Origin of the sequence: Flavobacterium gelidicaeli (assembly GCF_013294005.1) — a bacterium.
Classification (GTDB): Bacteria; Bacteroidota; Bacteroidia; order Flavobacteriales; family Flavobacteriaceae; genus Flavobacterium.
In genome coordinates, this window is the sequence record NZ_JABSNK010000003.1 from 115,344 (window position 1) to 173,014 (window position 57,671).

The 57,671-nt window shown below is 32.4% G+C and carries 53 protein-coding genes (2 of these 53 cut by a window edge); 39 read left to right on the plus strand and 14 right to left on the minus strand.

Translation table 11 applies throughout. The features are described 5' to 3' along the window. A protein-coding gene (locus HNP99_RS05275; protein WP_173852036.1) for an LTA synthase family protein crosses the window boundary here: on the minus strand, nt 1-1,202 show its 5' portion. It extends 895 nt beyond the left edge of the window; 1,202 of the gene's 2,097 nt are visible here — the first part of the coding sequence; the start codon lies at nt 1,200-1,202; its stop codon lies off the left edge, out of view. Between the two features lie 182 nt (nt 1,203-1,384). Between HNP99_RS05275 and HNP99_RS05280 the strand changes: the two genes are divergently transcribed. The 23 genes from HNP99_RS05280 to HNP99_RS05390 all read left to right on the plus strand — a co-directional run bounded on the left by HNP99_RS05280 (nt 1,385) and on the right by HNP99_RS05390 (nt 26,434). After that, complete coding sequence (locus HNP99_RS05280) at nt 1,385-1,819, plus strand: thioredoxin family protein (protein ID WP_173852038.1); 435 nt, start codon at nt 1,385-1,387, stop codon at nt 1,817-1,819. A gap of 5 nt (nt 1,820-1,824) precedes the next feature. Further along, nucleotides 1,825-2,814, plus strand: a complete 990-nt coding sequence (locus tag HNP99_RS05285; protein WP_173852040.1) for an FAD:protein FMN transferase — start codon at nt 1,825-1,827, stop codon at nt 2,812-2,814. Next, nucleotides 2,807-3,016 carry a DUF4266 domain-containing protein gene (locus HNP99_RS05290; protein WP_173852042.1) on the plus strand — a complete coding sequence of 70 codons (210 nt, stop codon included), beginning with the start codon at nt 2,807-2,809 and terminating at the stop codon, nt 3,014-3,016. The genes HNP99_RS05285 and HNP99_RS05290 overlap by 8 nt, the downstream gene beginning before the upstream one ends. 9 nt (nt 3,017-3,025) lie before the next feature. Then, nucleotides 3,026-4,468: a DUF3570 domain-containing protein gene (locus tag HNP99_RS05295; RefSeq protein ID WP_173852043.1), complete on the plus strand. Its 1,443-nt coding sequence runs from the start codon at nt 3,026-3,028 to the stop codon at nt 4,466-4,468. Between the two features lie 11 nt (nt 4,469-4,479). Further along, entirely contained in the window at nt 4,480-5,142 is a 663-nt protein-coding gene (locus HNP99_RS05300; protein ID WP_173852045.1) for a response regulator transcription factor, read from the plus strand. A gap of 2 nt (nt 5,143-5,144) precedes the next feature. Beyond that, a complete protein-coding gene (locus HNP99_RS05305) occupies nt 5,145-6,539 on the plus strand; it encodes a sensor histidine kinase (RefSeq protein WP_173852047.1) in 1,395 nt (464 codons plus the stop codon). Between the two features lie 57 nt (nt 6,540-6,596). Then, nucleotides 6,597-10,931, plus strand: coding sequence for a CusA/CzcA family heavy metal efflux RND transporter (locus HNP99_RS05310; protein ID WP_173852049.1), 4,335 nt, complete (start codon nt 6,597-6,599; stop codon nt 10,929-10,931). Between the two features lie 10 nt (nt 10,932-10,941). After that, complete coding sequence (locus HNP99_RS05315) at nt 10,942-12,060, plus strand: efflux RND transporter periplasmic adaptor subunit (protein ID WP_173852051.1); 1,119 nt, start codon at nt 10,942-10,944, stop codon at nt 12,058-12,060. Between the two features lie 92 nt (nt 12,061-12,152). Then, complete coding sequence (locus HNP99_RS05320) at nt 12,153-12,878, plus strand: VIT1/CCC1 transporter family protein (RefSeq protein WP_173852053.1); 726 nt, start codon at nt 12,153-12,155, stop codon at nt 12,876-12,878. 24 nt (nt 12,879-12,902) lie between these two features. Next, complete coding sequence (locus tag HNP99_RS05325) at nt 12,903-13,400, plus strand: DUF2231 domain-containing protein (protein ID WP_173852055.1); 498 nt, start codon at nt 12,903-12,905, stop codon at nt 13,398-13,400. Between the two features lie 270 nt (nt 13,401-13,670). After that, the gene (hisG, locus tag HNP99_RS05330; RefSeq protein ID WP_173836367.1) at nt 13,671-14,528 is read left to right on the plus strand and encodes an ATP phosphoribosyltransferase; all 858 of its coding nucleotides are present in this window, start codon (nt 13,671-13,673) and stop codon (nt 14,526-14,528) included. A 114-nt stretch (nt 14,529-14,642) separates the two neighbouring features. Then, a complete protein-coding gene (gene hisD, locus HNP99_RS05335) occupies nt 14,643-15,935 on the plus strand; it encodes a histidinol dehydrogenase (protein WP_173852057.1) in 1,293 nt (430 codons plus the stop codon). Then, complete coding sequence (hisC, locus tag HNP99_RS05340; protein WP_173852059.1) at nt 15,925-16,974, plus strand: histidinol-phosphate transaminase; 1,050 nt, start codon at nt 15,925-15,927, stop codon at nt 16,972-16,974. The genes hisD and hisC overlap by 11 nt, the downstream gene beginning before the upstream one ends. A 14-nt stretch (nt 16,975-16,988) precedes the next feature. Further along, a complete protein-coding gene (locus HNP99_RS05345) occupies nt 16,989-17,429 on the plus strand; it encodes an alpha/beta fold hydrolase (RefSeq protein ID WP_173852062.1) in 441 nt (146 codons plus the stop codon). 89 nt (nt 17,430-17,518) lie between these two features. Beyond that, nucleotides 17,519-17,911 carry an alpha/beta hydrolase gene (locus tag HNP99_RS05350; RefSeq protein WP_173852064.1) on the plus strand — a complete coding sequence of 131 codons (393 nt, stop codon included), beginning with the start codon at nt 17,519-17,521 and terminating at the stop codon, nt 17,909-17,911. Nucleotides 17,912-18,114: 203 nt separating this feature from the next. Beyond that, complete coding sequence (gene hisB / locus HNP99_RS05355) at nt 18,115-19,251, plus strand: bifunctional histidinol-phosphatase/imidazoleglycerol-phosphate dehydratase HisB (protein ID WP_173852066.1); 1,137 nt, start codon at nt 18,115-18,117, stop codon at nt 19,249-19,251. 46 nt (nt 19,252-19,297) lie between these two features. After that, on the plus strand, nt 19,298-19,927 hold the full coding sequence (hisH, locus tag HNP99_RS05360) for an imidazole glycerol phosphate synthase subunit HisH (RefSeq protein WP_173852068.1): 630 nt from the start codon (nt 19,298-19,300) through the stop codon (nt 19,925-19,927). 28 nt (nt 19,928-19,955) lie between these two features. Further along, nucleotides 19,956-20,723, plus strand: a complete 768-nt coding sequence (gene hisA, locus HNP99_RS05365) for a 1-(5-phosphoribosyl)-5-[(5-phosphoribosylamino)methylideneamino]imidazole-4-carboxamide isomerase (protein ID WP_173852070.1) — start codon at nt 19,956-19,958, stop codon at nt 20,721-20,723. 77 nt (nt 20,724-20,800) lie between these two features. Next, nucleotides 20,801-21,556 (plus strand): imidazole glycerol phosphate synthase subunit HisF, encoded by a 756-nt coding sequence (gene hisF / locus HNP99_RS05370; protein ID WP_173852072.1) that lies wholly within the window; start codon nt 20,801-20,803, stop codon nt 21,554-21,556. Nucleotides 21,557-21,633: 77 nt separating this feature from the next. Then, the gene (gene hisIE, locus HNP99_RS05375; protein ID WP_173852074.1) at nt 21,634-22,233 is read left to right on the plus strand and encodes a bifunctional phosphoribosyl-AMP cyclohydrolase/phosphoribosyl-ATP diphosphatase HisIE; all 600 of its coding nucleotides are present in this window, start codon (nt 21,634-21,636) and stop codon (nt 22,231-22,233) included. Between the two features lie 182 nt (nt 22,234-22,415). Next, nucleotides 22,416-23,849: a leucyl aminopeptidase family protein gene (locus tag HNP99_RS05380; protein ID WP_173852076.1), complete on the plus strand. Its 1,434-nt coding sequence runs from the start codon at nt 22,416-22,418 to the stop codon at nt 23,847-23,849. Nucleotides 23,850-24,026: 177 nt separating this feature from the next. Further along, nucleotides 24,027-25,682 carry a M1 family metallopeptidase gene (locus tag HNP99_RS05385; protein ID WP_173852078.1) on the plus strand — a complete coding sequence of 552 codons (1,656 nt, stop codon included), beginning with the start codon at nt 24,027-24,029 and terminating at the stop codon, nt 25,680-25,682. Nucleotides 25,683-25,741: 59 nt separating this feature from the next. Then, nucleotides 25,742-26,434 (plus strand): DUF4240 domain-containing protein, encoded by a 693-nt coding sequence (locus tag HNP99_RS05390; RefSeq protein WP_173852080.1) that lies wholly within the window; start codon nt 25,742-25,744, stop codon nt 26,432-26,434. Nucleotides 26,435-26,626: 192 nt separating this feature from the next. Here the strand turns inward: HNP99_RS05390 and HNP99_RS05395 are convergent, their stop codons facing one another. Further along, nucleotides 26,627-27,013 (minus strand): glyoxalase, encoded by a 387-nt coding sequence (locus HNP99_RS05395; RefSeq protein ID WP_173852082.1) that lies wholly within the window; start codon nt 27,011-27,013, stop codon nt 26,627-26,629. Between the two features lie 67 nt (nt 27,014-27,080). Between HNP99_RS05395 and HNP99_RS05400 the strand changes: the two genes are divergently transcribed. Then, nucleotides 27,081-27,464, plus strand: coding sequence for an acyl-CoA thioesterase (locus HNP99_RS05400; RefSeq protein WP_173852083.1), 384 nt, complete (start codon nt 27,081-27,083; stop codon nt 27,462-27,464). Nucleotides 27,465-27,508: 44 nt separating this feature from the next. On the opposite strand, the gene HNP99_RS05405 is transcribed toward HNP99_RS05400, so the two are convergent. The 3 genes from HNP99_RS05405 to HNP99_RS05415 are packed head-to-tail and all read right to left on the minus strand — an operon-like array spanning nt 27,509 to nt 29,622. Further along, nucleotides 27,509-28,057, minus strand: a complete 549-nt coding sequence (locus HNP99_RS05405; protein ID WP_173852085.1) for a GNAT family N-acetyltransferase — start codon at nt 28,055-28,057, stop codon at nt 27,509-27,511. Between the two features lie 10 nt (nt 28,058-28,067). Next, complete coding sequence (locus HNP99_RS05410; protein WP_173852087.1) at nt 28,068-29,324, minus strand: mechanosensitive ion channel family protein; 1,257 nt, start codon at nt 29,322-29,324, stop codon at nt 28,068-28,070. Then, the gene (locus HNP99_RS05415) at nt 29,317-29,622 is read right to left on the minus strand and encodes a DUF3817 domain-containing protein (RefSeq protein WP_173852089.1); all 306 of its coding nucleotides are present in this window, start codon (nt 29,620-29,622) and stop codon (nt 29,317-29,319) included. Before HNP99_RS05415 ends, HNP99_RS05410 begins: the two co-directional genes overlap by 8 nt. 106 nt (nt 29,623-29,728) lie before the next feature. Between HNP99_RS05415 and HNP99_RS05420 the strand changes: the two genes are divergently transcribed. The 10 genes from HNP99_RS05420 (at nt 29,729) to HNP99_RS05465 (ending at nt 41,715) form a co-directional block, all read left to right on the plus strand. Further along, nucleotides 29,729-30,250, plus strand: coding sequence for a DUF6155 family protein (locus tag HNP99_RS05420; protein WP_173852091.1), 522 nt, complete (start codon nt 29,729-29,731; stop codon nt 30,248-30,250). Between the two features lie 112 nt (nt 30,251-30,362). Further along, nucleotides 30,363-31,922 carry a DEAD/DEAH box helicase gene (locus HNP99_RS05425; RefSeq protein WP_173852093.1) on the plus strand — a complete coding sequence of 520 codons (1,560 nt, stop codon included), beginning with the start codon at nt 30,363-30,365 and terminating at the stop codon, nt 31,920-31,922. A 125-nt stretch (nt 31,923-32,047) separates the two neighbouring features. After that, nucleotides 32,048-33,388 carry a DEAD/DEAH box helicase gene (locus HNP99_RS05430; RefSeq protein ID WP_173852095.1) on the plus strand — a complete coding sequence of 447 codons (1,341 nt, stop codon included), beginning with the start codon at nt 32,048-32,050 and terminating at the stop codon, nt 33,386-33,388. 184 nt (nt 33,389-33,572) lie between these two features. Then, nucleotides 33,573-34,463, plus strand: coding sequence for a hypothetical protein (locus HNP99_RS05435; protein ID WP_173852097.1), 891 nt, complete (start codon nt 33,573-33,575; stop codon nt 34,461-34,463). A gap of 346 nt (nt 34,464-34,809) precedes the next feature. Next, nucleotides 34,810-35,697, plus strand: a complete 888-nt coding sequence (locus tag HNP99_RS05440; RefSeq protein ID WP_173852099.1) for a hypothetical protein — start codon at nt 34,810-34,812, stop codon at nt 35,695-35,697. 174 nt (nt 35,698-35,871) lie between these two features. Next, nucleotides 35,872-36,873, plus strand: a complete 1,002-nt coding sequence (locus HNP99_RS05445; RefSeq protein WP_173852101.1) for a hypothetical protein — start codon at nt 35,872-35,874, stop codon at nt 36,871-36,873. Between the two features lie 268 nt (nt 36,874-37,141). Beyond that, a complete protein-coding gene (locus tag HNP99_RS05450) occupies nt 37,142-37,783 on the plus strand; it encodes a PA3715 family protein (RefSeq protein WP_254596826.1) in 642 nt (213 codons plus the stop codon). Nucleotides 37,784-37,859: 76 nt separating this feature from the next. After that, nucleotides 37,860-38,660 carry a hypothetical protein gene (locus tag HNP99_RS05455; RefSeq protein ID WP_173852105.1) on the plus strand — a complete coding sequence of 267 codons (801 nt, stop codon included), beginning with the start codon at nt 37,860-37,862 and terminating at the stop codon, nt 38,658-38,660. 318 nt (nt 38,661-38,978) lie between these two features. Continuing rightward, nucleotides 38,979-40,394 (plus strand): glycine-rich domain-containing protein, encoded by a 1,416-nt coding sequence (locus tag HNP99_RS05460; protein WP_173852107.1) that lies wholly within the window; start codon nt 38,979-38,981, stop codon nt 40,392-40,394. Between the two features lie 274 nt (nt 40,395-40,668). Beyond that, the gene (locus HNP99_RS05465; RefSeq protein WP_173852109.1) at nt 40,669-41,715 is read left to right on the plus strand and encodes a hypothetical protein; all 1,047 of its coding nucleotides are present in this window, start codon (nt 40,669-40,671) and stop codon (nt 41,713-41,715) included. A 31-nt stretch (nt 41,716-41,746) separates the two neighbouring features. On the opposite strand, the gene HNP99_RS05470 is transcribed toward HNP99_RS05465, so the two are convergent. Further along, nucleotides 41,747-43,030, minus strand: a complete 1,284-nt coding sequence (locus HNP99_RS05470; protein ID WP_173852111.1) for a sensor histidine kinase — start codon at nt 43,028-43,030, stop codon at nt 41,747-41,749. A 301-nt stretch (nt 43,031-43,331) separates the two neighbouring features. On the opposite strand from HNP99_RS05470, the gene HNP99_RS05475 reads away from it, so the two are divergent. Further along, complete coding sequence (locus tag HNP99_RS05475) at nt 43,332-44,618, plus strand: NAD(P)/FAD-dependent oxidoreductase (RefSeq protein ID WP_173852113.1); 1,287 nt, start codon at nt 43,332-43,334, stop codon at nt 44,616-44,618. Nucleotides 44,619-44,630: 12 nt separating this feature from the next. Here the strand turns inward: HNP99_RS05475 and HNP99_RS05480 are convergent, their stop codons facing one another. Continuing rightward, on the minus strand, nt 44,631-45,824 hold the full coding sequence (locus HNP99_RS05480; RefSeq protein ID WP_173852115.1) for a multidrug effflux MFS transporter: 1,194 nt from the start codon (nt 45,822-45,824) through the stop codon (nt 44,631-44,633). A 694-nt stretch (nt 45,825-46,518) separates the two neighbouring features. Between HNP99_RS05480 and HNP99_RS05485 the strand changes: the two genes are divergently transcribed. Genes HNP99_RS05485 through HNP99_RS05495 form a run of 3 tightly spaced genes read left to right on the plus strand, consistent with a single transcriptional unit; the run spans nt 46,519 to nt 48,505 of the window. Continuing rightward, entirely contained in the window at nt 46,519-47,301 is a 783-nt protein-coding gene (locus tag HNP99_RS05485) for a fatty acid desaturase family protein (protein ID WP_173852117.1), read from the plus strand. A 23-nt stretch (nt 47,302-47,324) separates the two neighbouring features. Further along, a complete protein-coding gene (locus HNP99_RS05490) occupies nt 47,325-47,864 on the plus strand; it encodes a cupin domain-containing protein (protein ID WP_173852119.1) in 540 nt (179 codons plus the stop codon). A gap of 32 nt (nt 47,865-47,896) precedes the next feature. After that, nucleotides 47,897-48,505, plus strand: coding sequence for a CHAP domain-containing protein (locus HNP99_RS05495; protein WP_173852121.1), 609 nt, complete (start codon nt 47,897-47,899; stop codon nt 48,503-48,505). Nucleotides 48,506-48,583: 78 nt separating this feature from the next. Here the strand turns inward: HNP99_RS05495 and HNP99_RS05500 are convergent, their stop codons facing one another. Further along, nucleotides 48,584-49,318, minus strand: coding sequence for an NUDIX hydrolase (locus HNP99_RS05500; protein WP_371810442.1), 735 nt, complete (start codon nt 49,316-49,318; stop codon nt 48,584-48,586). A 377-nt stretch (nt 49,319-49,695) separates the two neighbouring features. Here HNP99_RS05500 and HNP99_RS05505 point away from each other — a divergent pair, with 377 nt between their 5' ends. Continuing rightward, nucleotides 49,696-51,180: a mannitol dehydrogenase family protein gene (locus tag HNP99_RS05505; protein ID WP_173852125.1), complete on the plus strand. Its 1,485-nt coding sequence runs from the start codon at nt 49,696-49,698 to the stop codon at nt 51,178-51,180. Between the two features lie 258 nt (nt 51,181-51,438). Here HNP99_RS05505 and HNP99_RS05510 read toward each other — a convergent pair whose 3' ends face one another. The 6 genes in view from HNP99_RS05510 to HNP99_RS05535 are tightly spaced (at most 46 nt apart) and all read right to left on the minus strand, a layout consistent with a single transcriptional unit that may run on beyond the window. After that, the gene (locus HNP99_RS05510) at nt 51,439-52,317 is read right to left on the minus strand and encodes a carbohydrate kinase family protein (RefSeq protein ID WP_173852127.1); all 879 of its coding nucleotides are present in this window, start codon (nt 52,315-52,317) and stop codon (nt 51,439-51,441) included. 5 nt (nt 52,318-52,322) lie between these two features. Next, entirely contained in the window at nt 52,323-53,813 is a 1,491-nt protein-coding gene (locus HNP99_RS05515) for a mannitol dehydrogenase family protein (RefSeq protein ID WP_173852129.1), read from the minus strand. A 3-nt stretch (nt 53,814-53,816) separates the two neighbouring features. Further along, nucleotides 53,817-54,791 (minus strand): ABC transporter permease, encoded by a 975-nt coding sequence (locus HNP99_RS05520; protein ID WP_173852131.1) that lies wholly within the window; start codon nt 54,789-54,791, stop codon nt 53,817-53,819. 21 nt (nt 54,792-54,812) lie between these two features. Then, nucleotides 54,813-56,330: a sugar ABC transporter ATP-binding protein gene (locus HNP99_RS05525; protein WP_173852133.1), complete on the minus strand. Its 1,518-nt coding sequence runs from the start codon at nt 56,328-56,330 to the stop codon at nt 54,813-54,815. 19 nt (nt 56,331-56,349) lie between these two features. Next, nucleotides 56,350-57,399, minus strand: a complete 1,050-nt coding sequence (locus tag HNP99_RS05530; RefSeq protein WP_173852135.1) for a substrate-binding domain-containing protein — start codon at nt 57,397-57,399, stop codon at nt 56,350-56,352. 46 nt (nt 57,400-57,445) lie between these two features. Continuing rightward, nucleotides 57,446-57,671, minus strand: the final stretch of a protein-coding gene (locus HNP99_RS05535) for a hypothetical protein (RefSeq protein ID WP_173852137.1). Its footprint extends 668 nt past the window's final position; 226 of the gene's 894 nt are visible here — the last part of the coding sequence; its start codon lies beyond the right edge, outside the window; its stop codon occupies nt 57,446-57,448.

The window sequence follows — 57,671 nt, forward strand, 5'->3', positions numbered from 1 at the left end:
TCTTTATTATCTTTTCTTTTAACGACACTTTCACCAGCAGTAGGAGGTAAACATAAAGTAACTGCTTCAAGCCCTCGCACAGTCCTGTTTCCAGAAGCATAAAAATTTGTAAAAAGCAAACTTTCTGTAGCAAGTTTATCTAAAAATGGCGTAATATTTTGATCATTACCATAGGCTTTCATAAAATCAGCACTATAACTTTCAATAGTAATTAATACAACGTTTTTATGCATTTCAGTCGCCGCACTTTTTATATCTCGTAACGTAGAAGATCCATTAATTCCAGGTATTTGCTTGTCTAAGGTAGCATATGCTTCGTTATTAGGTATGGTTTTGTAGAATTTAAAATAATCTAACTCACTGTTTACGAAAGCCAAATAAAAGCGATAAATTCCGTTTGCCTGTAATTCATTTGTAAAAGTATTTTGAGAATTTTCTAATTGTGCTAGTTTAGGAACTGCAAATAATGAAAATACAAAAAGGACAAAATAGATTCCTGAAATTTTAAGCTTTTCAACAAAAGAAGGGATGTTTTTTAAATACGCTTTTGATTTTTGAATAACAAAATAAGAAGCTATTCCAGCAATAAGAAATAAGCCAGAAAATAATGGAATGACAGGATAAGATTCCATAATGTTCCCTATTACCTCATTGGTGTAAACCAAATAATTTACAGCTATAAAGTTATATTTTACGCCAAATTCATTCCAAAAGAAATACTCACTAATAGCATTTTGCAAAATTAATAAGACAAATAAAAAGAGTACAAAACTGAATAACCAAAAACGAATTCTATCTCTGTATTTTGGAACAAAAAGTAGTAATCCAAATAAAAAGGTTTTGATCCCAACAAAGATTAAACCTATTTTAGGTAATGCACCTCCATATTCATTAAGGATTGATTTTCCTGAAGCGATATAAAGGAATAAGCTTGCAAGCAGACCTAAAATAATATATCCATAAGGTTTGTAATATTTATTATTGGATATAAAAATTAAATACAACCATAAAAAGCAACTGGCAATAATAAATACAAAGAAATCAGAAACAATTCCTATAGTAAAAATCTTTAGCGCATCAATAGTCGAAAAACTTGCCTGCGTTATAGGATGAAATAATAACACAATTCTCAAAATAAAACTGACTACAATATAGCATATAATTAAGTTGTAGAAAGGGGATAATTTTTTTAAAAATGACATACTTATATTTTTGAGTAAAATTAATTAAACTACTGTTTTTTTGAACTTTCAATTCTTAAGTTTGCCTTAAGAAAATTAACGTTAACAATTTTAAACTCTTCTTTATGTTTAATTTTGTTGAATCTATATAAAGCGTAATTTCGCCACTTAATTATTTTAGTTTAAATATACATAAATAACCAATGAAAAAAATACTATCACTTTTATTATTATGCATAGCATCCTTAGGATATTCTCAAGATTGGAAAACAAACTTTGATGAAGCTTTAAGTGATGCTACTACTCAAAAAAAGCCTATCATTTTGGTTTTTTCAGGATCAGACTGGTGTGCACCTTGCATTAAATTAGACAAGAATATCTGGCAATCAGAAACTTTTAAAAATTATGCTGCTAGTAATTATATTTTAGAAAGAGCTGATTTTCCAAGAAAAAAACAAAATCAATTAGCTGGAGAAGTAGAAAAACAAAATCAAGGTTTAGCTGAAAAATACAACTTAGATGGAATTTTTCCGTTAATAGTTGTTTTAGATTCAAAAGGGGCAGTTTTAGGAAAAACAAGTTTTAAAAATATTACCCCTCAAGAGTATATAGACGAATTAAATGCTTTTATAAAATAAAAGGAATGAAACTATTTTTAGTACCTATTTTACTTCTTACAACTACTTTAGGATTTACACAAATAACATATAAAAGAACGCTTTCTATGTTAGGAAGTCCGTTTGAGATGACTGTAGTTGCTAAGGATGTTCCAGAGGCTAATTTATATATTGATATGGCTGTTGCCGAAGTGTCCCGACTAGAAAATTTAATTTCTGATTGGATTCCTACAACTCCTATTTCTGAAGTGAATAGAAATGCTGGATTAAAACCAGTAAAAGTACCCACAGAAGTATTTGAATTAGTGCAACGTGCCATCAATATTTCAAAACTTACATCGGGCGCTTTTGATATTAGTTACGCTTCAATGGACAAAATCTGGAAGTTTGATGGTAGCATGAAAAAAATGCCAACTGCAGAAGAAATTAAAAATTCGGTAGCCAAAGTAGGTTATCAAAATATTATTCTAGACCCTACCAACCAAACCATTTTTCTCAAAAATGTGGGAATGAAATTAGGTTTAGGCGGAATAGGGCAAGGGTTTATCGCTGATAAAATAAAGGCTATGTTAATTGCAAAAGGGGTAGTGTCTGGAATTGTAAATATCTCGGGTGATATCAACACTTGGGGTAAACAAATTGATGGTAAGCAATGGAAAGTAGGGATTAAAAACCCATTGAACAAAGATAAAATATTTGCTACATTTCCTTTAGAAGATAGTGCCGTAGAAACCTCTGGTAGTTATGAAAAGTATGTCGTTTTTAACGGAAAAAGATATTCTCATATTATAGATACCCGCACAGGTTATCCTGCAACAGGAGTAATAAGTGTTTCGGTATTTGCGTCATCTACAGAATTAGCTGATGCGCTAGCAACCGGAATATTTGTATTAGGAGTAGATATAGGTATCGATTTAATCAACCAGATAGCCGGTGTTGGTTGTATTTATGTAGAAGAAAATGGTAAAATTACCGCCTCAAAAAATATTGATTTAAAAAAGTACTCAAATGAATAAGATAATCTTTTTAGCGATTTTAGTTTTTACAATGCAGTCTTGCGTAGCTGTAAAAGAGTATGACAAACAATACATTAATGATCCCGATATGAAATTGGCAGCAAAGTCTTCGGAACGTTACGAAACTACTTTTCAGGTGTATCGTGAAGCAGCGGCTGGAGCCAATGGAGGAAAAACAGGTGGTGGTTGTGGATGTAATTAATTTTTGATAATGAAAAAAATACTATTTAGTGCAGTTGTACTTTTTAATCTTGCTGCGTTTGCTCAAGATAACGGTGCTTCGACAGCGTTTAAAAAAAGAGTTTTAGAAAATAAAGAGGTGGATTTCCTTTTGAGTTATTACAAACAAGATGGGGTTCACTCAGCGGTTGCTGGAGGAACGGGTTCCGAAAAGTTAACTGATATAGCATCAAATATTATTGTAGCATTGCCACTTAATGATGATGATGTACTTACGTTTGATGTAGGAATATCAGCTTATACATCAGCTTCTTCGAGTAATATTAACCCTTTTAATAGCAGTACTGAAGGGAATACTACCAATTCAGGCGCTTCTGGTTCTAGTAATCCTGGAGCTACAAGCAGTCCTTATGGAACACCTTGGCAGGCTTCCTCTGGGGCTTCAGCTAGTGATCAATTGACATCAGTTACTGCAAATTATAGTCACAGTTCTGACAACCGAAATTTTATATGGAATGCTGATGTTTCTTTTTCGAATGAATACGACTATACTTCGGTTGGTTTTGGTGGTGGAATAACCAAATTATTCAATCAAAAAAATACAGAAATAAGTATTAAAGCAAATGCCTATTTAGATCAGTGGCGCCCTATTTATCCAACAGAATTGAGTGAGTATGGCAAATACGGAATCAATTTTCAAAACCAAGGTTATTTAAAGGGAGTAGCAATTTTAGATCAAAACGGGAATGCTACTACAGATTATTTGCCTACTGCTTTTAAAAGTTATGATAAGACGAATCGTAATTCCTATTCTGCATCGATTTCTTTTTCTCAAATTCTGACTCGAAAAATTCAAATGTCGGTTTTTATGGATATTTTACAGCAGGAAGGTTTGTTAGGAACACCTTATCAAAGGGTTTATTTTGCTGATAAAGCGAATTACTACATCGGACAGTCACAGTACATTCCGGTTTATAATTCTGAGCAAAATGTAGGAGTATACCAATTAGCTGATGACAATGAAAATTTACCAAGTTCGCGTTTTAAAATACCCATTGGTGCCCGCGTTAATTTTTACATTAACGAATATGTGGTTGCTAAAACCTACTACCGTTATTATCAAGACAATTGGGGAATTCAAGCGCATACAGCATCCTTAGAAGTACCAATTAAGTTGAGTGCTAAATTTACTATTTCGCCACTTTACCGCTATTACACGCAAACTGCTTCAGATTATTTTGCGCACTTTGATACCCATTTATCCACCGAAAAATATTATACATCGGATTATGATTTATCAAAATTCAATAGTCAACAATATGGATTTGGTTTAACCTACACCGATATTTTTGCTAAAGCCAAAATTTTTATTCTAGGATTAAAAACAATTGATTTGAGATTGAACCATTATGAAAGAAATGATGGGTTATCATCTAATATTGCTACGGTAGGATTCAAGTTTGAAATTGAATAAATAGATACAAGATGCACATTTTAATAGTTGAAGATGAAGTAGGAATTATACAGTTTCTACAACAAGGATTAGAAGAGGAAGGATACAACGTGAGCTGTGCTACCGATGGAGGAATGGGTTTTGAATTGATTCAAAAAAATCATTTTGATCTAATATTACTAGATTGGATGTTACCTAAAATGAGTGGTTTAGAACTTTGTATAGCTATTAGAAAGAAAGATAATACAACACCAATCATCTTTTTAACTGCAAAGGATACGGTACAAGAAACCATCGAAGGTTTAAAAGCAGGGGCAAATGATTATATTAAAAAACCTTTTAGCTTTGAAGAACTAGTGGAGCGTATCAAAATTCATTTTAGAAATCAAACAGATATTCAATTATTATCTTTGGGTAGTATTGAAATTAATTTGACAAAACACCTTGTTACCGTTAGCAATCGAGAGGTTTTCTTGACACAACGAGAATTTGAATTACTTTCCTATTTAGTACGCAACAAAGGAAAAGTGTGTACGAGAAACCAAATAATTGAGGACGTATGGGACATTCACTTTGACTATGACACCGGAGTAATTGATGTATTTATTAACGCTATTCGCAAAAAACTTAATTTAAAAATTGAAGAAGACTACATAAAAACCATACGGGGTGTAGGCTATATCGCTAACGATTAAACATGCAACAACTTTCATTCAAAAATAGAATTGCTTCAAACTATATTATCACAACTGCATTATTAATTTTTGTAGTTTTTTGTGTGATATATTCGGTAGTGCGATTAACTTTCTACAACGATATTGACGGTGACATAGCGCTCGAAGTTACTACTCATTTGAACGAAATAAAGATTAATAAAAATGATTTTCACCTTGTTCATGAAGATGAATGGAAGGAAAGAGAACACAATACTGTTGATGTAAACCCTGTGTTTATAGCTTTTTTTGATAAGGAGGGTAGCGTTTTGGAAAAATCTCCTAATCTGAAAAATGAAGTTTTACATTTTGATCCCTCAGCAGCAGATAATGAATTGTATGACACTAAATTATTAAAGAATAAAATAAGACAAATTCAAGTGCCTATTTTTTCGAATAATGTTAGCATTGGGCACATTATCATTGCAATGTCACTTGAAGGACCTACGCTAGTATTAAATCGTTTGGCACAAGTACTTATTATTACCTACCCTTTGATTCTGGTACTGCTATTTTTTATTGCTCGTTTCATTGCAGGTCGTAGCATTAAGCCTATTAGTGCAATTATTAATACCTCAAATAATATCACTAGAGATAATCTTACTGCTCGTATTCCTTTACCACAAAATAAGGATGAATTATACACACTTTCTAAGACGATTAATAATTTATTAGATCGAATTGAAAATGCAATCGATAGAGAAAAACAATTCACCTCTGATGCTTCTCATGAGCTGAGAACACCACTTACGGTGTTAAAAGGGACACTAGAAGTATTGGTTAGAAAACCCAGAAATACAGAAGAATATCTTGATAAAATTACTTTTTGCATCACTGAAATTGACCGCCTCAACCAATTAGTAGATCAATTGCTACTCTTAGCACGGTTTGAAAACCAAAAGAAGAGTTTGTCTATCGAAAACTTGTATTTAAACGGTACTTTATTAGACGTGATTTCTAGATTTTCTAGCACTATAGAGAATAAGAACATTCAACTACGAGCAAATTTCAATGAAGATTATTACGTACAAACGGATAATTATTTGTTTTCGATAATTATTAGCAACCTTCTTTCTAACGCTATTAAATACTCTGCACAAGATGGTGTAATTGTAATTAATATACAGCGTAAAAATAACAAAATAGAATGTAGCATTGTGGATTCAGGAATAGGTATCGCCGCCGACGATCTGGAGAAAGTATTCAATCCTTTTTTTCGATCTGATGCTAATGAACATCCACAAATTAAAGGAACAGGTTTAGGGCTTTCTATAGTCAAGAAATTATGTTTATTGCTTGCTATTGAAATTCAGTTTACAAGTAAAGTAAATAATGGTACATCGGTAAATTTAAGCTTAGACGAAGCTAAACTTAAGTAGTTCTTAAGTCTTTTCTTAAATTCTTGCTGTATTTTTGAAATATAAAAGAAAGTAAAAATGCTTGAAAAAATTATATCCTTTAGTTTAAAAAATAAACTCATCGTATTACTATTTACTCTTGGAATATTCGGTTTCGGAGTTTACTCTATATTCCAAATTTCCATTGGCGCAGTACCTGATGTTACGAATAATCAAGTTCAGGTCATTACGACTTCTGGGAACCTTTCTACTCAAGATATCGAACAATATATTACCTATCCTGTCGAAATTGAAATGGCCAATTTGCCTGGTGTAGTAGAAATTCGTTCTATTTCAAAATTTGGATTATCTGTTGTTACTATTGTTTTTGAGGATGATTTGGGAACCTATCTACCAAGACAATTAATTGCCGAAAAAATCAAATCAGCCTCTGAGAAAATCCCAGCAGGCTTTGGAACACCTACCATGGGACCTATAACTACCGGCCTTGGAGAGATTTACCAATACACTTTAGAGGTAAAACCCGAATTTAAAAATAATTATTCCGTTACCGATTTAAGAACCATTCAAGATTGGGTTGTAAAAAGACAATTATCAGGAATCAAAGGAGTAGTTGAGATCAATACCTGGGGAGGTTATTTAAAGCAATACGAAATAGCCATCAATCCGTCGCAGTTAAAAGCGATGCATATTGCAACAACTGATGTGTTTACTGCCTTAGAAAAAAACAATAGTATCGCTGGAGGTGCATATATCGAAAAAGTAAATCAAAGTTATTTTATTCGTGCCGAAGGTAAAGTGAACAACTTAGAAGACATTGAGAAAATAGTCGTTTCAAGCAATAATGGTTTTCCTATTTACATAAAAGATGTTGCCCAAGTCCGTTTTGGTAGTGCTAATCGTTTTGGTGCTATCACAGGTAATGGAGAAGGCGAGAAGGTTTTAGGGCAAGTAATGATGCTGAAAGGAGCCAATTCTAAACAAGTAATTACTGATGTGAAAGCTAGAATCGCTTTAATTGAGAAATCATTGCCTGAAGGTGTTTATATAAACGGATTCTTAGAACGTAGTGAATTGGTTGGAAAAACTACTTTGACTGTTGCCGAAAATCTAATTTTAGGTTGCTTGATTGTGATTTTTGTAGTGGTTTTATTGTTAGGAAACTGGCGCTCTGGTTTGGTAGTTGCTTCTGTGATTCCTTTATGTTTATTATTTGCTATTTCGTTGATGAATATTTTCGGAATTGATGCCAATTTGATGAGTTTGGGTGCAATTGATTTCGGAATTATAATTGACGGTGCGGTAATTATAGTCGAATTTATCGCTTTCCAAATAGCTAGTAAATCGGCACAATTAGGACCACTTTCGAAAGAAGATAGGCAACTCGAAATAGACCAAATTACGTACAAGAGCGCCTCAAAAATGATGAACTCCGCTATTTTTGGGCAGTTGATTATACTCATTGTTTTTATTCCAATCCTTTCATTGACTGGAATCGAAGGCAAAATGTTTAAACCTATGGCAATGACCTTTAGCTTTGCTTTAGTTGGAGCCATGATTTTTTGCTTTACCTATGTTCCAGTGGTTTCTTCCCTATTTTTAAAACCAACAATCGAAAATCCGAAATCTATTTCTAGCCGATTGATCCGCAAGTTAAATTCTTGGTATTTGCCAATTATTACTTGGGCGTTAATCAATACCAAAAAAGTGTTGTACGGCGCGGGTGCTTTACTTGTAGTAGCAATTACCCTATTTATTACCATGGGAGGAGAGTTTATCCCCACACTTGACGAAGGTGATTTTGTAATTCAACCCGTTCTTAAAACAGGAACAACTTTGACAAAAACAATAGCTACGACAACAAAAATTGAGAAAATAGTACTCAAGAATTTTCCAGAAGTCGAACAAGTTGTAAGCCGTATTGGTGCTGCCGAAGTCCCTACTGATCCCATGAGTATGGAGGAAAGTGATGTCATTGTAAAACTAAAACCAAAATCAGAATGGGTTTCTGCAGCTACAAAAGATGAATTAGCCGACAAAATTAAAGCCGCGATAGAAAAACAAATTCCAAACATGGAAATTGAATTTACACAACCAATTGAGATGCGTTTTAACGAATTAATATCAGGTACGCGCTCTGATGTGGCAGTGAAGATATTTGGTGAAGATTTAAATGTTTTGGCTCGAAAAGCCAACGAAATTAAGAGAGCGATTGCAAAAGTAGAAGGAGCTTCGGATATTATAATCGAAAAAACCGAAGGCCTACCGCAAATGACGGTGAAGTATGATCGTACTAAAATTGCGAGATATGGCTTGAACATTTCAGATCTTAATGACATGATTGCGCTTGGCTTTGCTGGTAAAACAGTCGGAAATGTGTTTGAAGGCGAGAAACGTTTTGATATGGTGATTCGTTTAGATCAAGCAAATAGAAAAAGTATCAATGACTTAAAAGACCTTTATATCACAGCGCCATCAGGAGAGCAAGTACCCTTGCAAGAATTAGCAAATATTGATTATACGGAGGGTCCTGCTAAAATTTCAAGAGACAATACTAATCGCAGAATTGTGGTTGGTATCAATGTTCGAAATCGTGATTTACAAAGCGTAGTTACTGACATTCAAAAAATTGTAGCTACTCAAGTCAAATTACCTACGGGATATTATGTGCAATACGGTGGTCAGTTTGAAAACCTACAAAGCGCAAAAGCCAGATTGATGGTTGCCGTACCTATTGCATTATTTTTAATATTTATCCTATTGTATTTTGCGTTTGGTTCCGTAAAAGAAGCTTTAATGGTGTATTCAGCCATACCGCTGTCTGCTGTTGGGGGAGTACTGTTTTTATGGATTAGAGGATTGCCTTTTAGTATTTCAGCAGGTGTTGGTTTTATTGCCCTTTTTGGAATCGCGGTGCTAAACGGAATTGTATTAATTGAACATTTTAAAGAATTGAAACACCAAGGAATGAAAAATATTGACGAACTAATTTTAAAAGGAACGACTGATAGATTGCGTCCAGTATTGCTAACCGCGGCGGCTGCAGCATTAGGTTTTTTACCTATGGCTATTTCGTCGTCGGCAGGAGCAGAGGTGCAACGTCCGCTAGCGACAGTGGTGATTGGAGGTTTGTTTACTGCTACTATTTTAACGATGATCGTATTGCCTATTTTATTCAAGTTATTCGATCAAAAGGAATTCAAGAAACCGAAATTTAAAAAACACAGTAGCACTACTTTAATTATTTTGTTGTTTTTATCAACCTCTTTTGCTTTCGCACAAAACAATCAGTCAGCACTTGATAGTCTCATTGCAAAAGGAATTAGCAATAACAAAGGATTAAAGGCGTATCAGTTGCAAGTGGAGAAGTACAAAGCCAATATTAACAGTGCTTTTTCTTTCGATAAAACAAATATTTATTACAATTATGATCAAAATAATGTAGCGTACAACAACGAACCCTTAAAAGTATTTGGTGTACAACAACGCTTTGAATTCCCTACGGTTTATGGTGCTCGAAAGAAAGTAAATACAACCGAATTCGAAAAGGAAAAAGCTAGTTTTGAGATTCAGAAAAACAAACTTTCATTAGCTATTGCAAAAGGATACCACCAAATAGTGTACCTGAAACATCAAGAGAAATTGTACATGTACTTGGATAGTTTGTACCATACTTTCTCTAAAGCAAGTGACAGACGTTTTGAATTAGGGGAGACCAATTACCTAGAAAAAATCACTGCAGAATCTAAATTCAGGCAAATAAAAACGAAGCTGTCGCAAATAGGGAATGAGAAGCAATTAGAGTACAGCGCACTGCAAAATCTAGTTCAAACGGATGGTAGAATAGTAATCAATAGTAACAAAGTTATTCCATTGCAATTTTCAAGTAATGATGTAAGTAAAAAATTTTACACCGCTTATTTAGAAACGGTTAGTAAAAATTATGAAAGCCAAATTAAATTACAAAAACAAAGTTGGTTACCTGATTTGCACTTTGATGTTTTTAGAGGTTCGAATAAAGGAATTTCACAATCTTTAAATGGTTTTCAAGTGGGCATAGCAGTTCCTATTTTGTATACAGCTACGGTTTCTAAATCGAAAGTGGCGCAACTTGAATTGCAAAGTTGGGAACAACAGAAGCAGAATGAAAATCAAAAAATGGAAAGTTATTTAAATCAGAAAAAGGAAGAATTAGCAAAATATCAGGAAGCGATTAACTACTACAATCAATATGGCAAAAAGCTGTCTGACGAAATTATTAAAGTTGGAAGCATGAGCTATAAACATGGCGAGATTGACTTTTTTCAATACATTCAAAGTTTAGAAAACGCAACCATCATACAAATAGACTATTTAGATAATGTACTTCAATTTAACAAAACACAATTAGACATTCAATACTTAAATTACTAAAACGTCAAAAATGAAAAAAATACTATACATATTCACTCTTTCCATGCTTTTTGTGTCTTGCAAAGAAGAAAAAAAGGAAGAAGTGTCAACTAAAAACACTGATTTTATAACGGTTACAGCAGCACAATTTAAATCTGGTGCAATGGCAATCGCCGAGCCTATGGAAGAAGATTTTGATGTAACGGTTAAAACTTCTGGAAAAGTAGATGTTCCACCACAAAATAGAGCGAAAATCACCTCTTTTATTGGCGGCTATGTAAAAGCTACTTCGCTATTGGTTGGTGACAAAGTAACTAAAGGGCAAGCTTTACTTACTTTAGAAAACACAGAATTCTTAGATATTCAGAAAGAATATTTGGATGTTGCAGAACAAATTAAGTACCTAAAGTCCGAATATGAGCGTCAGAAAACACTATTTGATGAAAAAATAACATCACAAAAAAATTATTTAAAAGCAGAGAGTGATTACCGTAGAGCCAAAGGAATGTATCAAAGTTTACGTGCGAAGTTGGTTATGCTTAATATTAGTCCTTCCAATGTTGAAAAAGGAAAATTAACCTCGGTTATTACCATTTATGCACCTATAGCTGGAGATATTGTGGTCATGAATGCTAATGTAGGTATGCATGTTGCTCCATCGGATGTGATCTTGGATATCATTCAAACATCACACTTACATTTGGAACTAAACGTGTTTGAAAAAGATATTTTGAAAGTAAAAGAAGGACAACTGGTTAAGTTTACCGTTCCAGAAGCATCAAAAGAAACTTTTAATGCCGAAGTGCATTTGGTTGGAAAATCTATTGAAGGAAATGATCGAACGATTAATGTACATGCTCATTTAGAGGAAAAAATGACTCAAAAATTAATCACAGGAATGTTTGTTGAAGCTAGTATTATTGTTGATTCCCAAAAAAGTCTGGCTGTACCAATTGAAGCTTTAATTACTGAAAATGCTAAAAAATACGTACTTTTATTAAAGGAAAACAAAGACAATACGTACTACTTCAAAAAAGTAGCAGTGAGCACTGGTGAAAAATCAGAGAAGTATGTAGCAATTACTGCAAACGATCAAATTAATAGTAAGTCTAAGATACTCGTTAAAGGTGTTTTTGATGTAGCAAATTAATTAGAATGTAGTTTAGCTAAATTTAAAAGACAGAAACCGAAATCCAGATTAAAAAAAAGATTTCAAAAAGACCATAAAGTAAATCGAATTACATGACAAACGACAACAGCAAACAAACGCTAACAATTGATAATTATTTAGACGCTCATTATATTCATCGTAGCAATTGGCTTAGAGCGGCTGTACTTGGAGCAAATGACGGTATCATTTCTATTTCGAGTTTGGCAATTGGGATAGCTGCTGCAAGTACTAGCAGAGAGCCAATTATCTTGGCAACCGTTGCTGGACTGGTTGCAGGTGCTTTATCCATGGCTGCAGGCGAGTATGTTTCTGTAAGCTCTCAAACTGATACTGAAAAGGCAGACATTGAGCGAGAAAAAGTAGAACTTAGAGAAATGCCTGAGGAAGAATTACATATCTTAGCTCAAATTTATGAAAAGCGAGGGCTTAAAAAAGAAACGGCAATGCAAGTGGCGCTTGAACTTACTGAAAAAGATGCATTAGCAGCACATATAAGAGACGAGTTAGGTATTAATGAAATCAGTCAAGCGAATCCAATTCAAGCAGCATTAGCTTCAGGAGCTTCTTTTACTATTGGTGGTGTTTTACCGCTATTGGTAGTACTTTTTGCACCAGTAAAAGGAATGGAATATTGGCTGTATGGATCAACGATTTTGTTTCTTATTCTGTTAGGTGCTATGTCGGCAAAAACGGGCGGTTCAAGCATCTCAAAAGCAATTTTGAGAATTACAATTTGGGGTACAATTGCGATGGGACTCTCAGCAGGGGTAGGTTATTTATTTGGTGTAAAAGTATAAACAAACAATTTTAAAATAGTAATTATGAACGACGCGCATTGGCACTTAATAGTCAATCATTTTCCAATAATAGGAACCATCTTTGGTTTAGGAACTTTGATTGTTGGTTTGGTTTTAAAAAATAATTCAGTCAAAAACACCGCTTACGTATTATTTGTTGTGGCTGCCATTTTTGCATTTGCCAGCATGGCCACTGGCGATGGCGCAGAAGAAATGGTCGAGGATATGCCCAACATAGGCCATCAAATCATTCATGAACATGAAGAATTAGCCGAAAAATTAGCCATAGTTTTATACGCTACAGCCATTTTTAGCCTGCTTTCTCTCTACACTAATTTAAAAAAGCACAAATTTTCAAAAATCGCTTCTTACATCACTTTAGTTTTTGCTTTAAGCGCAACTGTTCTAGGATCATTTGTAGGCACCTCTGGAGGAGAAATTCGGCATACTGAAATTCGTGAAGGGCTAGTAAAACTGCCTACTCAGAATACTATTCCCAACTCAGAATCAAAGGAAGATTAAATGGTGAATTAATTTTTTAACAAAAAAGCAACATTAAGTTAAACTAATAATTGCTTTTTAATTAAAAAATCTTTTATATTTGCATAAGAAAAATACAACAAGTCATGTTTACAAATAAATTACATCATCATCATTTTCATTATTGCTCTCAAGCGATGTGTTAATGGTATGCATGTAAATCATCATATTAAAAAACCCGTTTGAGTACATCAAACGGGTTTTTTATTGCCTCAAATTGTACTCAGACATAACTATTAAAAATAAAAAAAAATGAGTACCTTAAAAATTGCAATTCAAAAATCAGGACGTTTAAACGAAGACAGTATCCAAATCCTTAAAGACTGCGGAATCTCGATCAACAACGGAATCGATCAGTTAAAAGCCGAAGCGTCTAACTTTCCTCTTGAAGTTTTATACCTTAGAAATTCAGATATTCCTCAATATTTAATTGATGGTGTGGTAGATATTGCTATTGTTGGTGATAATTTATTAGTCGAAAAAGGTAAAGGAATCCAAGTAGTTCAAAAACTAGGTTTTTCAAAATGCAAAGTATCGGTTGCTGTTCCTAAAACATTTGAATACAAGTCTATCAAAGACTTAGAAGGAATGCGCATCGCTACTTCTTACCCAAACACAGTTATCGAATATTTCAACTCTTTTGGAGTAAATGTTGATATTCACCAAATTTCAGGTTCGGTTGAAATTGCTCCTAATATTGGTCTTGCCGATGCAATTGTAGATATCGTTTCTAGCGGAAGTACTTTGTTTAAAAACAATTTGAAAGAAGTTGAAATTATCTACAAAAGTGAAGCAGTACTTGCGGTTTCGCCAAAAGTAACTCCAGATGTTCAAAAATTAATTGATACTTTAAAATTTAGGATAGAATCTGTTTTAAGAGCACGTAGATCAAAATACATCTTGATGAACGTACCTAATGACAAAATTGAGGAAGTAGGTAAGATCTTGCCTGTTTTACGTAGTTTAACCGTATTGCCACTAGCGCAAGAAGGATGGAGCAGCGTACACTCTGTTATCGATAAAGATACTTTTTGGGATGTAATCGATCAGTTAAAAGATGCCGGTGCCGAAGGGATTTTGATCTGCCCAATTGAAAAAATGGTACTGTAGCCCCCTAACCCCCGAAGGGGGAACTAGTAACTATAGTCTGAAATATGTAACTACAATAAAAATACAGGTTACCTCTCCTGTAACAATTCCCCCTTTGGGGGCCAGGGGGCTAATATGAACAAAATATACAACCCACAACCAGATACTTGGTCTGCTATTTTAGAGCGACCTACAAAAACGGTTGACGATATAGAACAAACTGTAAAAGAGATTTTTAAGGAAGTTCAAAAGAGTGGAGATGTGGCTGTAGCCAAATATACTTCGATTTTTGATGGAGTAACTATTGATAATTTAGAAGTCTCAAAACAAGAAATTGAAAATGCGGTAGCTGCAGTTCCTAGTGAATTGAAGGAAGCGATTCAATTGGCTAAAAGCAACATCGAAAAATTTCATGCGGCCCAAAAAACAGCCAAAGTGGAAGTTGAAACAGTTGAAGGTGTACAATGCTGGCAAGAAAAACGACCAATTCAAAAGATTGGTTTGTATATACCAGGAGGAACAGCTCCTTTGTTTTCAACAGTATTAATGTTGGCTGTTCCTGCAAATATTGCGGGATGCAAAGAAATTGTTTTGTGTTCGCCACCAGACAAAAAAGGAAATATAAATCCAGCAATTTTATATGCCGCCAATTTATGTGGCGTTACTAAAATATTAAAAGTAGGAGGGATACAAGCAATTGCAGCAATGACTTTTGGTACAGAAACAATTCCTAAAGTATACAAGATTTTTGGACCAGGAAATCAATTTGTGACTGTCGCAAAACAATTGGCAACACAGTTTGGTGTAGCAATTGACATGCCAGCTGGACCTTCAGAATTGTTGGTTGTTGCTGATGATGCTGCTGTTCCTGCATTTGTAGCTTCAGATTTATTGTCGCAAGCAGAACATGGAGCAGATAGCCAAGTGATTTTGGTTTCTACTTCTAAAAAATTAATCGATGCCGTTGAAGATGAAATTCAAGTTCAATTAGAGCAATTGCCTCGTAAAGCAATTGCAGAGAAAGCGATAGCCAACTCTAAATTGATTTTTGTCGAAAATGATACAATCGCTTTAGATTTAATCAATGAATACGGACCAGAACACTTTATTGTTTGTACCGCTAACGATGAATTTTACATCAACGGAATAGAAAATGCAGGTTCGGTTTTTATTGGGAATTATACTCCTGAGAGCGCTGGAGATTATGCCTCAGGGACTAATCATACCTTACCAACAAATGGTTATGCTAAAAACTATAGTGGTGTCAATCTAGATAGTTTCACTAAATCAATGACGTTCCAAAAAATTTCTGAAAAAGGAATTCAAAATATTGGAAAAGCGATTGAAGTTATGGCCGAAGCTGAAGGATTGCAAGCACACAAAAATGCGGTTACACTAAGACTAAATGCGATTAGAGATGGAAAATAATTTCGATATAAATAATTTAGTTCGCGAGAACGTCAAGACTATGAAGCCGTATTCATCGGCTCGTGATGAATTTAAGGATTTTGATGTGGCTCAAATGATATTTTTGGATGCCAATGAAAATCCGTATCAAAATGGTGTAAACCGTTATCCAGATCCGCAGCAAAGCAGCGTAAAAGCAGTTTTAGCGAAGCAAAGAAATCTTAAAACGAATCAAGTTTTGTTAGGAAACGGAAGCGATGAAGTTTTGGATCTATTATTTAGAGCTTTTTGCGAACCTAAAGTAGATAACGTCATTACTTTACCCCCAACATATGGAATGTATGGTGTTTTGGCCAACATTAATGCTGTAGAAAATAGAGAAGTTTTACTATCTCAAGATTTTCAGCCTGAGATCGATAAAATCCTGGCTGCGGTTGATTCAAATACAAAAATGCTATTTTTATGTTCACCTAATAACCCAACAGGAAATTCATTTGATGATGAAAGCATAGTTACCTTGCTGAAGAATTTCAAAGGATTAGTAGTTATTGATGAAGCGTATATTGATTTCTCAAAAAAGCCAAGTTGGTTGAATGAACTAGACGAATATCCTAATTTGATTATTACGCAAACCTTATCAAAGGCATATGGTTTAGCTGGAATTCGTTTGGGAATTTGTTACGCTTCTGCAGCAGTTATTGCGGTTTTAAACAAAATTAAGCCACCTTACAATGTGAATGAGTTGACACAACAAAGAGCATTAGAAAGACTGGCTGACAAAGAAAAAATACAATTAGAAATTGACTCTATTGTAATACAAAGAGATGATTTACTTAAAGTATTAAATGAAGTACAATTTGTATCTAAAATTTATCCAACAGAAGCAAATTTTGTTCTAATAAAAGTGGATGATGCTAATAAAAGATACAATGAATTAATTCAAAAAGGTATCGTGATTCGCAACCGAACAACGCAGCCTTTATGTGAAAACACCTTGCGTTTAACAATAGGTACAGCGGATGAAAATAAGATTTTAATGGAAGCTTTGAAATCAATATAAAACACAAGTTAGGAATGAATTCAAAAGAAATTACAAAATCTGGTTTTTTAGAAGTAAGTACAATTCATAAATTATATTATGAAGTTTGTGGTAATCCTAAAGCAGAAACTATTTTATTTCTACATGGAGGACCAGGTGCTGGTTTTGCAGATAAGGATAAAAGATTTTTTAATTTTGAGAAACAGCAAGTTGTATTTTTTGATCAAAGAGGAGCTTCAAGAAGTTTGCCTTTTGGGAGCATTATAGAAAATACTACGCAGGACTTGGTTGAAGACATAAACAAATTACTTTGTTTTTTAAATATTGAAAAAGTAACGATATTTGGAGGATCATGGGGTACTGCACTAGCACTTATATACGCGATTCAGTTTCCAGATAAGGTTAAAGAGTTATTGCTACGAGGTGTATATATTGTGATAAAGAATCAACAGAACATTTTCTTGAAGGTGGTGTAGCTAAAGAATTTCCAGCGGTTTGGAAAAGATTTAGTGAAAATGTACCTAAAGAAAGTAACGCATCAATCATAGAATACTATTTAGATAAAATGCAAAATGGTAATAATGAAGAAAAAAAACATTTTGCTTACGAATGGGCTTTTTACGAAATTTCAATTTTTAAAAAAGGAATTACAAATGAGGAAGTTGATTTGATTTTAAGTCAATTTCCATATGAATCGCTTTCAATTATGGAAACACACTATTTATCTAAAGGTTGTTTTATTGAAGAAAATTATATTTTGAATAATATTGAAGCGTTGGACGCAATTCCAGTAAAAATTGTCCATGGGAAAGACGATACTATTTGCCCAGTAAGCGCTGCAATTGAGCTAAATTTTAGATTAAAAAATTGTGAATTGTATGTAGTAGAAGGAGGGCACTCAGATTCTGAACCTGAAATTGAAGCAAAATTGATTGAGATTGTAAATGAAATGTATTGATGTTTGTAATAACTAGATTTTTGCGCGTGAGGGATAGTAGTGGAGCTCTTTTTAGGACGGAGGAACGAAGGCCTAAAAAAGCGGGAACGAATAGCCCGACCCGTAGGGACACGCCCTAATAATGATATTGAATAAGTAATTAAAGATAATGATAATATAACTAGCTAAAGGTAAAAACCTAGCCGCTAAAAGCATATATAAAAATGAAAAAAGTACTTTTTATCGATCGTGATGGAACGATTGTTTTGGAACCAGAAGGATACCAATTAGATAGTTTAAATAAATTAGAATTTTATCCAAAAGCATTTCAGTATTTGGCTAAAATTGCAACCGAATTAGAATACGAATTGGTGATGGTGACCAACCAAGACGGTTTGGGAACAGACAGTTTTCCGGAAGATACGTTTTGGCCAACTCAGAATTTCATTTTGAGAGCTTTCGAAAATGAAGGCGTTTTATTTGATGATATTTTTGTAGACCGTTCGTTTCCTGAAGATAATGCACAGACACGCAAGCCGAGAACGGGGATGTTGACTAAATACATCGATAATCCTGCTTATGATTTGGCGAATTCGTTTGTGTTAGGAGACCGATTGACAGATGTGGAATTGGCTAAAAATCTGGGAGCCAAAGCGATTTTCATGAATGAATCTGAAGGTGCTGGAAGTACTGAAATCGCCTCTAAACGTGAGGAATTAGATGATGTGATTAGTTTGCAATCTACAGATTGGAAAGTGATTTACGAGTTCTTGAAACTAGAAGCACGTTCGGCTACGATTTCGAGAAAAACAAACGAAACGGATATCTACATTAACTTGAACCTTGATGGAACTGGGAAAAGCAAAATCGAAACCGGAATTGCTTTCTTTGATCATATGCTAGACCAAATTGCGCGTCACGGGCAAATGGACTTAGAAATCAATGTAAAAGGAGACCTAGAAGTAGACGAGCACCACACGATTGAAGACACAGCAATTGCCTTAGGAGAAGTTTTTGCAAAAGCATTAGGAAACAAACTAGGAATTGAGCGTTATGGCTTTTGTTTGCCAATGGACGACTGCTTAGCGCAGGTGGCTATTGACTTTGGAGGTAGAAACTGGTTGGTTTGGGAAACGGAATTCAAACGTGAGATGGTAGGGAAAATGCCAACAGAGATGTTCTTGCATTTCTTTAAATCATTCTCTGATGGAGCAAAAGCAAACATCAATATCAAAGCCGAAGGAGACAACGAGCACCACAAAATTGAAGCTATTTTTAAGGCTTTCGCCAAAGCGATAAAAGTTGCTGTAAAACGCGATACTGAGAAAATGATTTTGCCTAGTACGAAAGGGGTGTTGTAGCCCCCTAACCCCCGAAGGGGGAATAACTAAGTTTGAACTAAAATTTATGGAAAAAGATAGCACACAATCCACTTCAACTCCCCCTTCGGGGGCTGGGGGGCTTGTAATTATAAATTACGGAGCAGGAAATATTCAAAGCATTATGTTTGCCATTGAAAGATTGGGATACAAAGCGATTTTGAGTAATGATCCAGCCGAGATTAAGGCAGCAGATAAAGTAATTTTTCCGGGTGTGGGTGAAGCGAGTTCAGCGATGAAAATGCTTTTGGCGAGTGGTTTGGATGCATTGATTCCAACATTGACACAGCCTGTATTAGGAATTTGCCTTGGAATGCAGTTGATGTGCAACAAAACCGAAGAGGGAAATACTGAAGGATTGGGAATTTTTGACGTTGATGTGCTTAAATTTTCATCGAAAGTAAAAGTGCCGCAAATGGGTTGGAATACGATTTACAATTTGAAATCCGATTTGTTTAAAGATATTTCAGAAGACGAGTACATGTATTTGGTACACAGTTTCTACGCTCCTAATTGCGCTGAATCGATTGCTACGACAAACTACGAACTAGAATATGCTTCGGCCTTGCAAAAAAACAATTTCTACGGAACCCAATTTCACCCAGAAAAAAGTGGTGATGTAGGGGAGAAAATTCTTGGGAATTTTCTGCAACTTTAAACTTTAAACCTGAAACTAAAAAGAAATCATGCGTATTATCCCAGCAATAGATATCATCGACGGAAAATGTGTTCGCTTATCAAAAGGCGATTACAACACCAAAATTATATACAATGAAAACCCGCTAGAAGTAGCCAAGGAATTTGAAGCGCACGGAATTGAATATTTGCACTTAGTAGATCTTGACGGAGCAAAATCGAGCAAAATCGTCAACTATAAAATTCTGGAGCAAATTGCGAGTCAAACGAGTTTGAAAATCGATTTTGGTGGTGGCTTAAAGTCGGATGCCGATTTGAAAATTGCTTTTGAAAGTGGTGCGAACCAAATCACGGGTGGAAGTATTGCTGTTAAAAACAGAGCAATTTTCGAAAAATGGATTACTGAATATGGTGCTGATAAAATTATCCTTGGAGCAGATGCCAACAACGAAAAAGTAGCCGTTTCAGGATGGTTAGAAGAATCAGATCAGGAGTTGGTTCCTTTTATTCAAGAGTACCAGTCTAAAGGAATTCAGTATGTTATTTGTACTGATATCGCCAAAGACGGAATGCTGGAAGGACCTAGTTTTGATTTATATGCTAAAATATTGAAGTCTTGCAATGTCACTTCGAGCTTGTCACCTCGAGCGGAGTCGAGAGGCAAGATTAAATTAATCGCTTCAGGTGGAATTTCGACCTTTGATGAATTACCTAAATTAGCCGAATTAGGTTGTGAAGGAACTATTATTGGTAAAGCGATTTACGAAGGAAGGATTTCGATGAAACAACTAGAGCAATATATATTAGAATCTAAATAATTTGAAGATGTGAAAATTTGGAAATGAGGTAATGCATTTTCAAATTTTTTAATTTTCAAATTTTCAAATTAAACGAGATGTTAACAAAAAGAATAATACCCTGTTTAGATATAAAAAATGGACGTACCGTTAAAGGCGTAAATTTTGTAGATTTGCGTGATGCTGGTGATCCGGTAGAATTAGCGAAGATCTATTCGAATGAAGGAGCTGACGAATTGGTTTTTTTGGACATATCAGCAACGGAAGAACGCCGAAAAACCTTAGTGAACTTGGTTCGTGAAGTGGCCGCTACAATTAATATTCCGTTTACGGTGGGTGGTGGAATCTCCTCTGTAGCCGATGTGGAAGTGCTGTTGCAAAACGGAGCAGATAAAGTTTCGATTAACTCATCAGCGATAAAAAATCCGCAGTTGATTAATGATTTGGCTAGTAAATTTGGAAGCCAATGCGTGGTCGTTGCTATTGATGCCAAACAAATAGACGGGCTATGGATTGTACATTTAATGGGTGGAAAAGTACCCACAGAACTAAATTTATTTGACTGGGCCGTTGAAGTAGCCGAAAGAGGAGCTGGTGAAATCTTGTTTACCTCGATGGATAACGACGGAACAAAAAATGGTTTTGCTAATGACGCTTTGGCTAAATTATCAACTTTGGTTAATATTCCTATAATCGCTTCAGGTGGTGCTGGAAACATGCAACATTTTGTAGATAGTTTCACCGAAGGAAAAGCAGATGCAGCTTTGGCGGCAAGTGTTTTTCACTTTAAAGAGATTGAAATCAAAACGTTGAAACAAGAACTTAGAAATAACAATATCGCCGTGCGATTATAGCACATAAAAAAAGAGCAAAGAAGGGAGGTTTGAAAATCTTTCAATATTTGAATCTTTAAATCATTAAATAATAGAAAATGAACATAGATTTTTCAAAAAGCGCACACGGATTAATTCCGGCAATTATACAAGACAGCGAAACTAAAGCCGTTTTAATGTTGGGATACATGAACGCAGAAGCGTACCAAAAAACAATTGATACTCAAAAAGTCACTTTTTTTAGTCGCTCCAAGCAAAGACTTTGGACCAAAGGGGAAGAAAGTGGTAACTTTTTGAATTTGGTTGATATAAAAAATGATTGTGATGGCGACACTTTGTTGATCCAAGCAAAACCTGTTGGTCCAACTTGTCACACAGGTGCGGATACTTGCTGGCAAACAGAAAATAAAGGAGATTATGGATTTATTTCTGACTTGGAACAAACTATTGAAACAAGAAGAGAAAATGCTGATTCTGAGAAAAGTTATGTAGCTTCTTTATTCAAATTAGGAATGAATAAAATCGCTCAAAAAGTAGGAGAGGAAGCGGTAGAAGTGGTTATCGAAGCTAAGGATGATAACGACGATTTATTCTTAGGCGAAAGTGCCGACTTGTTATTTCATTACTTGATTTTGCTTCAAGCAAAAGGATTTAAAATCAATGATGTAGTCAACGTCTTAAAAAGTCGCCAAAAATAAACGATTACTTTTCTTCAAACACAACAGATAAACCCAATAATGAACGGATTCATTATTGGGTTTTCTTTTTTTACAATTTTGAAATTCTTACATTTACTCTAGAATTTGAATTAGTGATAAGTAAACTACATTCATTTAAATGTTAAATAGAATAAAGGAAATCCTTTTTTATAATAATAAGTATGAAAACAAAGAACATTAATGATTTAAAAGACTTTTCAGGAACTGTTTTAGTACCAGTTTTTGAGACTAGTGCAAAGAATTTAATTCCGATACAGTTTGGAACTGTTTCAATTTCGTCTAAAGTTTTTTACGGTAAAAAAGACAGCTATTATTTAGCTGAGGACAATGACAATATCTATCTATTTATAGGATTAGGAAAAAAGGATATTGATTACAAGTCTTTAAAAACAATTTTCCGCAGAGTTGCAGCTAATCAAAAAGAAGCCTTTACTAAATGCGTTGGGGTATCATTTCCAACTGAGTTCAAAGAACAAGAAGTAGAAGCCGCTATTTCGGGACTTTTATTAGGGACGTATAGTTTGGGTCATTATAAAAAAGAAGTCGATCATCCTTTTCTAGATCCAGAATTTGAATTGAAAATTTTAGCCACAGTTGATTTTTCGATTGCCATAAATAAAGCTATAAAAATTGCTAGAGCACAATTAGAAACATTGTCGTTAGTTGATTTACCACCTAATAAAGTTACCCCAGGATATTTAGCTAAATGGGCTAAAGATAGAGGAAATAGATATGGTTTTAAAGTGAATGTTTTAGACCGTGAAGCTTGTGAAATTGAACAACTTGGTGCTTTTTTAGCGGTGGGAAAAGGAAGTAATAATGAGCCTCAGTTTATCATTATGAATTATGAGCCAAATAAGCCAACAGAAAACTTAAAACACATAGGCTTAGTGGGTAAAGGGATCACTTTTGATACAGGTGGAATCAATATCAAAACGGCTGGAATGTTAGACATGAAAAGCGATATGGCTGGTGGTGCTGCTGTTTTTGGTGCAATGCAATTAATAGCCGACTTACAATTGCCTGTTAAAGTTACTGCAATTGTTCCTTGTGCAGAAAATTCAGTTAGTAGTAAATCATTCTTACCTAGTGATGTTATAAAAAGTTATAGCGGGAACTCCATTGAAATCATTGATACAGATGCAGAAGGGCGTTTGATATTAGCAGATGGATTATCTTATTTGATTAAGAATTTCGATCCAGAATATATTGTAGATATTGCAACACTTACCGGAAGTAGCATAGGTACATTTGGACACGAATGTGGTGCTTTATTTACTGATAATGAAATTATTGCTGATGCTTTACGAAAAACAGGAGATAGTATAGGCGAAAGATTGTGGCCATTACCATTATGGGAGGCTTATACAGAAGACATAGAAAGTGCTATTGCCGATGTTAAAAATTATAGCGGAAAGCCTGTTGCTGGTGCTATTAGTGCTGCAAAATTTTTGCAATTCTTCACTAAGAAACATACTTCATGGGCACATCTTGATATAGCAGGTGTTGCTTATGGAAACGATGAATTTTCTAAAAGTAAGCATGCTAGCGGTTATGGAGTGCATTTGTTAACTAAGTTTATCGAGAATTTGTAATTAATATCTAAAACTAGTATAAAATAGTTCAATATAGTTTTTGTGACATTGACGGGAGTCAAGAGACATTAATAATTCTTGACTCCGCTTAAACTGATAATAGATTTTTTATAAACAGTAGCATTACAACTGGTGTGAAATAATCTTCAGTTTTTAATTTATTTAATATATTCCTTCATGAAAAAAAATAGTTCTCTAGCCTTAATTGCATTTTTAGCTTACACTGGTATAAGTGCACAAGGATTGCTTAATAAGTCAGATGTTGCTTTTACCAGACAAGATTCTTTGCGCGGTAGTATTACTAAAGAGCGCGCTTGGTGGGATGTTAAAAATTACCATTTAGATATTAAAGTAAATCCTGCAGATAGCACTATTTCAGGATCTAACACCATTAAATACCAAGTATTACAAGAGTACAATAAGATGCAGATAGATTTACAAAATCCAATGCAAATTCTTAAAGTTACTCAAGACGGTAAAGCTTTGCAATTTACTAGAGAAGGCAATGCTTTTTTTATTTTATTACTAACGCCTCAAACTGTGGGAAGTACTAAAGAAGTCATTGTTTTTTATAGTGGTAAACCTAAAGTAGCTGTAAACCCGCCATGGGATGGCGGAATTACTTGGAGAAAAGATGCTAATGGAAAATTGTTTATTGCGTCGTCTTGTCAAGGACTAGGTGCAAGTGTGTGGTGGCCTAACAAAGATCACATGTATGACGAGGTTGAAAACATGTTGATTAGTGTAAATGTTCCTGGAGATTTGATGGATGTATCCAATGGTCGTTTGCAAAGTGTGAAAAAGCTGAAAGATGGCACTAAAACTTACAATTGGTATGTTTCAAATCCTATTAATAATTATGGCGTAAACATAAATATTGGTGATTATGTCAACTTTTCTGAGAAATATCAAGGAGAAAAAGGTGTTTTGGATTGTGACTATTATGTTTTGAAAGATAATTTGGCTAAAGCCAAAGAACAATTCAAAGATGTTCCTAGAATGTTAAAGGCATTCGAACACTGGTTTGGTCCTTATCCATTTTATGAAGACAGCTACAAACTTGTAGAAGCACCGTATCTAGGCATGGAACATCAAAGTTCAGTAACCTATGGGAATGGGTATAAAAATGGGTATCGAGGTAGGGATTTAAGCGGAACAGGTTGGGGCTTAAAGTTTGATTTTATCATTATTCACGAGTCGGGGCACGAGTGGTTTGCTAATAATATCACTTACAAAGATATTGCCGACATGTGGATTCACGAGAGTTTCACTAATTATTCTGAAAGCCTTTTTGTAGAATATTACTATGGCAAAGACGCTGGAGATGAATATGTACGTGGAATTAGAAAAAACATTGAAAATGACAAACCCATCATAGGGCATTATGATGTGAACAATGAAGGTTCTAGTGACATGTATTACAAAGGTGCGAACATGTTGCATACCATCCGTCAGATTGTGAATAACGATGAAAAATGGAGAACAATTCTAAGAGGTTTAAACAGTACTTTTTACCATCAAACGGTAACTACTAAACAAATTGAAGATTATTTAAGTACAGAAGTGGGTAGTAATTTACAAACGGTTTTTGATCAATATTTAAGAGACGTAAGAATTCCAACTTTAGAGTATTTTTTTCAGGATAATAATTTAGGATACCGCTGGACAAACTGCGTTAGCGGATTTAATATGCCGGTTAAAGTACAAATTGACGGTAAAGATACTTGGTTAAAACCTACCACTAATTGGAACGGAGAAGCTGTTAAAAGCGGAAAAGCAAAATTAGTAATTGATCCTAATTTTTATGTAGCAGGATTTGATATAACAGAATAAATTTAGCTAATTTTACAAAGGAATTCAAAAAAATAAACGGTACTATTTTTAACTATTTTATGAAAAATACAATTAACCACCTATCTCTTTTTTTTCTTATTGTAAGCGGCATAGGCTTGGCACAAAATAGTGTGTCAGTTTTAGATAAAAAAATTAAAGCTCCTATAAAAGCTTTAATTATCGAAAAGGATACATTGGTTTTAGAAAAATCAAGTACAATGCTTGACGAAGCAGTTTATTGGGATATCATTGCGACTTCATTAAAAGAAACTAGTAATCAAGAAGACCAAGAGTTGTTTTTAATTTCAGAAATTGAAAAACTGACTCCAAGCGAAATGATTGGTTTCCGTCTAACGACTGATAAGTTACTTTATGATACTTATGATCAGCAATTGTGGTGCGCAGCTTATATAATGAATCATGGCTGTTCTGACGGAGGGTTTGAGTATTTTAGATGTTGGTTAATTTCAAAAGGGAAAGATGTTTTTTATGCTACTAAAGCCAATCCAGATTCGCTTTTAAAAGAAGTGATTAAAGACCAAGAAGTATATGAGTTTGAAGGATTCTGGTATGTTGCTATGAATGCTTTTAAAAACACTACCCAAAAAGAGCTTTTCAGTTATATTGATTATGAAAAGTTTAAGACGAATGACGAAAACTATCCAATTTTAAAATTTTCATGGAATGTAGATGAGCCAGAAACAATGGCAAAAATTTGTCCAGTTTTATATAAAAATCTTTGGAAGAAATAATTGTCCAATAAATTATCTTAAAAACGGTTTGCTTTAGTATTGTAACTATTGCAAACCGTTTTCTTTTTAAGGCTGTAATTTATTAATCTAAAGTAGTGTTCAAACTCTTGTTTTTGGGTTGTAAAAACTTTATTACAACAAGTTAATTTGATTTAATTAGTGGAGAAACCATATAATCTTTGAAAATTTAGTTTAAAACAATTGCAATTGGCTTTTTAAACGCTCTTGCAGCATACTCATTATACGTTTGTTTAAGTTGGATGTATTATTAGCATACGTTCTATATTCTTCAATGGTGAATAATCCTACAACCATTCCTTTGAGTGTATTTCTGTATTTGGTATCTTTTTGAATACTATTTTCTATAAAAGTATTTTTTTTCTCGGTTGTGTAATTAGCAAAATCGCCTTTATTTTTTGCTATATAATTAGAAAAAGAAGCTATAAATAATTCATTTTGTAATTTTAGTATAGGGCGAAGGACTTGGTTTTGAAATTGCTCTTCTTGTGAGGACTCAGTACCTACAGATCCTATGGTTTCTGTTCTAAACTCTTTTATAAAAACATCTCTATTGCTCATCTTTTTTTTATAAAATTAAGCATTTTTTGACTTCTAAATCTTATTTTAGCAATACTAAATTATTAAGATGAGATTTCACACTAGAAAATGGGTAAAACCCGAAGACTTAAATCCAAACGGTACATTATTTGGAGGACAATTATTAGCTTGGATAGACGAAGAATTAGCGCTTTACACCATCATACAATTAGAAAACTCTAAAGTGGTTACGAAGCACATGTCTGAAATAAATTTTAGAAGTTCAGCTAGACAAGGAGATATTATTGAGATAGGTATTGATGTAGTAAAGTTTGGTAATAGCTCGCTAACGCTAAAATGCGAAGCTAGAAACATGATGACCAGAGAAACTATTATTAGTATTGATAGTACTACAATGGTGAACCTAGGTGAAGATGGAAAACCCAAAGCACATGGGAAAAAGGAAATAGAATATGTAAAAAACAGGTTGTAATAAGATAAAAAAGATAGCTTTAGGGCTATCTTTTTTATATATGCTTATTTTTTAAGTAATTCGTAATCAGTTTCTAGTATGGCATATTCATAATTATCAGACCATCCTGATTTTAGAGGTAAAACCTGTCGGCACTTACCTTCTTTAATCATGCCTACTTTTTCAAGCACTTTGATAGATCCAATATTAGCAACAGCACAACCTGCTTGAATCCTGTGTAAGTCTAGTTTATTAAAACCAAAATCTAGAATTGAATTTACTGCCTCAGTAGCGTAACCTTTTCCCCAATGATCTGGTTGTAGTTTGTACCACACTTCAGCTCTTCTGTTTTTTTTAGGCCATAATTTAAGACCTAATAAACCTATGAATACTTTATTACTAATTGTTTCTATAGCAAAGGTGTAGCTTGTTACTTCATGTTGCTCATTGGCTAAAAGCCAAGATTCAATTAGAGTAGCTGTCTGTTCAATATTTTCAGGAATTCCTAGAGTATTAAATTCATCTACTTCTGGTATAGAATGCAATTGATGAATGGCTTCTAAGTCTGAGAATTCAATTAATCGCAATTTTAATCGGCTGGTATTTAACTCCATTTTTTTTAGTTTAACTAACAAAGTTCCCTTTAGATGGCAGTTCGAATATTTCTAAATCAAAATAACCTACTGAAGCAAAGATATGATCAAATACGTCCGACATTACGTATTCATAATTCTCCCATCTTTTATCACTAGAGAAAACATAAATTTCGATAGGCACACCATGAGCAGTAGACTGTAACTGGCGGCACATCAAGAGCATGTCTTGATTTAATGATGGATGGTTGCGTAAATACTGTGTAATGTATTTTCTAAACAAACCTAAATTAGTCATGTTACGACCATTAAGGGCTAGTGATTTATCGACAGCATTATCGGTATTGAATTTTTCGATTTCAATTTTTCGAGTATCAATATAGGCGCTAATCAAGTCAATCTTTTTTAGATTGTTCAGCTCCGTATCAGTCAAGAAACGTATGGTACTTGGTTTTATTAAAATATGTCTTTTAATACGCCTACCGTCTGATTTTAACATTCCTCTCCAGTTTTGAAAAGAGTCTGAACTCAAGCTATAAGTAGGAATTGTAGTGGTGGTATTATCAAAATTCTGAACTTTTACCGTAGTTAAGTTGATTTCGATAACATCTCCATCGGCGCCAAACTTTTCCATCGTAATCCAGTCACCAATTCGTATCATGTCATTAATAGACACTTGCACACTAGCAACAAAACCAAGTATAATATCTCTGAAAATCAAGATAATCAATGCCGAAACTGCTCCTAAAGTAGTTAAGAGTTCTTTGATTTCAAAATCAAATAATTTAGAAATAATCACAATAACTCCTACCATCCAGAGCACGATCATAATAACCTGAATGAAGCTATCAATAGGTTTATCGCTGTATCTTGGTTTTTGTTTTAGGTAATCACGTAAAGCGTTAAAAACCGTTCTTACGATCCATAAAACTAAGAATACAATATAAATCCCTACGAGTTTTCCAAAAACACTCTCCCAATATTCAAATTTATCCAGAATTACAGGAACAGATTTATAGATAAAAAGTAGCGGAATTAAATGCGCAATGTATTTGGCTGTTTTATTGGTAACCAAAAAATCATCAAATTGTGTTTTAGTATGTTGCGCTATAAATACAATTATAGTAACCAGAATCAATCTAAAAATGACATAGATACTGTAGGCTAATAAACAAAGCAACGCAATGTTTAAAACCAAACTTAAGTACGAAGAAAAACTATATCCCATTCCCCATTTCCTGAATAAAGGATAGAGGTAAGTGAATATTTTTCCGATCAATTTATACATTTTTTAGGTTTTTTTGATCAGTTTTTAGGTATTTGTATTCTACATAAAAAGTTCCAAAAGGAATTAATGAGGCTGCTAAGATGATTCCAAAAGTTGTTAGCGACCACTGCATTCTTTTTTTCAATAAAAAAGCCAATAATATATACCCAATAAATAATACACCATGACTCATACCAATAGGATATAATAAGGTGTGGTACAATTCAAAATATTTAGGCTTGATAAAAAGCATATTCGAAAATAAAACCAAATAGGATATTCCTTCAAGGATAGCAGTAATCTTAAAAATCTTAAGCATGAATTTTTGTTTAGGTAATAAAGTACAAAATTAAGTATTATGATTCATTATAATGGTATTCCTAGCTAAAGTAATTTACTTTTGTAATGGATATAAAAAGGCTATCATGAGTAAACGCGATTTAAAGAAATACTTAGGTGAATTAAACAAGGAACAACTGGAAGAACAATTAATAGAATTGTACGAAAAATTTAGTCCGATAAAAGTATATTATGACTTTGTTTTTAATCCAAAAGAAGAAAGCTTGCTGCAAGAGGCCAAACTCAAAATCTCGCAGGAATATTTTCCGCAGCAAACGGGCAGGAAAAATAAAAAGGCAAAAATGCGTCGCTCAGTAGCTCAAAAATTCATAAAACACTTTGTTTTGTTAGGAGTAGACCCCTTTGTAGTGATTGATGTAATGCTTTACAATATTGAGATCGCCCAAACCTTTGCTTCAGAAAATACCATAAAACAAGAACTTTTTTATAAAAGTATGCTCAATTCCTTTGAACAAGCCACTCAGTATGCGGTTGCAAACGGGTTGTTAAGTGGTTTTAAATCAAGACTTCATGGGGTTTATGAAGAAGCGCGCAACCAAAAATGGAAAAACACACCACAATTTAAAGCGGTTCTTGAAAGATTATAATCATAAAATGGCCCATAAATCAAATTTATTTAAACTTACTACTATATTTTATCGATTTTACTACACATAAACTGTTTTTTAGGTGTATTTTTGCAAAAACCCAACAAAAACAATGTTTGAAAATACTATAGAAATAGAAAAAGAAGACAAAAAAGAAGCAAAAAAAGAACTTTATTCGTATCAACAACAGGACATCGATGCCATTTTTGAAAGAATAGACAATGCACCTAAGCAACATCACTTACTCTACCAACTTCCTACTGGTGGTGGAAAAACTGTGATTTTCTCAGAAATTGTACGCCGTTATCTGGCTAACAATGATAAAAAAGTGGTGGTATTAACACACCGAATTGAGTTGTGTAAGCAAACTTCAAAAATGTTGAAAGGTTTTGACGTTAAGAATAAAATTATCAACAGTAAAGTAAAGGAGCTTCCAGATCAAAACGAATATTCTTGTTTTGTAGCCATGGTAGAAACCTTAAAAAACCGTATCAATGATGAAAAATTACATCTAGATAATGTAGGTTTAGTTATTATTGATGAGGCGCATTACAACTCTTTTAGAAAATTATTAAGTTCGTTTAAAAACGCTTTTATCTTAGGAGTAACCGCGACTCCTTTGAGCTCAAATATTAAATTACCTATGCATCAAAGCTATGATGAGTTAATAGTAGGAGATACTATTAGTTCATTGATAGACAACGGTTTCTTGGCTAAAGCCATTACCTATAGTTATGACGTAGGACTTACATCATTAAAAGTAGGTATCAACGGAGATTACACCGTAAAATCATCTGATGATTTGTATACTAATATGGCCATGCAAGAGAAATTATTGCATGCTTATACTGAGAAATCATTAAATAAAAAAACCTTGATTTTCAATAACGGTATCAATACGTCTTTGTACGTTTATGAAACTTTTAGAGAAGCAGGATATCCTATTCGCCACTTGGATAATACAAGTAGTACTGAGGAAAGAAAAGAAATTTTACATTGGTTTAAGCACACTTCAGATGCTATTTTAACCTCGGTTGGTATTCTTACCACAGGTTTTGATGAGCCTACAGTGGATACTATTATACTAAATAGAGCAACAAAATCATTGACATTATATTACCAAATGATTGGTCGTGGTTCGCGTAAATTACCTAACAAAGATATGTTTACGGTAATTGACTTAGGGAATAACGCCGCTCGTTTTGGACTATGGAGTGAGCCTGTAAACTGGCAACATATCTTTAAATCACCAGAGTTTTACCTGGAAAATTTACGTGATGATACTGAGATTGAATTGTATTTTAAATATGCAATGCCACCTGAATTAAGAGCAAAATTTAGTAAAACAGCCGTAGTAGATTTTGACGTAGACGAAGAGCATAAATTAGCTATAGCGCAAAATTCTCGATCTAAGGTAGTACTTGAAAAATCGCTGGAGCAACACGCGGCAATGTGTGTTGATAATACAGAGACATTGCAAGAAGCGAAATCACTAGGTAAAGAATTAGACGATGATATTGACTGCCGTATCAAGAGGTATTCTAAATGTTTAAGCCAGTGTAGTAAAAATTACCGCGAATGGCTTGTAGACGATTACAAACTAAAAATGGTCTTATTAATTGGGAAAAAGTATCGTGAGAAAATCATGAACGAACCTGATGACGAAGAGTAAAATAAGGAGCTTCCCGATAGTTATCGGGAATGCTACCTAGTTCTCTGCCTCTCGAGACGGAATATCACGGCTAGAAAGCCTGAAAACAAAACAACTATTTTTTATAAAATAACAAATCCAAAAACATGTCAAAACAATTCTCAGATTTAGGAATTTCGGCACCAATTTTAAAAGCGCTTACCGAATTGAAAATTGTTGCGCCAACAGAAATCCAGCAAAAAGCAATTCCGCTATTGTTAACTAACAAAACTGACTTAGTAGGACTTGCCAAAACAGGAACAGGTAAAACAGCTGCTTTTGGATTGCCACTTTTACAATTAATAGATACTAAAAGTAATGTAGTACAAGCAGTAATATTAGTACCAACTAGAGAATTAGGCCACCAGATTTTTAAAAACTTAGAGGAATTTGCTAAATACCTTCCTGAAGTAGCTATTGCAGCCACTTGTGGAGGAATTCCTATAAAACCACAAATAGAACGCCTTACAGCACCTACACATATTGTAGTAGCAACACCAGGTCGTTTAATAGATTTAATTTCGCGTAAAGCAATCAATCTTAAAGAAACTAATTTTCTCGTTCTAGATGAAGCCGATGAAATGGTAAGCATCTTGAAAGAAAGCCTAGACGAGATCGTAGCCGAATTACCTAAAGAGCACAAAACATTATTGTTCTCAGCAACCATGCCAGGAACAATAAAGCAATTAGTGCAAAATTACTTGAACAAAAATGTAGTTCAAGTAAGTGCAAATATGGAGACAGTAGGAAATCAAGGAATTGATCACGAATACATTGTGGTAGATCCTATCGAAAAACTAGATGTTTTAATGCATTTCTTGAATTCTAAAGAAGGAGAACGTGGTATCATTTTTTGTAAAACTAAAGCTGCTGTAAACAAACTGGCTAAAAATTTAGCAATAAACCGTTTCTCTTCAGGCGCATTACATGGGAGTTTATCACAAGGAATTAGAGACCGAATCATGGAACAATTTCGTGAAGGACACATCAATATTTTAGTCGCTACAGATCTGGCTGCTAGAGGAATTGATGTAAAAGAAATCTCTTATGTAGTAAATTACCACTTACCAGATGCTTATGAATCGTATGTGCACCGTAGTGGTAGAACAGCAAGAGCAGGAGCAAAGGGACTTTCATTAACGGTTTTACAACCAGAAGAAGAAAAAGAAATAGCTGATTTTGAAAAAGAGCTAGGAATTAAATTTGCAAAATTCAAGAAACCATCTGCTTTAAGTATCGAAGAAAATAATACTTTGCTTTGGGCAAAACAGATTTTTAAAACCAAACCCAATCATGAAGTGGATGCGGAATTAAAAACAAAAATAAAAACTGTTTTTCATCACCTAACCAAGGATGAATTAATTGAAAAATTACTAGCTAATTATTTATTGCAAAATAAAAATGAACCGGTAGAAAAACCAGTTAAAAGACAAAAAATGAAACAGTAAATTTTCCTGTTTTAATAAATTATTGAACCATTACATTACTTTAAGAAGTTTGTAATGGTTTTTTTATGCACTTGTCTTAAGTAAATATGAGAAAAGTTGTATATATTTGATGTTAGCGGTAAGTTAGCCGTAATGATACCGCTGAATCAAGAAACTAACGCAATATTATAACCAAATTTATAAAATGAAAAAAATTGTCCTTTTAGTTTTAATTTTTATTTCTTCGAATTCTTATTCTCAAGAGAATAATATTTTAGAAAGACTTTCTGCTTTAAAAAATAATGGAAAGATTTGGTATAATATAGATGGATATAGTGTTACAAGCGAAATTTTAAAAAATTCGTTTGATGAAAAAGGATTACAAAAAGTTTTTAGAAAATATAAAATTTCTGATTCTGACACGAAAACAAAAGATTCTCAAATTAATTACAACAACTTATTTATTACAAAACAACAGAAAATATCTGAAAATAATTTCCAAACAAACAACTATTATTTTGTAGAAAACGCTGACAAAACAACTTTAGTGATTTGGTTTATCAAAAATGGAAAGACTGATAAGGAAACAGAAGAAAAATTGGTAAATGCAATTATTGAAAATAAAATCCCAGAAACTAATTTCGTTCAAATGCAAATTAGTTCAATCAATTTTGCCGATAGAAAAGTAGAACTTGGAAACAATTGTTATTGGACATTTCTCAACACAGTTCAATGTCCATATTCTGGGGAAATGAATTGGAGTATTCATAAAACATTAGACGATGCAAAAGAAGCTGTTGAAAATCAGCTCAATTTAACCAAATTGGAAAAAGGTGGAAAAGTTACATCTGAAGAAATTATAGATATAGATTTTGAAGGAGTTCAGACAAAAGCAAAGAAGTTAGCTTTTGATTTTACTGGTGTAACTTCCACTTTAGCTGGAATGTCAGGAGGAGAATCATTGACAATTTATTATGTTGCCGAAAACATAAGAAATAAAAATATAAGTTGCGTTATGAGTTTTTGGAATAACGACCAAATAAATCCTGAAACCAAACTTCCTGCATTATTGGAAAAATTAATGAAACTGAAATAAAATCACTACGGCTAACAGCCGTGGCTGCTGCACAACTCAAAAATAAGTAATATTAGTCAAAAAATGTAAAATTAAAAAATTATATTAAATTGATTTACAATGCTTTATAAGTTAACTATTTATTAAAAGTAATAAAAACTAAACAAAAAACCAGTTGTGCAACAAGCACAGCCGTTACAATATATTTGGGCATTTGGCTAAATTTAAAAATGGTTTTGTACTCAGAAAACTTGTGTATAATGGAAAAAAAACTCACATCTTTAATCCCAAACATCTTGTAGCGCCAAGACGTTAGAGGCAACCTTAAAAAATACCCCGTCATAAAATAACTAAGAAATCAAAAAACATGAATTGGAAAAAATTACATTATACCTTTTTTACCATCTTTCGCTACTTTTTAGCAACAATGATACTTTCTTATGCTTTTGCTAAAATTTTAGGCACCCAATTCACGTCTCAACCTTCTACTTATGATCAACCAATAGGCTCACTAAGTGGATTTAATTTAACTTGGTACTACTATGGTTATTCCTTTTGGTATGGCGTAGTTATAGCCACATCTCAAATTGCAAGTTCATTACTCCTATTTTTTAGAAAAACTACAAGAATTGGAATTATACTTTTCCTATCTTTTATGGTAAATATTTTATTAGTAGACTACGCTTACGACATACGTGGAGCGAAAGGAATGGCTACTATAATGACCTTGATGGCGTTTTTTATTTTCTTTTCAGAATACCCACTATTTATAAAATATTTTTTTACAGAACCATCTTTCGGTCAAGATGCCGAAAAACCTCTTTGGGTTAGTAAATTTCGTAAAGTAAAATGGGTTTACATACCATTAGCTTTTATTGTAATATTCTTTGGGATTTTAGCACTTAAATCAAAATACATGGAAAAAAGCCAGTTTTACGGTACTTGGCAAAATGTTGATAAAGCTGGAAAACTTAAAAATTTCAATTTTGAAATTTTTAATACTTTTCAAGTTAAAGGAGCAAATAATATTGACAAAATTACTGATGGAACATACTCATTTAAAAACGATACAATTACTCTGAAAACTTTTAGTAAAGAATATAAGCAAGTTTTAGAAAATGATAAAATTGGCGCTATTGCAAACCCCGAAAGTACAAAAACGATAACATTTCTAAAAGGAAGATTTCAATTAACCGACAAGCAACTAATTATTAAAAACGATACTATTAAAATTGTATTGAAAAGAATCCGGTAAAAAAGGCAGCTAACAGCCATTTTGATATAGCTTGAATTTAGTGGAATTATCGTTCCGAATCAACTTTTCGTTAAGTCGAAAACTGAGTGTTTACAAACATCAAATCATCTAAGAAAAAAAAAACGTAGCATTATCAAAAAACTTGGTAAAATTGCCAATCTACAACTTTAAAAAATGGAAGAAAAAGAATTAACGATTCATCAAATTCAAGCAAAACTTGAAACACCAATTTTTGAAATTCATACTGACGATAATAAATATCATACGCGTGAATTCATGTTGAAAAAAAATATTAATCAATGCTTTATATCAATGAAAGAAAATAGTCAAGCTCGGGGACTTGATTATAAACTTGATCATTGGGAAAGATATGTTGTCGAAAGAAATCAAGCAAATTTAGTTAAATATCTGTATAAGCTTTATTATTTGCTCAATAAACATTCAATTATAAATTACTTTGAAAATAGAAATTCTGACGTTTTTCATCCTATGATGGAAGAAGATGACATGATTTTTATTGTTAATTCATATTATACTACGATCGTTTATGATATTTTATGGGCAAGTAATATTGCTGTTTCAGACGTTATCAATCTTAGTCAAAATAAAGTTGATAATAATAATTTGATAAGAAAATTTCCTGACATGATTAAATACATAAAGACAGATATAATTCCATATTTAGAATCAATTCCTTTGTATAAGTCTAAAGCAGAAACTTTAAAAGAAGCTACAGAAGCTTTTGCTGTAAAACTTTATAAAGCTACAAGTTCACTTATTTTAATTGAACTTGATGGACTTGTTCGATTGTTAGGCGGATTTTTGATTGAGAAGCAAAATATTGATAAAAAATTACTAAAACCAAAATATCATTCAATGGATTCTTATTTACGAAATGTTCCTTGGTTATTGGATTATGAAATAGAGACAAGTAAATTAAAGTTTTTAACAGGAGATTTTGTCTTTCATAAAGATTACAAAATCGATAAAATCGAGAAAATTTCATTAGAAACAAGATTGGGTTTTTTAAAAAGAAGGTTCAAAGGTGATAGAAATTCAATATTACATGGTGATATAGTATTCGGAGAAACATGGGATTTATATGTGAATTTTTCTGCACTTTTTGAAGTATATCAAACAATCAAATTTTATGAAAATCATTATTACTCACAGTAAAGGCTACTAACAGACACTTGCAAAAATTGCGAATTTTGTGATATATTCACGTTTATCTTTCACAAGGAATTTTATGTTAGTGGAAACATCTCGATTTTAATTTCGATAGCTATCGCAACGCTACCCGAAAAGCCTCGAAACATTAGTAGGTAATACCAAAAAACGAAAGAAAATGAAAACACCAAAAATATTTTTAATTTTCACTTATTTACTGTTTTCGCAACTGTCATTTTCTCAAATACAGGATAGTCTTTTATTAAGTAATGTATTGAACCAATTAAAAATTAAAAAAAGCGAAGTTAAATTAGAATTAATTTCAGAAAAAAAATTACCAAATTCAGCAGATAGAACAGTTATTGTAATTCCAAAATATACAATAAATGAAAAAGATGAATATAACAATTACTATTTTGAATTAGATGAATATATTATTGTTGCTAACAATGTAACAGGAGAAATTCTATATAAATTTTATCAACCAAATGCTTGGACATCTGATGCTGTAATGCTTTCAAGCATAGAAATCGATACCGGATTATACAATTTAAATAGAAAACACAGAGCATTTGGAATACGAGTAAACTATATTGGAAGTAGCCGAGCAAATCCATATAATCAAACAGTTTTATCATTGTTTATTGAAGAAAATAATATTTTAAAACAAGTATTAAAGAATTTAACTATTTCAGAATTTCGCGGAGAATGGGATACAAATTGTGCAGGAGAATTTGAAAACAATAATTCTATAATCAGTATTGACAAAATGCAATCTGAAAATTTTAATAATTTAATTGTTAAAACAATAAAGACAGAAACTATAAATATTCCAACTAACGAAGATTGTGTAGAGAAGAAAAAAATCCACACAACATTAAAAAAATTAAAATATAATGGAACGGAATACAAATAAAAGCTGTACCGCTTGTCTTTTATTCCGCAATTATTTTATTACCAATTAGTTAACTAGTATTTTGAAAATAAAAAAAATGAGAATTACAATCTATTTAGCATTAATTATAGTAACTAATTCTTGTAATGAAAGAAATGCAACAAAATATACCAGTGCAACAATAACTGATACAATTTCTAAAATTAATTTAAGTTCAAGACAAATAGAATTAAAAATAGACAGTTTAAAAAAAGTTACTATTGGTTATAATGACAATTATGAAAAATTAATAAAATTAACTTTTGATACAGTTACTGAAAAAGATTTTTTATTACTTGATCAGGAAAAAAAATATATTCAAACTTCAAAACCAGAACAAAATGATGATTTTTTTTACGTTAAAACAGCGCTAACTAAACATAAATTTAAAAAATATAAGGATTATGGAGGTCAAGATAGTTGGAGCGGATTTGAGTATTTAGGATATTATACTGATTCTGAATTATTTGCGATTACAGAAAATTCAACTTCTGATAATTTAGGTTTTGGAGATTTCTTTCTATTGGATAGTTTGAATGATTTTGTTTATAATATTATCTCATTTGGAGACGGAAGCGTAGAATTACCAATTCCTTCTATTAATAATAAATACTTTGTTTATTATTACAATTCGACTTATAAACATAAAAATTGTGACATTGGAATTTTGAAAATTAACGACAAATCAAATCCGAGAACTTATTTAAGCGAATATGCAAGCTACAATTCTACCAACTTTGCTATTGAAAAAATTGTATGGAAAACGGATAACAGTTTTTATGTAAAAGGTTATGAAGAAGTCTATGAAAATGATAAATGGATAAAAAAATATAACTATTATAAGACAGAATTTGAATAAAAATATCAGTTATAATGTATTTTGAGCTACCTAATGTTTAACAGAATTAGATTTTTTCAGGATTATAAATAATTAAAGTATTAGATAAAGATTTTTTTTTTGAATATACCATATTGTATATATTTGATTCATTTTTTGTAATAATAAGACTTGATTATAGATACTAATTTGAAGTTATACTAATAATTAGAGAGTATAGTCTAATCTGTTTTTTTATATTGAGCGGAACCCAAATGTAACAGTGTTTCTTGACTCCGCTCAATATGACAATTGAATGTTTTATAAATGTATGGTATTAGCAACAAAACCACAATAAATATGAATAATGAGCTTTGGAATAGTATTTTAAAATTTGATTTAGACAATCCACCAAGTGAATATGGATTTAGTACGCGGCTTGCAAATGAAAATTATTGGACCAATGACTTTACGGCTGTTGCGATTCTAGAATATAAGAAATTCATGTACTTGGCGGCAACTTCAAATTATATGGTTTCGCCCTCAGAAATTGTAGATACTGTTTGGCATCAGCATTTAATTTTTACTCAATCCTATCAAGAGTTTTGCACTTTAATAGGAAAGCAGGTGCAACACATACCGTCTACCCATAATAAAGAAGATTTTGATAAATTTAAACAAGCAAAAGAACGAACAAAAAAGCTGTACTCAGAAAGTTTTGGTGAACCATCAAATATCTTTTGGGAATACAGTGGCATGTACGAAAGCTTGAACTTAAAGAAGGTAACAATCAAGTTAAGAACCTTTTTAGTATTCGGAATTTTGGTTTTTATTGCTTTAATATTACCTTCTTACAGTTTGCTGAAACCCATTTATTTACAAATCCACAATCCCAATTTTGTGCTGTTATTTATAAGTTTAATCATTATTGTATTTATAGGTCTAGAACTTATAAATCGCTATTATCTAAAAAAAATACTTCTTTCTTCTGATTCACAATCCTTCATTTATAAATTAGAACCTTATGAGTTAGTTTATCTTAAGACACAAAAACTGACCAATGTAATCAATGGTTTTGTAAACGAATTAATTGACAATAAAGCATTAAAAATTAATGCTGATAATACTATTCGAGTTGTAAATACTTCAAAAACTAAGGTTAAACCCAAAACTATTACGGCGTTAGCTACAATGAAAAAGTCATTATTAAATACTAAAGAAGCTATAGAGACGATTCGGGTTTCAAAAGAAATTGGAAAATCTTTTTATCCTGTTTTAGCTAAGCAGTTAGTTAACAAACCTATTTATGAAAACGTTAGTAATTGCATGGATGCGTTTAAAAAGTACTTCAACAAGTCGGTTAAATTTGGTTATTTATTCTATATAAATTTTGCTGTTTTGGCTACAATATTATTATTGGGTTTTATAAGATTAGTAATGGGGATTTCTAGAGATAAACCAGTGACCCAAATTTTTATTACTATGCTATTTTTACTAATAGCAATTATTTATTATTTAAATCGTTTGACAAAATTGGTGTGTATTCAAACATTACCAGAAATGTACAAAAAAGATATTTTACCAACTAGAAATATTGAAAATAACTGGCAATGGAATTATTTTTTAATGGGTCCAGCGGTTCTAACAACAGCATTTGTACCATTAGTTAATTATGTTGAAAATAATAGTAATAGCAGAAGCAATAGTAGTTGTGGAAGCTCCTGTGGAAGTAGCTGTGGTAGTTCTTGTAGCAGCTGTGGTGGTTGTGGGGATTAATAGTATTAAATTTTAAGTTTTATTCTCTTTATTAATCTTGAAATACTGTGAAAAAAATTAAACTTAATTTGTTTTAAACGCGGAATTTCAGTAGTAGAAATTAGTTATGATTTTAACTCTAGCTGTAGTTTTAGTCTTGTAGTTATTGCTGATGGTTTTTATAAATTAATATCCCAAAAAGTACCTTTGGATAAAGAACTTTAATAGAGAAGTATTATAGTCAAATCAAAGTTTCCCAAATAGAATTATAATTTAAAAATAGATTGCATTATATATGGAACAGAAATTGATTGCTCGGTCTCAAAAAAGTGAATTTATCACTATGATAATTATTCTTGGTATTATTATGATTTTAGGTTTTATTTATTTGATAAATATAAATTTTAAAACGTCTAATTCCTTTGATGAAAATAGTAAGATAGCAAGTTTTCTAGCGCTTGGCTCAATAGTTATTTATTTAATTTTCCATTTATTAAATCAAAAGCGAATTTTTGTGTATGAAAATTATTTTGAGATTAAAAGATTATTTAAATTAAAAAGATATCACTTCAAAGATATTAAAACACATTACTCAGAATATTTTGAAGGTAAATACAACTTTTGGACTGAATATTATTTGGTTTTAAACAATGAAGTTAAAATTACATTTATTGATTCGGAATACGTTAATTTTAATGAATTCTTTAAAAAAATTACAGCTAATATAAAACAAGACACAAAATTAAATGCACTACTTAAGCAACCTAATTTCTTAAAATATGGTATAATAACTATATTAATCTCTGGAGTTTTTTTTTATTTCTCGTCCTTTTTTTATGATTTTGATATATTAAAAAATAACAGGTTTAAATATTTCACAGCTACCATGCAAGATGAAATGATAGTAGGTCATGGAAGTAAAAATTCAAAATATTTGCTGTTTCATTTAAAGGAATATCCCTCATATGAATTTAAAATTTTAAGTTTCTATTATTATAATATTAATAATAAAGCGGAGTTAATCAGCAATTTTAAGCCTGGAGAAAAAATTATTGTTGGAATAGACAAGGAAGATTACGATAAAAAAATTAGTTGCATTACACCTTTAAATTTAGTTGATCAATATTTACGTTATTCAACTATTCATGTAAAACAGTTAATGGATAAAAATAAACGGAGTTACATTGATTTAAAAGGTGTAAGCGATGATGAAATTGAAAATAATTATATGGGTATCGGTTTTTTTTCCATTTTTGGAATAGTACTTATATATGTCGCTTTTGGTAATTTCCGTTCCTATTATAAGTTAAGTTCTAAAGCGGACCATTTAAAAAAGGTATAATACTAGAATTTTTAAAATTATTGTATTGCTTTTATTTTTTAATAAAAATATAAAAAGTAGTTCCTTTTCCTGGATCACTTTCGGCCCAAATTTTCCCCTCATGTCTTTCAACAAAATCTTTACAAAGCATGAGTCCTAATCCCATGCCGCGATCAATAATAATTTCTTGCGGGACTGGAATTGTATTTTGATCAAATAAAGTACTAAGAGTCGCCTCAGTCATTCCTATACCATTATCTGCAACTTTAAGCGTTGTACCTTTATTATCAATATGTGACGTGATAATAATTTCCCCTTGACTTTCAGTGAATTTTATGGCGTTAGAGACTATATTCCGCAATACTGTCTCCATCATATTTTTATCAGCTACAATGAATTGATTTTCAGGAATAATGACTTCTATTTCGATTTCCTTACTTTTAGCAACTTCTAAAGGCATGGATAAAGCATCGTTTACTAATTGTTTTAAATTAATTTCTTGGGGTGAAAATTGGATTTCATTTGTTTGCGAAAGCGACCATTCTAGTAAGTTTTGCAGTAGATAAAACGTTTTAGTCGAAGTCTCATAAATTGCGTTTACAAAATCCTCTTTTTCAGCTTCGTCTAGTTCATCTTGATTTTCTTTTAGCATTTGGCTCAAGCCAATTAAAGCATTAAATGGCGATCTTAGATCATGCGAAATAATAGAAAATAATTTGTCTTTAGTGGCATTAGCTTTAGCGAGTTCTTCATTCTTTTTATTAGATAAATCTTGCTGCTGGCGGTAGTTAATTTTAAGATAACGTATGGTTAAATAGATCGTCAATAACAAAATCCCTATTGTTAAAGCAGTATCTAGAAACCGAAAAGAGCGTTTTTCATAATGAATAATAATAATGTCAGGATAGTGGTATTCTAAGTAGAGTAGAGCATAGGCAATAAAAAGCTGAAAAAGCATCCAAAACAACAAATGTTTTTTTTGGACAATTGCAGCAAGAATCACAAAAGTTATTGCAAAAATTAATATAACAGGGCCATCGATTCCACAATTAAAGAGGTATCCTACCACTAACACCATCGACATAAAACTAACATAAATGGCAAATGTTGCTTTAGAATGACTTCTATAACGAGAAAAATAAAATAAGATTAATAGTAAAATAAGCACTACTAATAGTACGTAGCCAAAAATGATAAGACCTAGAAAAAAATTAGCCGGAAATGAGATTAAAAGGACAAGAGAGGTGATTAAACAAACACCATGAAAGACACGTTTCTCAAGTGAGAATTCTTCCTTATTACCAATCAAATTTAGCCATTTTTGTCTAAACATCATAAATATCTTGTTTTATGCAAGTTACAAAAAAAACAGGGCGATTGAAATCAATTAGTAATAATTACAAATTAATAATTGCTTAGTTTTTTTGCAAACTTTTAACCCTTTTTTAATAGTTTTGATTCATTTGATTTTGATAATTGACGTATATTTATCACTAGACTGGTGGTCAACATAATTTTCGATAAAAAAGCTTCAAAAACAAATTGATTCTTAAAATGATCCTTGGTAATTATGTAGATTAAAAGAAACATTAGTTTTATAAACAACTATTTTATTAGAATAATAAATAAAAAATTATATGGAAATTGTTATCATAGGCGGTGGATTTGCAGGATTAAACTTAGCTAAAGAATTACTGAACCAAAAAGGAATTCACGTTACCTTAGTGGACAAAAACAATTATAATTTTTTTCCACCTTTAATTTATCAAGTTGCAACAGCTTTTTTAGAACCATCAAGTATAAGTTACCCGTTTAGAAAATTCTTTGCTGGTAAGAAAAATTTGCAATTCCGCTTAGGGAAATTGCAAAGCGTTGTTCCCGCAGAAAATAAAATTATCCTTCACAACGGCGAGTTGCATTACGATCAGTTGGTTTTTGCTACAGGAGCAGAGACAAGTTATTTTGGAATGGAAAATGTAAAGAAAAATGCCATACCAATGAAGACGCTTAACGACGCCATCGAAATGCGAAATACCATTTTGAAAAATTTAGAAAAAGCCGCAATTTGTAAAGACATTCGCAAGCGTAGAGCCTATATGACAATTGTAGTTGCAGGAGGAGGACCTACAGGAGTAGAGGTTTCTGGAATGTTTGCCGAAATGAAAAAGAGTATTTTTCTAAAAGAATATCCTGAACTAGCAACTGCTGCAAGTAATATCTATTTAGTAGATGGAGGTAATGCTTTGTTAGCTCCTATGAGCAAGGAGTCACAGCAAGACACTTATGACGCATTAACGGGTTTAGGTGTTGTAGTAAAACTTAATGTTCAAGTAGTCGATTATAAAGACGATACGGTTTTTATGTCTAATGGAGATACCATACAAACAAAAAATTTGATTTGGGCAGCAGGAGTTTCAGCCAAAGTTTTTGAAGGAATTCCTACAGAAAGTTATGGTCGTGGTAAGCGTATGGTAACAGATGCTTTCAATAAAGTCAATGCTACTAATAATATTTATGCAATAGGAGATACCTGTATTCAAACTACTGACACTGATTTTCCTAACGGGCATCCACAAGTAGCACAAGTAGCGATTCAACAAGGAATAAACCTTGCAAAGAACTTTAAATTTATGATGGATAAAAAACCTTTTGTTCCTTTTAAATACAATGATAAAGGATCAATGGCAATCATCGGGAAAAATAAAGCCGTAGTTGATTTACCTAAACCAAAAATGCATTTTAAAGGCTTTTTTGCTTGGGCAATTTGGTTGTTTGTGCATTTAATTTCATTGATAACTTATCGAAACCGAATCAAAACGTTCTATAACTGGATGATTGCTTATTTTGCAAGTGATCAATCTTTACGTATGATTATTAGACCTGATAAAAAAAATAAAAACAACCCTACTGAAACAGCTTGTTAAACCAAAACTGATTTAGTATTTTACTTTTATTTTTCGTTTTCCAATATTTAAAACAATAAAAGCAGCAATAGTAGCTACCGCCATGATTACCACCATAGGTACCATAGAATCTTTCAAGAAAATCCCAACGGCAAAAGAAGCTAATGCACCTAAGCCTAATTGAATAGCGCCCATTAAAGCAGAGGCACTTCCTGCGTTTTTAGTAAACGGAGCCAGTGTTAAACCTGCCGTGTTGGGATTAGAGATTCCTATACAGGCTAGAAATAAAAATAGCATGGCAATGGTTCCGTATAATCCTAAAAGATCGTTTTGAGCTGCAATAAAAAAGGCAACAACAACAATTGTTTGTACTAATAAAGCGCCATAAATCATTTGTTCACTAGTAAACCACTTTAGTAAAAGCGAGTTCAATTGGCTAGCCAAAATAAAACTCAAGGACATAAACGCAAAAATCCAACCGTAAGTTTTGGGGTCTACTTTATAAACATCCATAAATAAAATAGGAGAGGCCGCCACGTAAGTAAACAATCCCGAAAAGGCAATTGCACCTGTAAAGGCATACGTATAAAACTGCGGCTCTTTAAGCACAGTCATAAAATTCAAGATAATTGGTTTTGGTTTTAGCGAAATCGTTTTGTCTGGAGCATAACTGTCAGGTAAACCAAATTGTGCCGCCAGCATAATCAAAATTCCGATACACATCAAGATAAAAAACACGGTATGCCATCCGTAATAATCCGTTACATAACCACCTACCGTAGGCGCTAACATTGGCGAAAGCCCAACAACCAGCATTAATAACGAAAATACTTTTGGAATATCACGCACGGGAAATAAATCACGTACCATAGAAACTGACGCCACCGTAGCAGCACAACTCCCCACAGCTTGTATAAATCGCAAACCTATAAAAGTGTCAATGTCTTTGACAAAAACACAACCTAATGATGCCAAAATGTAAACCAAAAGTCCAATAAACAGTGGTTTTTTTCTACCAAAACGATCTAATAGCGGACCATAAAGCAACTGTCCAGCTGATATTCCAATGAAATAACTAGACAAAGTCATGGCTACTTTAGCCACCGAAGTATTCAAATCTTTAGCAATTCCAGAGAACCCAGGTAAGTACATATCTATTGAGAACGGTCCTAATGCAGTAAGTGAACCCAGAATTAAGATTAATTTGAAATATTTAGCTTTAGTCATGAAATGCAAAATTTAATTTCGGGCAAAGTTAGAAAAATAAAACCCTAAAAAAATTCCAAATTTCTTGCTATAAAATCTATATAATTACCGATTTTTTTCTTTAGGAGCAATTCTCGCTATGCATTACAAGCTTTGCGGCTTCAAACCTTTTTTCTAGGTTGTGGCAGGAGCTTCCGCTGGTCGCTCTACCACAACCAGAAAAAAATGGTTCTCCGCTCGCAAAGGCTTTTCACTGCTATCAAGGCTAAAAAACTACAAAAATCAACACTATTTATGGTTTTTCATACTATTCACATTGCAAATTACCGCTACTTTATTAGATACATATTATAAAAATTAATCAGAAGATTCAGTAGAATAGTATATATTTGAAATTAGAAATCAATCGGGTTTGGTAGCAATAAATTAGACCGTATTTGTTTTGTTTTTTGAACATAGAGTAAATACAATAAAGTGGTTGTATTACGAGGTTGGAGATGCTAATAAATTATTTGAATATGACTTGCCCAATGAAAAACTAATTGAATTTAAATAACAAGTAAATTAAATAGAGGTTTAAACGACTATTTAATACCCTACTCTTTATAAAACAGTACAATTGTCAGTTCAAGCGGAGTTGATAACTATCTTATTATTATGCTGCGCTTAAAATTTATCATAACTGATAAAAAAATGATTTCAATAAAATAAAAAAATGACACATCAAGAAATATTAAAAAAAGTAGAGTGGCAAGATTTAAGGAAATTATCTTTGAAAGAAATGCTTATTGAAAATAATCTAACTATTCCTTGGGCATTATCATCATGGATTCTAGCTTATTTTGAATATTATTGGATTGCACTTCCTTTCTCAGCTTTCTTTTTTTTAACTGGGTTAAGACAAGTGCACAACGGATTTCACAATTCCCTTGGAACAAATAAGTTTTTGACTAGGCTATCCTTGTATATAAATAGTGTTTTAATGATGGTTTCAATTCATGCAGTTAAATTTAATCATTTGAGACACCATAAATATTGCTTAACAGACGAAGATCAAGAAGGGAAATCGGCGCACATGACTTGGTATGGAGCAATACTTTATGGACCTATTCACGTTTTTAAAATTCACCAAATTACATGGAAAATAGGAAGTAAAAAGTACCGTAAAAACATGTTGATTGAGCTTTTTTCAATTATGATTCTTATAGCAATTGCATTTTATTTCAATATATATTTGCTATACTATCATATGACAATAATGATTATAGGGGAATTTTTAATGGCATTTTTTGCTGTTTGGACCGTGCATCATGATACTCACGAAAATCCTAGTTTAGCTCGTACTCAAAGAAGTAATTGGAAAAATAAAATAACATTTAGTATGTTTTATCATTTAGAACATCATTTATTTCCTGCAATTCCAACTATAAAACTTCCTGAACTGGCCAGAAGGATTGATCAAGCAATTCCTGAAATAGAGAAGAAACAAATATTTTAATAACTAACTAAAATGGTCTTTAAATGTTAGGAAGTAACAATAGGTTTTCAAATCCAGTAATAAAGGATGAAATTGAAATTCTTTTTGAGTCGGATGAAAAGTTGATTTTTAGGACTTTTTTAAAGCCAAATGGAGGGCAATCTGGGGTTCATTATCATACAAAAATAACGGAAAAATTTACAATTATTGAAGGAGAATTAAATGTAATTGTGAATAACATTGAAAGTGTACTTAAATCCAATAATGAATTAGTTATTAGCGCATTAGATCGTCATCAATTTATAAATAAATCTGGAAAGAATGTGATTTTTGAAGTAGTGATAACACCATCAATCCAAATTAAAAATGGATTACAAATAATATACGGCTTAGCTCAAGATGGAAAAATTTATAAAAACGGACTACCTACAAATATATTTTATATGGCTATCGCTATAAAAATGATGGATGCTTATGTTCCTGATTTGCCACTTTTTATTCAAAAAACAGGAATACTATCTTTGGCATTTATTGGTAAGATTACGGGATTAGAGAAAAAAATAGTCAAGAAGTATTGTTATTAAATAACTGTTGTATAAATTATTAAATAAACAAAATGAAAATTAAATCGTGGAAATACATAGTAATCGGAATCGTTATCGTTATTTTAAGTTTAATTAGTGTTTGGTCTTTTAAAAAATTCAACTTTAATAACAATTTTACTATTGGTCAAAAACTAGATAGTATCAATGGCGTAGTTGTTTATTATAACGGTGGTGTAAATAATGTTACAGGGAGAAATACAACAAGTGACGGTTATAATTTAGGATTAAAATATCAATGTGTTGAGTTTGTAAAAAGATATTATTATGAACATTTTAATGATAAAATGCCAGACAGTTATGGACATGCTAAAGACTTTTTTGACCATTCAGTTGCTGACGGAAAGAAAAATGAGAAGCGTAATTTAATACAATATACCAATCCAAGTTTGGCAAATCCGAAAAATGGTGATCTTGTGATTTTTAGCGGTACCGTTTTTAATAAGTACGGACATGTAGCAATAATTTCAAATGTAACAGAAAATGAAATTGAAATAATACAACAAAATCCAGGCCCTTTTAGTCCATCAAGAGTTAATTATGGTCTTAAATATAAAGATGGAAAATGGCAAATTGAGAATGAGCGCATTTTAGGTTGGTTAAGAAAAGAAAAAGCAGAATAGTAAGGCATCATATTGTTTTACAATACAAAATACGTTGATTTTATAAAGGTTAAAATGATGTCAACAATTCTAATTAACCTAAATAACCATCATTTTTATTACTAATACTAAAATCGTACTAATGATATTGTCCTTTTCAGTTAGTTTATCAAATACATCTTTACTAAACATATAGAGTTTAGAGGGTTTTTTAGAAATTCCTACTTTACGCTTGTCTTCTAAAGGTACAATATAGGGTTTACTGATTGCTTTTTTTCTAAAGTTCCTGTTGTCGAGTTCAATATTTAATAAGATTTCAAATGCTGATTGTAACTCATTCAAAGTGAATTTGGTTGGAACCAAATCAAACATAATGGGCTCAGTCATAATTTTGGTTTTCAGATCATCGTAAGCATCGTTGATGATGTTTTGATGATCGAATCCTATTTCGGGTAACGTATTTATGGCAAACCATTTAAAATCGCTATTCTTTTCAAGAATAATATTTTCTAATGGTAGCGTTAAATAATAAATTACAGTAAGATTGCGGGTTTCACCACCTTTACTTCTAATCCATAGTAAATCCTTGTCAGTTTGAACTCTTTTGTGGCTTCCGTATGTTCTAAATTGTTTCTTGTTACCAAATTGTTCACTAGTAATGGTTTTTAAAATATTATCAGCAGATTGTGCTAAATTATTGCTTTTAAAAACATTTTGTCCCGGCAAGATCCAATCGTCTATTACAGGGTAGTTATCATCGAATAAGTTTAGGGTTCTTTTTTTTAATAAAACACTGAGGTTATCTGTGTCTAAACCAAATATAACACATTCCACAGATAAGTTATTTATTTTTCTAAAGTCCATAATTCAAAGTTGCATTAGCAATAAAATAGTACACCTTACAAATATAATTATTTTAAGCTTTTGACTGTTATTCTAACGGTTTTGTTTTAGAAGATTGTACTCGAGTTTTTCTATTATTATTTGTTTTGAAAATTGATTTAAGAAACTGTAAAAACAAAGCAGAACATTTTTCTCATTAAGACCTAGTTACTATTGTACAAATACATTTTCTGAATTCAATTTATTATTTATTGTATTCTAATTACTGACTCAATTCCTTATTTAAAACCATTATATTTCAATTATAATTGTGTATTTTTAAACATTTAAAAAAGCAATCAAAATTAAATTTCTAGTTACGCAATAATATGGCAAAATTCTTTTATCTCAATGCAGAAAATTTAAGTTCATTGCCTGCTAATGTTGCCGTTCCCTCTTATAATCGTGATTTAATTAAAACGAGCATTTTACATATAGGAGTGAGCAATTTTCATCGTTCGCATCAAGCGTATTACATCCATGAATTAATCGATAAATACAAAGAGCTTAATCATGGAATTTGTGGTGTCGATTTATTAGATTCCGACAGAAAAATTTATAATATTCTAAAAGACCAAGACGGTCTTTATACTTTATACACTAAGGAGTCTAATGGTGCGCATAAAGCGAAAGTTATAGGTTCAGTTGTAGAATATTTTTATGGTCCTGAAAATCCATTAGCAGTTATCGAAAAAATGGCTAGCCCTGAAATTAAAATAATATCGCTTACTATTGCTGAGGACGGTTACTTATTAAATGAAATTACTGGTGCTTTTGATATTAATCACCCTGCTGTGAGTGATGATGTTAAAAATCCTTTTAATCCAAAAACTGTTTTTGGCTATCTAACTCAATCTTTTAAATTACGAAAAGCGCGAAACCTACCCGGTTGTACTCTTCTTTCCTGCGACAATATAAAGTCTAACGGCGATACAATGAAACAGTCTTTGTTTGATTACGTGAGTAAAACAGCACCAGAACTCTTAGATTGGATTACTAAAAACACTAGTTTTCCCAATACGATGGTTGACCGAATCACACCTATCACAAATTCGAACGACATTAGTATGCTCAAAGATGATTTTGCTATTAGCGATCAATGGCCAGTGGTTTGCGAGCCTTTTTCACAATGGGTTATTGAAGATAAATTTGTTCACGCAAGACCCAATTTAGAGAAGGTAGGAGTGCAGTTTACTAAAGATATAGGTCCCTACGAAAACTTAAAATTAAGGTTACTTAATGCCAGTCACTCTATTTTAGGAATTTTAGGAACTTTACATGGTTATAAAACGGTTTATGAAGCGGCTAGCGACAACGATTTTATGTTTTTTCTAAAATCTTTTCTTGATGATGAAGTTACGCCAACTCTAACTGATTCAAATAATGAACGCATTACTGAATATAAAAATAGTCTAGTTTCTCGATTTTTGAATCCGCATATTAATGACCAATTGTTTCGTATTTGCCAGGAAAGTTCTGCTAAGATTCCGTTGTTTATATTGCCTACCGTTAAACACCAATTACTAAACGATCAAAATATTAAAAGAGCAGCCTTTGTTATTGCAGCATGGGCGAAGTATAATGATGGCGTTGATGATAACGAAAACAGCTATAATATCTTAGATACCATGAGTGGAACATTGATTAGAACAGCAGCACTTTCGATACAAAACCCAATAAAATTTATTGAAATTAAAGCTATTTTTGGAGATTTGAGTCAAAATGAAACCTTTGCTTCTTCATATATAGAGGCACTTATGCAATTGCGTGCAAACGATGTGAAAAGTTGTATAAAAAAAATGATTTTGAACTAGTAATGGATTTAAAATTTTGGATAAAAAAAAACTTCATAAAATGAATTATGAAGTTTAATCAACAATTATTACAAACAAACATAAATAAACAATTGCTATTTTTAATAGAATTAATAATTAGCTGCGTAATTAATTTGTGAAATTATTTAGTTCAAGTTTTTTAATTTAATTAGAAGCTAAAAAAAATAAGATCAGCATTCTTAATTAGATTTTAAGCATATTGTTCTAGGGATAATTTTTATAGTTTAAAAGAGATGTTTACCCTATCAAATTAAGAATTTCTTTTTCCTCTATTTTTGGATTAGCACCTTCGCGGCTTGCTACTAATGCACCTATTGCACAAGCATGATCTATAGCTTCTTGGGGGTTGCTATTTTTCATTAATTTACTAATAATTGTAGCCAAGAATGAATCTCCAGCGCCTACCGTATCTACTACTTCAACATGGTATCCTGAGTTGTAATAAAAAGTATTATCTATATATAATACAGCACCTTGACTCCCTCTAGTTACACAAATACATTTAGCATTAGTTTTCTCAGCAATAAACAAAATGGTATGATCAAAAGACTGATTTGTAGAACCCAGTAATCCGGCAACTTCGTAGATTTCGTCATCATTAAACTTGATGAAATCTGCTTGTGTCATCAAGTATTCTAAGACTACAGCAGTGTAATAAGGCTGGCGTAAATTGACGTCAAAAATTTTATATTTAGCTACTTTTAATAGTTCGTACAAAGTCTCTTTTGAGGTTATATTTCGTGAAGCCAAACTACCGTAAATAAAAACATCCGAAGCTTTAACTAAGTCTAAAGCCGTTTGTGTAAGTTCAATATAATCCCAAGCTCTAGGTTGCATGATATCATAAGTAGCCGAACCTTTTTCGTCTAAAGTCACTTTTACTTTTCCGGTTTTATATTTGGTGTCAATCTGAATTGCTTTAGTATCAACGTTGCTCTTATTCAAAAAATCAATTAGTTCCTTTCCTTTTTTTCCTTTTCCTACGCGGCTAATTAAAGCGACTTCATTATTCATAGACGCTAATCTAACCGCAACATTAAGAGGTGCTCCCCCAATTTTTTTATGAGTAGGAAATACATCCCATAATATTTCTCCAAAACAAGTCGCTTTTATCATCTTTTTTATTTTAAAAGTTTACTGTTCAATGCTATTAGACATTTTTCTATACCAAAAATAGTAATATCTTGATAAGCTTTAGAATAAGCTTCAGAAAAAACCGCTGATTGGCTTAATTTTCCAAAAACTTCTTCATTTTCAATGAAAATTTTAGGATTGTCTGTAGCTAGTATTGCTTTCGCGAAAAGCGTATCCGACAAAGCGTCTTTGATATTTATTTTTTCGTTTTTTTCATTCACACCTAAGCAATAAATTGCCCATGCAGCAATTATAAAAGCAGCATTAGTAATGGTTCCGTTTAATTTTAGTTGTGCTTGAACGGTTGGTAAAATGAATTTAGGAATCTTAGCAGAAGTTTCAGAACAAATGCGATCAACTTGATCTTTAATATAAATATTACTAAAACGAGCTATTAAAGTTTTTTTGTATTTAGGTAAATCAACACCTTCAAGGTCGTGTAGGGTAGGAGTAACTTCATTATCTAAATAATTAGCTAAAAAAGTGCCAATTTCAGGGTGGCTAATTGCTTCATCAATGGTATTGTAACCCAGTAAACTTCCTAGAATCCCAATAACTGAATGACCAGCATTTAATAAACCCAATTTCATTTTTTCAAAAGGCTCAACATCAGTGACAAACTGTACGCCAACTGACTCTAAATTAGGTCTACCAGCAATAAATTTATCCTCTACAACCCATTGCTGAAAAGATTCGCAAACCACAGGCCATTGATCTTCAATTCCTGAAACATTTTCAAGTTCAGCTATGTCACTTGCTACAGTAGCTGGTGTGATGCGGTCTACCATACTATTAGGGAATGAAACATTAGCTTCAATCCATGGCAATAAATCTGGCTCAACAAACCTTACGTATGCCGAAAGCATTTTTTTAGCAACAGCTCCATTACCTTCAATATTATCGCAAGAAAGTAGTGTCACTGCGCCACTATTATTTTCTTTACGGAGTTTTAATGCTTGGGTTAAGTACCCAAAAATAGTTTTTGGAGTAGTAGCATTTTTACTATCGTGAATAATTTGTGGATTCTCTAAATTAAATTCGCCCGTAGCTTCATTCAGGTTATAGCCTCCTTCTGTTATTGTCAATGTAATAATTTTCACATCAGGATTTGCCATTTTTTGAATTACTGCTTTTGGGCTATCTGGAGCAAATAAATACTCTGTAATAGACCCAATAACGCGCTTTGTTAAAGTTCCGTCAAGTTCTTTTACGACTAAAGTATATAAACCATCTTGGGCTTTTAATGTGTCGTAAATTTTTTGATCAAAAGATAATAAAGCCACGCCACAAATCCCCCAATTAGCATTTGCTTTGTCGTGTAATAATTGGTCTAAGTACATGGCTTGGTGCGCTCTATGAAAGCCTCCAACACCTACGTGTACGATACCTGTTTTGATATTTTCTCGGTTATAATTGGGTACAGCAACCCTATCAGCAAGTTCTTTCAAACTGCTGTTGCTTAATGTAATATGTTTCATGATTTATTGTTTTTTGCCTTCGAATTTTTGAAATAATACTGCTAAAATGATAATACCCCCTTTTACCACTTGTTGTGGGTAGGATGGTACATTTAATAAGTTCAAGATGTTCCCTATTAATCCTAAAATAAGTACTCCCATTAAGGTGTTTATTGCAGTTCCTTTTCCGCCATTTAAACTTGCACCACCAATAACTACAGCAGCAATAGCATCTAACTCCCAAGAAACGCCCATATTAGGAGAACCTAAATTTGTTCTTGAAGCGGTAATAATAGCCGCTACGGCTGCTAATGAACCTGAAATAGCGTATACTAAAAATTTATATTTGTTTACTTTAATTCCTGATAGGCGAGAAGCTTCCTCATTACTTCCCATTGCGATTACCAACCTTCCAAATACATTGTATTTTAACATTACAGAAGTCATTGCAACAATAATGAAAAATACAATAGCAATATTAGGTATACCAATAGTAGATTTATTAGCAAAGTCAGACATGAAGGCTCCACCAGCAGAATCGAATGTGATAGGAGAACCTTTAGAATAAATAAAACCTAATCCTCTAGCGATAGTCATTAAGGCTAATGTGGCTATAAATGGAGCAATTTTTTGATAAGCGACTAGATATCCTGAGATACTCCCGAGTGCAAACCCTAATAGAATAGTCAATACAATTGCGACAGGCAAAAGCACTGAATTGATTAAAAGCGCAAAAGTGACCGCTAATAAAGCCACTAATGAACCAACTGAAAGATCAATTCCTCCGGTAAGGATTACGATTAGCATACCAATGCTAATAACCCCAATACCAGCTACTTGTTTTAGTAAATTAGAAAGATTTGTTTCTGTAAAAAACACATCAGATATTAATGCTGAAAAAATCATTAGCAATACAAAAATGACAATTGTATTGTGTTTTATTAAAAACTTTAGTATTCCACCAGGAGTGCTAAGTTGTTGTTTTATAGTTAAATTCATCTTTTTTATGTTTAATGTTATTTAATATTTTAATTCTTCGCCAATAGAATATCTTAATATATTTTCTTCAGAGAATTTATCTTTAGGTAATTCGCCAAAAATGCTTCCTTTGTGCATTACTAGAATTCGGTCAGCAATTCCCATAATTTCAGGCATATCAGAAGAAATTACAATTACCGCAACTCCTTTTTTTGCTACCTCGTTTATAAGGTTATAAATTTCTACTTTGGCACCAACATCAACTCCTCTTGTAGGTTCATCAATAATTATTAATTTGCTATCAATACTCAACCATTTTGCAAGAGCGACTTTTTGTTGATTACCTCCAGATAAATTTTTAACATCAATCTCAGAACTTGGAGTTTTTATATTTAGTTTATCTATTAAGCCCAGAACATTATTAAACTCCTTTTCATTATTTATAAAACCTAGCTTACTAGAAATAGGTTTAAAACTAGTAATACTAATATTTCGTCTTATAGAAAGTGGCAAAAACACGCCTTCTTCTTTCCTATCTTCGGATACAAATCCTATTTCGTGTTTTACAGCATCAACAGGTGTTTTTGTAGTAATTACTTTTCCGTTTAAAATAAGTGTACCTGATTTCTTTTTATCGGCACCAAAAATTAGTTTTGCCATTTCGGTTCTTCCACTGCCTCCTAAACCAGCTATACCAAGTACTTCTCCCGCTCGTACTGAAAAAGAGACGTCTTTTACGAAGTTATCACTTCCAGTAAGATTTTGAACTTCAAAAATGGGTTCATCACTTATGACTACATTTCGAGTAGGGAATAAATCCTCTAATTCTCTACCAATCATCAATCTAATAACACCATCTTTATCAATATCCTTAGTAGCCATGCTACCCGTATCAACACCGTCTTTAAGCACTGTAATGGTATCTGCAATTTTAAAAATTTCTTCTAAATGATGGGAAATATAAATAATAGACATGCCGTCATTTTTAAGTCGGATCAAATTATCAAATAATTTTTTAGCATCATTAGGATCAAAAACGGTGGTAGGTTCATCAAGAATCAACACTTTAGTATCTTCTGATAAAGCTTTTGCAATTTCGACTACTTGTTTTTGAACAATGCTTAAATCTCTAACTTTGGCTGAAGCATCAATTACAAAACCCAAAGAATCAATTAATTCTTGTGCATCTTTAGTAATTTTTTTCCAGTTCATCCAAAATTTACTTGCACCTAACTTGTGTAAATAAATATTTTCGGCAACAGATAGATCGTTTACTAAAGACAATTCTTGGTAAACAACACTAATACCTAATAATTGACCATAGTGGGTATTTTTAGGATTTATCTCTTTTCCATTAAGCAATACTGTACCACTGTCTTTTTGATGTACGCCGCTAAGAATTTTAACTAATGTTGATTTTCCTGCGCCATTTTCGCCTAATAAAGCATGGATTTCTCCATGCTTCACCTTTAAATCAACACCCTCAAGTACAGAAACAACACCAAAACTCTTGGTTATTCCGGTCATTTCAAGTCGGTATTCACTTTCTGAATTTCCCATTTAATTTAGTTTTATAATATTAAAACAATGCTTTTGGATTGTAATACTGAGCTGCATTTTCTTTAGTAATCAATAATGGCGCTGTGTAAGAAGTTTTAGGAAAATCTCTTTTACCATTAATATATTGAATTGCTGCTTCTACAGCATTTTTTCCAATTTGAACGGGGCTATTCATAGCTGTACAACCGTAAAAATCAGTATCCATAATGTATTTGATAGCTTCTTTTTGACCATCTGCACCAGCTACAATTAAGATATCCTTAGTTTTACCTGCTTGAGCAATTGCTTTGATAGCACCCAATACACACACATCAGATTCTGTAATTACTACATTAACATCCGGATGAGCAACCAATACATCTTCCATGGCTTTTAATCCACCTGCGTAAGTCCATTCTGTGTACATTTGAGTAACTACATTTAGATCAATATATCCTAAAGTTCGTAATTGCTCTTCAGTAATACCTTGTAAAAGTCCTTGTTTACGAGTTGCTCCAACAGGGTTTCCTGCATTTCCACTCAATAAAGCAATTTTCATTTTTTTAGAACCAAACTTTTTAGCAACCCATTCTCCAGCTAATTGTCCGTTAGCCAAGTTATTTGATTGAATAGTTGTCACAAAATCAGCCGATGGATCAATAGAGCTATCGATAATGAATACTGGAATATTAGCCGCTTTAGCTACTTTAGTTACAGCCACTAAAGCCATAGGATCTTTTGGGTTTAACAATAAAGCATCAACACCTTTAGTGATCAAATCTTCAACAGCAGCAATTTGTTTGTTGATATCACCTTGACCATCAGCAGATAAAAACTCCATTCCGTTAACTTCCGTATTTTCTTTAATACTTGTTAAAAGTGCTTGGTAGTAAGGAGCATCAAGTGAAGGTGTACAATACCCTATTTTTAATCCTTTTAAATCTTTAGCACTTTCAGTTTTAGTTATTCCTTCACTAGTTGTTTTGTCTGTAGCTTTTGCATCATTACTTTTGTCAATACAGCCAGTCATACTTACGGCTATTGCCATTACTAAAAATGGTTTAACTGATTTCTTTAAAAAATTTCTCATGGTTATTTGTTTTTTAATCGTTAATAAATTTAAAATATAAATGCTATTAAAATATTCTTAAGTCAACTTGTAAAACTGCTTTTTGTTTTTCAGGATTCCACATTGCAGTAACTTCAACAGGCAATTCAAAATTTGCTGCCTTTATTTTTCGGCCATAAACAGCACCTACGTTAATGATATTCCCTTTACCTTCAGTATAAAATGTTTTGTCAGTGATAAAAGACCAAGCACCACCAGCAAATAAGCTTAAACTATTGTTATCTTGTTCCCAT

Bases quoted from the DNA above. Each gene is read 5' to 3' on its own strand.
- HNP99_RS05280 (WP_173852038.1), top strand. From the start codon at position 1,385: ATGAAAAAAATACTATCACTTTTATTATTATGCATAGCATCCTTAGGA.
- HNP99_RS05285 (WP_173852040.1), top strand. From the start codon at position 1,825: ATGAAACTATTTTTAGTACCTATTTTACTTCTTACAACTACTTTAGGA.
- HNP99_RS05290 (WP_173852042.1), top strand. From the start codon at position 2,807: ATGAATAAGATAATCTTTTTAGCGATTTTAGTTTTTACAATGCAGTCT.
- HNP99_RS05295 (WP_173852043.1), top strand. From the start codon at position 3,026: ATGAAAAAAATACTATTTAGTGCAGTTGTACTTTTTAATCTTGCTGCG.
- HNP99_RS05300 (WP_173852045.1), top strand. From the start codon at position 4,480: ATGCACATTTTAATAGTTGAAGATGAAGTAGGAATTATACAGTTTCTA.
- HNP99_RS05305 (WP_173852047.1), top strand. From the start codon at position 5,145: ATGCAACAACTTTCATTCAAAAATAGAATTGCTTCAAACTATATTATC.
- HNP99_RS05310 (WP_173852049.1), top strand. From the start codon at position 6,597: ATGCTTGAAAAAATTATATCCTTTAGTTTAAAAAATAAACTCATCGTA.
- HNP99_RS05315 (WP_173852051.1), top strand. From the start codon at position 10,942: ATGAAAAAAATACTATACATATTCACTCTTTCCATGCTTTTTGTGTCT.
- HNP99_RS05320 (WP_173852053.1), top strand. From the start codon at position 12,153: ATGACAAACGACAACAGCAAACAAACGCTAACAATTGATAATTATTTA.
- HNP99_RS05325 (WP_173852055.1), top strand. From the start codon at position 12,903: ATGAACGACGCGCATTGGCACTTAATAGTCAATCATTTTCCAATAATA.
- hisG (WP_173836367.1), top strand. From the start codon at position 13,671: ATGAGTACCTTAAAAATTGCAATTCAAAAATCAGGACGTTTAAACGAA.
- hisD (WP_173852057.1), top strand. From the start codon at position 14,643: ATGAACAAAATATACAACCCACAACCAGATACTTGGTCTGCTATTTTA.
- hisC (WP_173852059.1), top strand. From the start codon at position 15,925: ATGGAAAATAATTTCGATATAAATAATTTAGTTCGCGAGAACGTCAAG.
- HNP99_RS05345 (WP_173852062.1), top strand. From the start codon at position 16,989: ATGAATTCAAAAGAAATTACAAAATCTGGTTTTTTAGAAGTAAGTACA.
- HNP99_RS05350 (WP_173852064.1), top strand. From the start codon at position 17,519: ATGCAAAATGGTAATAATGAAGAAAAAAAACATTTTGCTTACGAATGG.
- hisB (WP_173852066.1), top strand. From the start codon at position 18,115: ATGAAAAAAGTACTTTTTATCGATCGTGATGGAACGATTGTTTTGGAA.
- hisH (WP_173852068.1), top strand. From the start codon at position 19,298: ATGGAAAAAGATAGCACACAATCCACTTCAACTCCCCCTTCGGGGGCT.
- hisA (WP_173852070.1), top strand. From the start codon at position 19,956: ATGCGTATTATCCCAGCAATAGATATCATCGACGGAAAATGTGTTCGC.
- hisF (WP_173852072.1), top strand. From the start codon at position 20,801: ATGTTAACAAAAAGAATAATACCCTGTTTAGATATAAAAAATGGACGT.
- hisIE (WP_173852074.1), top strand. From the start codon at position 21,634: ATGAACATAGATTTTTCAAAAAGCGCACACGGATTAATTCCGGCAATT.
- HNP99_RS05380 (WP_173852076.1), top strand. From the start codon at position 22,416: ATGAAAACAAAGAACATTAATGATTTAAAAGACTTTTCAGGAACTGTT.
- HNP99_RS05385 (WP_173852078.1), top strand. From the start codon at position 24,027: ATGAAAAAAAATAGTTCTCTAGCCTTAATTGCATTTTTAGCTTACACT.
- HNP99_RS05390 (WP_173852080.1), top strand. From the start codon at position 25,742: ATGAAAAATACAATTAACCACCTATCTCTTTTTTTTCTTATTGTAAGC.
- HNP99_RS05395 (WP_173852082.1), bottom strand. From the start codon at position 27,013: ATGAGCAATAGAGATGTTTTTATAAAAGAGTTTAGAACAGAAACCATA.
- HNP99_RS05400 (WP_173852083.1), top strand. From the start codon at position 27,081: ATGAGATTTCACACTAGAAAATGGGTAAAACCCGAAGACTTAAATCCA.
- HNP99_RS05405 (WP_173852085.1), bottom strand. From the start codon at position 28,057: ATGGAGTTAAATACCAGCCGATTAAAATTGCGATTAATTGAATTCTCA.
- HNP99_RS05410 (WP_173852087.1), bottom strand. From the start codon at position 29,324: ATGTATAAATTGATCGGAAAAATATTCACTTACCTCTATCCTTTATTC.
- HNP99_RS05415 (WP_173852089.1), bottom strand. From the start codon at position 29,622: ATGCTTAAGATTTTTAAGATTACTGCTATCCTTGAAGGAATATCCTAT.
- HNP99_RS05420 (WP_173852091.1), top strand. From the start codon at position 29,729: ATGAGTAAACGCGATTTAAAGAAATACTTAGGTGAATTAAACAAGGAA.
- HNP99_RS05425 (WP_173852093.1), top strand. From the start codon at position 30,363: ATGTTTGAAAATACTATAGAAATAGAAAAAGAAGACAAAAAAGAAGCA.
- HNP99_RS05430 (WP_173852095.1), top strand. From the start codon at position 32,048: ATGTCAAAACAATTCTCAGATTTAGGAATTTCGGCACCAATTTTAAAA.
- HNP99_RS05435 (WP_173852097.1), top strand. From the start codon at position 33,573: ATGAAAAAAATTGTCCTTTTAGTTTTAATTTTTATTTCTTCGAATTCT.
- HNP99_RS05440 (WP_173852099.1), top strand. From the start codon at position 34,810: ATGAATTGGAAAAAATTACATTATACCTTTTTTACCATCTTTCGCTAC.
- HNP99_RS05445 (WP_173852101.1), top strand. From the start codon at position 35,872: ATGGAAGAAAAAGAATTAACGATTCATCAAATTCAAGCAAAACTTGAA.
- HNP99_RS05455 (WP_173852105.1), top strand. From the start codon at position 37,860: ATGAGAATTACAATCTATTTAGCATTAATTATAGTAACTAATTCTTGT.
- HNP99_RS05460 (WP_173852107.1), top strand. From the start codon at position 38,979: ATGAATAATGAGCTTTGGAATAGTATTTTAAAATTTGATTTAGACAAT.
- HNP99_RS05465 (WP_173852109.1), top strand. From the start codon at position 40,669: ATGGAACAGAAATTGATTGCTCGGTCTCAAAAAAGTGAATTTATCACT.
- HNP99_RS05470 (WP_173852111.1), bottom strand. From the start codon at position 43,030: ATGATGTTTAGACAAAAATGGCTAAATTTGATTGGTAATAAGGAAGAA.
- HNP99_RS05475 (WP_173852113.1), top strand. From the start codon at position 43,332: ATGGAAATTGTTATCATAGGCGGTGGATTTGCAGGATTAAACTTAGCT.
- HNP99_RS05480 (WP_173852115.1), bottom strand. From the start codon at position 45,824: ATGACTAAAGCTAAATATTTCAAATTAATCTTAATTCTGGGTTCACTT.
- HNP99_RS05485 (WP_173852117.1), top strand. From the start codon at position 46,519: ATGACACATCAAGAAATATTAAAAAAAGTAGAGTGGCAAGATTTAAGG.
- HNP99_RS05490 (WP_173852119.1), top strand. From the start codon at position 47,325: ATGTTAGGAAGTAACAATAGGTTTTCAAATCCAGTAATAAAGGATGAA.
- HNP99_RS05495 (WP_173852121.1), top strand. From the start codon at position 47,897: ATGAAAATTAAATCGTGGAAATACATAGTAATCGGAATCGTTATCGTT.
- HNP99_RS05505 (WP_173852125.1), top strand. From the start codon at position 49,696: ATGGCAAAATTCTTTTATCTCAATGCAGAAAATTTAAGTTCATTGCCT.
- HNP99_RS05510 (WP_173852127.1), bottom strand. From the start codon at position 52,317: ATGATAAAAGCGACTTGTTTTGGAGAAATATTATGGGATGTATTTCCT.
- HNP99_RS05515 (WP_173852129.1), bottom strand. From the start codon at position 53,813: ATGAAACATATTACATTAAGCAACAGCAGTTTGAAAGAACTTGCTGAT.
- HNP99_RS05520 (WP_173852131.1), bottom strand. From the start codon at position 54,791: ATGAATTTAACTATAAAACAACAACTTAGCACTCCTGGTGGAATACTA.
- HNP99_RS05525 (WP_173852133.1), bottom strand. From the start codon at position 56,330: ATGGGAAATTCAGAAAGTGAATACCGACTTGAAATGACCGGAATAACC.
- HNP99_RS05530 (WP_173852135.1), bottom strand. From the start codon at position 57,399: ATGAGAAATTTTTTAAAGAAATCAGTTAAACCATTTTTAGTAATGGCA.